General features: G+C 38.9%; 34 protein-coding genes and 1 pseudogene. 14 read left to right on the top strand and 21 right to left on the bottom strand.

Going from position 1 to position 42,211, the window contains the following annotated elements:
- Positions 1-435, top strand: a pseudogene (locus H5163_RS18790) (hypothetical protein); the annotation flags it as partial.
- Between the two features lie 280 nt (positions 436-715).
- On the opposite strand, the gene H5163_RS18785 reads toward H5163_RS18790, so the two are convergent.
- Positions 716-1,216: a hypothetical protein gene (locus tag H5163_RS18785; RefSeq protein ID WP_182735732.1), complete on the bottom strand. Its 501-nt coding sequence runs from the start codon at positions 1,214-1,216 to the stop codon at positions 716-718.
- Between the two features lie 460 nt (positions 1,217-1,676).
- On the opposite strand from H5163_RS18785, the gene H5163_RS18780 reads away from it, so the two are divergent.
- Complete coding sequence (locus tag H5163_RS18780; protein ID WP_182735731.1) at positions 1,677-3,215, top strand: Ig-like domain-containing protein; 1,539 nt, start codon at positions 1,677-1,679, stop codon at positions 3,213-3,215.
- A 269-nt stretch (positions 3,216-3,484) separates the two neighbouring features.
- On the opposite strand, the gene H5163_RS18775 is transcribed toward H5163_RS18780, so the two are convergent.
- Positions 3,485-4,333, bottom strand: a complete 849-nt coding sequence (locus tag H5163_RS18775; protein ID WP_182735730.1) for a chitodextrinase — start codon at positions 4,331-4,333, stop codon at positions 3,485-3,487.
- A gap of 696 nt (positions 4,334-5,029) precedes the next feature.
- Here H5163_RS18775 and H5163_RS18770 point away from each other — a divergent pair.
- Entirely contained in the window at positions 5,030-6,856 is a 1,827-nt protein-coding gene (locus H5163_RS18770) for a GGDEF domain-containing protein (RefSeq protein WP_182731116.1), read from the top strand.
- Between the two features lie 226 nt (positions 6,857-7,082).
- Here H5163_RS18770 and H5163_RS18765 read toward each other — a convergent pair whose 3' ends face one another.
- On the bottom strand, positions 7,083-7,454 hold the full coding sequence (locus H5163_RS18765) for a hypothetical protein (protein WP_182735729.1): 372 nt from the start codon (positions 7,452-7,454) through the stop codon (positions 7,083-7,085).
- A gap of 293 nt (positions 7,455-7,747) precedes the next feature.
- Here H5163_RS18765 and H5163_RS18760 point away from each other — a divergent pair, with 293 nt between their 5' ends.
- Positions 7,748-8,764, top strand: coding sequence for a metal-dependent hydrolase (locus tag H5163_RS18760; protein ID WP_182735728.1), 1,017 nt, complete (start codon positions 7,748-7,750; stop codon positions 8,762-8,764).
- Positions 8,765-9,015: 251 nt separating this feature from the next.
- On the opposite strand, the gene H5163_RS18755 is transcribed toward H5163_RS18760, so the two are convergent.
- Positions 9,016-9,825, bottom strand: a complete 810-nt coding sequence (locus tag H5163_RS18755) for a DUF2306 domain-containing protein (protein ID WP_182735727.1) — start codon at positions 9,823-9,825, stop codon at positions 9,016-9,018.
- A gap of 226 nt (positions 9,826-10,051) precedes the next feature.
- Here H5163_RS18755 and H5163_RS18750 point away from each other — a divergent pair, with 226 nt between their 5' ends.
- Both H5163_RS18750 and H5163_RS18745 read left to right on the top strand, forming a co-directional pair.
- Positions 10,052-11,182, top strand: a complete 1,131-nt coding sequence (locus H5163_RS18750; RefSeq protein WP_257323987.1) for an AraC family transcriptional regulator — start codon at positions 10,052-10,054, stop codon at positions 11,180-11,182.
- Positions 11,183-11,298: 116 nt separating this feature from the next.
- The gene (locus tag H5163_RS18745) at positions 11,299-11,937 is read left to right on the top strand and encodes an ACP phosphodiesterase (protein ID WP_182735726.1); all 639 of its coding nucleotides are present in this window, start codon (positions 11,299-11,301) and stop codon (positions 11,935-11,937) included.
- 94 nt (positions 11,938-12,031) lie between these two features.
- Here the strand turns inward: H5163_RS18745 and H5163_RS18740 are convergent, their stop codons facing one another.
- The 6 genes from H5163_RS18740 to H5163_RS18715 form a co-directional block, all read right to left on the bottom strand.
- A complete protein-coding gene (locus H5163_RS18740; protein WP_145241827.1) occupies positions 12,032-12,340 on the bottom strand; it encodes a hypothetical protein in 309 nt (102 codons plus the stop codon).
- A gap of 313 nt (positions 12,341-12,653) precedes the next feature.
- Entirely contained in the window at positions 12,654-14,774 is a 2,121-nt protein-coding gene (locus H5163_RS18735; protein ID WP_182735725.1) for a TonB-dependent receptor, read from the bottom strand.
- An 85-nt stretch (positions 14,775-14,859) separates the two neighbouring features.
- A complete protein-coding gene (locus H5163_RS18730) occupies positions 14,860-15,015 on the bottom strand; it encodes a hypothetical protein (protein WP_182735724.1) in 156 nt (51 codons plus the stop codon).
- Between the two features lie 587 nt (positions 15,016-15,602).
- Positions 15,603-15,965, bottom strand: coding sequence for a hypothetical protein (locus H5163_RS18725; protein ID WP_145241822.1), 363 nt, complete (start codon positions 15,963-15,965; stop codon positions 15,603-15,605).
- Between the two features lie 546 nt (positions 15,966-16,511).
- On the bottom strand, positions 16,512-16,985 hold the full coding sequence (locus tag H5163_RS18720) for a YqhA family protein (protein WP_145241820.1): 474 nt from the start codon (positions 16,983-16,985) through the stop codon (positions 16,512-16,514).
- Between the two features lie 270 nt (positions 16,986-17,255).
- Positions 17,256-18,404, bottom strand: a complete 1,149-nt coding sequence (locus H5163_RS18715; RefSeq protein WP_182735723.1) for a hypothetical protein — start codon at positions 18,402-18,404, stop codon at positions 17,256-17,258.
- 186 nt (positions 18,405-18,590) lie between these two features.
- Between H5163_RS18715 and H5163_RS18710 the strand changes: the two genes are divergently transcribed.
- Positions 18,591-18,839: a hypothetical protein gene (locus H5163_RS18710; RefSeq protein WP_145241816.1), complete on the top strand. Its 249-nt coding sequence runs from the start codon at positions 18,591-18,593 to the stop codon at positions 18,837-18,839.
- A 59-nt stretch (positions 18,840-18,898) separates the two neighbouring features.
- Here the strand turns inward: H5163_RS18710 and H5163_RS18705 are convergent, their stop codons facing one another.
- Positions 18,899-20,599 (bottom strand): diguanylate cyclase, encoded by a 1,701-nt coding sequence (locus tag H5163_RS18705; RefSeq protein ID WP_182735722.1) that lies wholly within the window; start codon positions 20,597-20,599, stop codon positions 18,899-18,901.
- Between the two features lie 230 nt (positions 20,600-20,829).
- On the opposite strand from H5163_RS18705, the gene H5163_RS18700 reads away from it, so the two are divergent.
- Positions 20,830-21,696: a delta-class carbonic anhydrase gene (locus H5163_RS18700; RefSeq protein WP_182735721.1), complete on the top strand. Its 867-nt coding sequence runs from the start codon at positions 20,830-20,832 to the stop codon at positions 21,694-21,696.
- A gap of 38 nt (positions 21,697-21,734) precedes the next feature.
- Here H5163_RS18700 and H5163_RS18695 read toward each other — a convergent pair whose 3' ends face one another.
- The 3 genes from H5163_RS18695 to H5163_RS18685 all read right to left on the bottom strand — a co-directional run bounded on the left by H5163_RS18695 (position 21,735) and on the right by H5163_RS18685 (position 25,510).
- Positions 21,735-22,412, bottom strand: a complete 678-nt coding sequence (locus H5163_RS18695) for a response regulator transcription factor (RefSeq protein ID WP_182735733.1) — start codon at positions 22,410-22,412, stop codon at positions 21,735-21,737.
- Positions 22,412-23,968, bottom strand: a complete 1,557-nt coding sequence (locus H5163_RS18690) for a sensor histidine kinase (RefSeq protein ID WP_145241810.1) — start codon at positions 23,966-23,968, stop codon at positions 22,412-22,414. Before H5163_RS18690 ends, H5163_RS18695 begins: the two co-directional genes overlap by 1 nt.
- A 180-nt stretch (positions 23,969-24,148) precedes the next feature.
- Positions 24,149-25,510, bottom strand: a complete 1,362-nt coding sequence (locus H5163_RS18685; RefSeq protein ID WP_182731126.1) for an MFS transporter — start codon at positions 25,508-25,510, stop codon at positions 24,149-24,151.
- Positions 25,511-25,700: 190 nt separating this feature from the next.
- Here H5163_RS18685 and H5163_RS18680 point away from each other — a divergent pair, with 190 nt between their 5' ends.
- A complete protein-coding gene (locus H5163_RS18680) occupies positions 25,701-26,036 on the top strand; it encodes a zinc ribbon domain-containing protein YjdM (protein ID WP_145241806.1) in 336 nt (111 codons plus the stop codon).
- A 120-nt stretch (positions 26,037-26,156) separates the two neighbouring features.
- Here the strand turns inward: H5163_RS18680 and H5163_RS18675 are convergent, their stop codons facing one another.
- Positions 26,157-27,896 carry a SulP family inorganic anion transporter gene (locus H5163_RS18675; protein ID WP_182735720.1) on the bottom strand — a complete coding sequence of 580 codons (1,740 nt, stop codon included), beginning with the start codon at positions 27,894-27,896 and terminating at the stop codon, positions 26,157-26,159.
- 272 nt (positions 27,897-28,168) lie between these two features.
- On the bottom strand, positions 28,169-28,534 hold the full coding sequence (locus H5163_RS18670; protein WP_145241802.1) for a DUF2237 family protein: 366 nt from the start codon (positions 28,532-28,534) through the stop codon (positions 28,169-28,171).
- A 456-nt stretch (positions 28,535-28,990) separates the two neighbouring features.
- Here H5163_RS18670 and H5163_RS18665 point away from each other — a divergent pair, with 456 nt between their 5' ends.
- Positions 28,991-30,658: a methyl-accepting chemotaxis protein gene (locus tag H5163_RS18665; RefSeq protein ID WP_182731128.1), complete on the top strand. Its 1,668-nt coding sequence runs from the start codon at positions 28,991-28,993 to the stop codon at positions 30,656-30,658.
- 122 nt (positions 30,659-30,780) lie between these two features.
- Here H5163_RS18665 and dps read toward each other — a convergent pair whose 3' ends face one another.
- Positions 30,781-31,305 (bottom strand): DNA starvation/stationary phase protection protein Dps, encoded by a 525-nt coding sequence (dps, locus tag H5163_RS18660; protein WP_145241798.1) that lies wholly within the window; start codon positions 31,303-31,305, stop codon positions 30,781-30,783.
- 337 nt (positions 31,306-31,642) lie between these two features.
- Between dps and corA the strand changes: the two genes are divergently transcribed.
- Positions 31,643-32,599 carry a magnesium/cobalt transporter CorA gene (gene corA / locus H5163_RS18655; RefSeq protein WP_145241796.1) on the top strand — a complete coding sequence of 319 codons (957 nt, stop codon included), beginning with the start codon at positions 31,643-31,645 and terminating at the stop codon, positions 32,597-32,599.
- A gap of 84 nt (positions 32,600-32,683) precedes the next feature.
- Here corA and H5163_RS18650 read toward each other — a convergent pair whose 3' ends face one another.
- The 3 genes from H5163_RS18650 to H5163_RS18640 all read right to left on the bottom strand — a co-directional run bounded on the left by H5163_RS18650 (position 32,684) and on the right by H5163_RS18640 (position 36,143).
- Complete coding sequence (locus H5163_RS18650) at positions 32,684-33,103, bottom strand: HPP family protein (RefSeq protein ID WP_145240773.1); 420 nt, start codon at positions 33,101-33,103, stop codon at positions 32,684-32,686.
- 237 nt (positions 33,104-33,340) lie between these two features.
- Entirely contained in the window at positions 33,341-35,329 is a 1,989-nt protein-coding gene (locus H5163_RS18645) for an oleate hydratase (RefSeq protein ID WP_182735719.1), read from the bottom strand.
- A 220-nt stretch (positions 35,330-35,549) separates the two neighbouring features.
- Positions 35,550-36,143, bottom strand: a complete 594-nt coding sequence (locus H5163_RS18640; RefSeq protein ID WP_182735718.1) for a LysE family translocator — start codon at positions 36,141-36,143, stop codon at positions 35,550-35,552.
- Positions 36,144-36,243: 100 nt separating this feature from the next.
- Between H5163_RS18640 and H5163_RS18635 the strand changes: the two genes are divergently transcribed.
- On the top strand, positions 36,244-36,693 hold the full coding sequence (locus tag H5163_RS18635) for an Lrp/AsnC family transcriptional regulator (protein WP_149981764.1): 450 nt from the start codon (positions 36,244-36,246) through the stop codon (positions 36,691-36,693).
- A 151-nt stretch (positions 36,694-36,844) separates the two neighbouring features.
- Here the strand turns inward: H5163_RS18635 and gss are convergent, their stop codons facing one another.
- Complete coding sequence (gss, locus tag H5163_RS18630; RefSeq protein WP_145240941.1) at positions 36,845-38,728, bottom strand: bifunctional glutathionylspermidine amidase/synthase; 1,884 nt, start codon at positions 38,726-38,728, stop codon at positions 36,845-36,847.
- 232 nt (positions 38,729-38,960) lie between these two features.
- Here gss and H5163_RS18625 point away from each other — a divergent pair, with 232 nt between their 5' ends.
- Together H5163_RS18625 and H5163_RS18620 are read left to right on the top strand one after the other, a co-directional pair.
- Positions 38,961-39,935 (top strand): hypothetical protein, encoded by a 975-nt coding sequence (locus H5163_RS18625; protein WP_182735717.1) that lies wholly within the window; start codon positions 38,961-38,963, stop codon positions 39,933-39,935.
- A 121-nt stretch (positions 39,936-40,056) separates the two neighbouring features.
- Entirely contained in the window at positions 40,057-42,075 is a 2,019-nt protein-coding gene (locus tag H5163_RS18620) for a TonB-dependent siderophore receptor (protein WP_182735716.1), read from the top strand.
- The last annotated feature ends 136 nt before the right edge of the window (positions 42,076-42,211 follow it).

Genomic DNA, 42,211 nt, shown 5'->3' with positions numbered 1-42,211 from the left:
GAAAATAATAAAGAAATAAGCGCTTTTTATAGTGCTAAAAAGTTATTGTCGGTTTTGGGTTGTGAGGACTTTATTGAAAACATAAAAGACTATATTGCCAAGTCAGATAGCGAAAGAAAGCTTGTAGCAAAAAAGCACTCAGCAGATGATGTAATTGCTTACTTAGTTCAACACTTTAATGTTGAAGTTGATGAGATTATAACGGTTAAAAAGGGGCGAAAAGAGAAAAACTTACCACGTTGGTTTGCTATTAAATTATGGCAAGACTTATCGGGGTTAAATTTGCAGGTATTAGCAGATATTTATAATGTTCAGCATTATTCTGCAATATCTAAAACGGTGGGTAGGTTGAATACATTAATGGTTGAAGATAAAAAGGTTAAATTACAATATGAAAAACTTCGAAATGGTTTGATGTCTGAAGTCAAGATTTGACCCCTTTGGGTTTTAAATTATGCCAAGACTTATCGGGGTTAAACTTGCAGGTATTAGCAGATATTTATAATGTTCAGCATTATTCTGCAATATCTAAAACGGTGGGTAGGTTGAATACATTAATGGTTGAAGATAAAAAGGTTAAATTACAATACGAAAAACTTCGAGATGGTTTGATATCTGAAGTCAAGATTTGACTCTTCGTCATTTCGTTCATTCTAAATCTTTAATATAAATAAAAAACCTACCGCTCGATAGGTTTCAGAAAGGAAATTTAAAATTAGCTATCTTCGATAACAATAGTACAGGCTGCAGGACTTTCACCAGTCATACTTATCACTGCCGTATAACCGTTATGACTCTCATCGTAAATGCCATCATCAGAGTAGTGCTTTTTTGTTTTATCAGCCGCTTTATATGCATCTTTAGAGCTACTATAAGGAGTTCTACTATGCTGTACTTTAAAGTAATTCTCTTTATTTGCTGGTGTTGCGGACATAATTGCCCAACCTGATTGATTATCAGAAATTTCAATGCTTATAGTAATATTTGAACCAGCACCTTTAGCATGAACTCCTGCTTCCCAAAGATCTCCCGGGCTAATTTTGTTGCCACCATCAACATCTCGTAAACTACCATGATCAATATAATAATCTACACTTATTGTTGATTTTGTTGCATTCCTTACACCCACAGCCAAATCGTTACGATCTTTATTGCTACCAAAAACACTAGAAATCAGCTGATTAACATCAATATTAAAATTAGTATCGGTACTCATAATTTATTTCTCCATTGTTAATAACTATTTCATGATTAAACAACATAAAATGTGTTGTTTATAAAATGTTAGGTTGTTTGATCTGGGATATCTATTACACATTATTACACCAAATACTTAATTGGCTATAATTAGGGTGTGTAGATTAAAAAACACAAGTACAAAGATTCGTCAGGGTCACCCACTAGAAATTTCCGGTCAAGCAGGCAGCTGTGTTTTCTTGATCTTTTTATTCAAAAAACCAAGAAACCCAAGGAGTCACCCATTTGGTTTTCGTGATTTTTGCAGTTTTTTTATACATTTATTTACAATGAATTGACATGAATTCTTGTACCTAAAAAAACTTTAGTATTTAATGAAGTTCTATCCTTTTGTTGCTCATTGCTCGTCAATGGTATGGCAAAGATGAGGAACGGAAGGCCCATTAGATTACTTTTCACATCGGAAGTGGTTTTATATTATGAAGATCAAAATTTTAAGTTTAGCTATATCGGCTGTATTGTTAACCGGCTGTGGGGGTTCTGATAAAAAAAGCACACCGACCGAAGTCCAAAGTGTGTTTGAGATCCAGCCATTAATGACGGTTACGGGCAAGGAAGATAGCCCATCAGCTATAGTCATTAATGCCAATAAAGTCCCTGATGGCGCTGAGGCCATAGTTTTAGAATTAGTAGATCAACCTACGCTTGGTGAAATAGCGGGCACATACCCAAATTTAAGCTATGTGCCGGTGGCAGACCAATTTGGTGACGATACCTTTAGCTTTAAACTAAAAAAAGGCACTAAAGAAAGTAGTACGGTAAAAGTTAATATTACCCTTGCGGCTGTTAACGATGCGCCAGTAATTACAGGAACTCCAGCTGCTGCTGTGCAAGCGAATGAAACGTATCATTTTGCTGCCGCTGCTTCAGATATTGATTCGCAGCAATTGAGTTTTAGTATTGACAATAAACCTGATTGGGCGACGTTTGATACCGTAACGGGAGTATTAAGTGGTATGCCTTCAAATCAGCATGCAGGTACAACCAGTGGTATTGTTATTCGTGTCTCAGATGGTGAATTTGAAGCTGCTTTACCTGCATTTGATATTGAAGTGATTGCAGTATCTTGGGTTAAACTCGGTGATTTACCGGGTTTTGAAGGTGCGCATTTAAATGTCCAGTCAACCAGTGATGATCTGTATGCAGTGACACATAACTTTGCGATTGCTGCTGCTTCTATATGTGCAAGTGCCGAACCGAGCGCTCCGAGGTTGTCACATTGGGATATTGCACAAAATAGCTGGCAAAAACTGAGCTCACCGCAATCGAGTCGTTATTATTATCAATTAGAGCTTGTTGATAAAAAGCTTTATCTCTTTGGTGGCACCGAGGCATGTTCAAGTGAGGCAAATGCACAAGCTAATATGGAAGTGTATGATACAAAAGAAAAAACCTGGCAGGCGTTTGCAGCACCGATCTTTGCGCCGTTTATTAATCCACTACAAGCGAGTTGTTCATTTAATGGTGAGGTCATTGCGTTTTCTAAAAATGGTCAACAGCAACGCCTTAATCGTTTAAATACAGTGGACAACAGCTGGCAAGCAACAGAATTACCTGAGAGTTTGAATGAAATACAGCATTGTTTTAGCAAAGGTGATGCGCTTTTTGTTATCCAACGTCAATACGAGCAATTACTGTTAAGTCAATTTGATGTTGCAACACAAAGTGTTTTAAATTCAGAGTTAATTCCTGATTTTGCAGCCGGTGTTTATTATGACACTACACTTACAGGTAATACGTTATACCTGTTAAGTGCAAAAAACTTTGTGCAATTTGATTTTGATTTAATGCAATGGAAAACGCTTACCGCTAATCCGTTTGCGGTTGAGGTGCAAGATACGACTAGCTATTATTTACGTGATTTTAAAACGGTTGCCTATGGTAATACTCTGCTGTCGGTTGGTGGCGCTTATACCAATTATTATGGTAAAGCCATATATCAATATATCCCGCAATAATTTATATCCATAAAACTGATTTAAAGGGCTCACAGAGCCCTTTTTTATTGCTGATTTGCCTTATTAATTAAAAATTAAGCGTCTAGCGATGTAGAGCAAAGTGGTCACCCATTAGAAAGTTCCGGTCAAGCAGGCAGCTGTGCTTGAACTTTTAATTCAAAAAACCAAGTATTCTTATTTTTTAAACTCAATTTTATTGACCACTACATACGCACCTAGTAATGACGGCAAACCATGAGGCTCTCTCAGGACCTGAGCCTAAGTATTTCTTACAACTTAAGGATTTTGCAGTCTCTATCAGCGCCGTAATGAAAGTCGTCATCCCAAGCAATATAGTCACTAATTTTATTTTGGCTTTTCCGGTTAGCGTAAGCTCTATCTATCGTATTAAAGTATAAAACTTCGGGTTCTTTAAAGTGTGGGTGTGAATTTTGTAAATATCGAACACAGTAGCTTATGTTGATCATATCCAAAATAATCTGCTTACCAATCTCAGCATCTAAATTTGGTATGCGCCCTTGCTCAATATCAATAACCAGTTGTAATGTTGAAGCTGCACCTAAACTAAAGGTGATGAGCTGTGGAGAATCAAACTTTTCATACACATAGCGCTCATAATCGTCGCGGATACCGTTGTCATTTTGATCAACACCGTCCAGCGTTTTATAGTCGTCAGGGTGTTCAAGCGGTAAATCTGGGGTTAGATAAAATAAATCTTTAATTTTTTGCCAACTACTGTGGGGGGCGGGTTCGTTATTCTCATTCCAGTAGCGGGCAAGGTAGTAGTCGGGTCCGTGTTTTACAAGGCTGCCGGCTTGATACACTTTGTTTGTTTGCCACTTTTCTATCACGGTATTTTGCAGCCAAATCCAACCATCCCAATGGGGTTTATTTTCTATTGGTTCGACGCCCTTTACCCAAAAAGCGGCGATAAATAAACTATCGTTATGAGTGACGACATCACCGACTACATAGACAGAGTCGGCATTCCATGGTTGATGGTTGGGTTGAGTATCGGTTAAATTTATATTGTTAGCTTCAGAGTTAAGCTGAAAAATATTTGTCGCGTAAGCGTGCAAACAAAAAAGTAAACTAACGATGATTATTAATTTAGCCATTGCAAATTCCTTTTAATTGGAGTTCCATTACTTCTTCAAATTAAGTTTACTTATTAGGTAAATGCAAGTCTAAAGGGTTGAGTATTTTAAAATAATTACTGAATTTGTAGGTTGGGAATAGTTTAACGAACCCCAGTGGATTTTGATTTCACTTATAGATCTAGCTTTAGAGCGAGAAAATGAATGTCACCACGGAGAACACATAGGTGCATCGCGCCATGGCCTCTCGTTTAAAGCTGTACTTTTTACTTCTGGTAAAGTCATTACCTTCATGGGTTTAGGTATTTAGAGTTTGTCGCGAACAAAACCCTTCTTGAAAAGAATTACTCATCTATTGCTTATTTCAGGACGAGATAACGGGATAATAGTGTTAAATGTATGACTGTAGTTTTGTCATGGCACAACACAACACAACACAACACAACACCTTCCGTATTTTTACATGTGAATGGGTAATAATGTACTAATCATTCAGTAAACAGCGACCAACTAATTAGCTGAAATAACCATATATAAGTAATGATTAATAAAGGTGCCGTTGAGGTAAATGGTTATTCGAAGGACTGGTTGATTAAATTTGTTATTTCAATCTGTTATCAAATTCAATTTAGTGCAATAATCGTTTGGATTTTAATGGCGATAACAAAAATAATAAATATCGCGCTGTGGACTAAGGGATTGTAGAGTATGTACAGGATGTTGTTACTTTTTTTCTTTTCAACCAGTCTTTTTGCCAGTGATGTAAAAAACAGTATCGATCGCGTTTATCAAGGGTATACCACCACGCCTGAATCTATGGCTTTATTAGCTTCCCTTGAAGCTGGTATGCCATACAGTGATAACTTAGACGATGCTAGGGTTATGGCGTTTAAGTGCCTTTTTCTTGATACCGATACGCTAGATAAGCGCCAAGCATTTAAAGTGTTTTTAGCTGAGGCTAAGCAGGTTATAAGCTCTTCAGGGGATGCAGTGCTTTCGCAAGATCTTAGTGTCTGTGAGGCCTTCCACCTTTATAGCCAAGGTTTATATGAACGCGCAAAAATGATTTTGCAGCCAATCGCTGAAGTTGCTTTAAATCCCGAGCTTGATGATAAATCACAAACCTCTGCTATTGGTTTTGCTAATTTTGTCTTGAACCGCGTTTATTTAGCGAAAGGCCAATATAAGTTGGCTTTCGATACTGCACAAAAATCTTACCAAGCTTACGAACTGGCTGAAAACTATTACGAACGAGCTTTAACTCTTAGAGAAATAGCAGCTATACATTTAGCTCTTTTTAACTATGATTTAGCGATTGAACAGTTACTTCGTGCAAAGTCTGAGTTAGCAACATTTAATGTGCAAGAACATTATAAAGTGACTGACGAAATTGCTTACGTGTATGAACTAAAGGGTGAAGTTAGCAAAGCTCTTGAGCTATATTTATCGATCTTTGCTGCGGTGCGTCAATATGAAAATGATGATGGTTTTGGGTACTTGGTAATAAAAGTTGCCCAGCTTTATACTCAGTTGAATGAGTTTGAAAAAGCACAGCAATATTTTAGTCAAGTACAAACGCTTGATATTACGAGTGATTGGATAAAGCAATTGCATACAATGGCACTTGCTCAGTGGTTTTTAGCAACAGATCAGATATCCAATGCAGTACGTGAAAATAATGTGCTAGCTCAATTAGACCAACAAAATTGGCCTGCAAGTTTTACAGAGCGATATTTGCAGTTTTATGCTGCTTTAGCTATGCGACAAGGTGATTACCAAACACAAGCAGCTGTACAAAAGCAGTTGCTAACAATTGCAAATACCCAAGTGAATAATGTGGCTGATAGGGCGTTACTTTCTGAACGGTTAATGTTTAATTTAAATCAGCAAAACCGAGAAATAGCTCGGCTCGAAGAAGTTGCTGATATTAAAGAAAAGTTACTGGCTGTAGCTGTAGATAAGGCGTTTTGGCAGCGACTGACTTTAGCCTTTGCTTGTGTGATGCTTTTAATGTTGGCTGTGTATGCCTATAAGCAAGTTCAACATAAGCAACATTATAAAGTATTGGCATTAAAAGATGAGTTAACCGGTGTTGCCAATCGCCGGGCTATTTTAGACATGAAGAAAAGGGCAATTAGTAAGAGCAAAAGTACAGGCACTGCTAACTCACTTATATCGATTGATATTGATCACTTTAAAGCGGTTAATGATCAGTACGGACACGATATTGGTGACGAACTGATAAAGTCAGTGGTTAATACACTTTCACAAGGAGTACGCTCGTCAGATAACGTTGGTCGGGTTGGCGGAGAAGAGTTTTTAATTGTACTTGAGCAACAATCACTGCAACATGCTTTAGAAGTCGCAGAAAGAATTAGAAGCTCTATTGAGCAACAAACTCATACAGCAAAAAACATTAAGGCTACGGTGAGTATGGGAGTTGTGGAAGTTGCACCAGATGAAACGCCTGAACAAGCTGCAAAACGTGCTGATATTAATTTATATGCAGCAAAAAGAAGTGGTAGAAATACTATTACTGCCTAAGGCTTTATTTAGGGCAATAACCGTATTAATTTTTAACGTTAGGCAACATCCAATCAGCTAAACCCTAAGGACGCCCATATTTCAAAACAGCATGGTCATTGAGCTTTTCCCCTCGATGTAGCGCAGTGACTCTTACCCTTTCTGTGCAAATTAAAACACTCACAAACGACACAACTACCATACTGCAAATCACTCCAGCACCTAAAACCTAGGTCCTTTATTCAGCTTACGCTGCTGTCCCAAGTAAAGCATCAATGTAGGAGAGTTCTTCGCTAAAAATACCACTAAAAAATGCACTTTGTTCTAGTATTACGCTTTCATTAGGCTGGGTTTTGTAGTCTTGTTGGCATCTGGCAAGTTCGCTCGATAACCATTGGCATTCATTACTTGCTATGCTGATTGCTGTTTTGAAAAAAGATGACCATTTTATTTTTTGTAAATTAAAGCGGTAAAGTGTGACGGCGATATGGCTATATATTTGCTGCTCAGCAGAGGGCGTGTTATCACTATTTATTGTGTAACCATTTAGCAGCTTGCTCTTGATAAGCGCTTGTTGCAGTGCGACTTGTTGTGGTTTACTTAGAAAATTCGTGGTCATAATGTGATGGGGGCCTCTATAAGCTAGTTACAATTAAATTGAGCAATAGGTTAAGCAAAACGTTTTATGGTTCATGCAGTACCGAAAAAACATGCTAATAGTGATAACAAAATAGGGCTGACTGGTTACTGAATTAACAAAATACAATTGTAATTGAACAGGTAAACTTGGCTTGTTGTTAAGTTGCTGGTTTAGCTTTGCTAATTTTTTAAGTTAAATACTTATAGCGATCGACTGTCGTGATAAGGCCGTATCATATGGTCAGTACTTACATAGTTATAAAGGGGGTTTCATTGGATTCACTGACACAAGTTGTACTTGGTAGCGCAGTTGCTTATTCAGTCTTAGGCAATAAGCTTGGCCGAAAGTCGCTATTGGTCGGCGCGGGGTTTGGCACGTTACCTGATTTAGATGTGCTAATTAATTTTGGTGGCGATGTCGAAAACTTTGTCTATCACCGCAGTTTTAGTCATTCTTTGCTTATACAGCTGCTAGTGAGCCCTTTGTTTGCGTGGCTTTTACTTAAAATGAATTGGGCTAAGGGTGTGTCCCTGACGCGTTGGTCGGTTGCCATGTTTTTAATTTTGAGTACCCATTCATTGCTCGATAGTTTTACCGTCTATGGTACACAGTTGCTGTGGCCACTGACGACTTACCCCTTTGGTATATCGAGCATATTTATTATTGATCCTGCGTATACTTTGCCATTGTTGCTCTCTTGTATAGTGCTTTTATTTGTAAGCATGCGCCCTTATGCACAGCGTATTATTACTAATGCATTAATTATCAGTTCGCTATATTTAACGTGGGGTTTAGCGGCTAAATGGCACATTAATGATAAGGTTTATAAGGCGTTGAATACGCAAAATATCACATTTACAGACTTTGAAAGTACGCCAACTCCTTTTAATACTTTGCTGTGGCGGGCGGTAGTCGTTACTGAGCAGGGCCATTATGAGGTTTATACGTCGGTGTTTGATGATGTTGAAAACGTTGATATGCAATTTTACCCAACCGAAAATGCGCTGCTAACACAGCTTAAAGATGCCAAACAGATCAAGCTACTGCAAGCATTTACTAAAGGCCTTTATGGTGTTTATCAACAAGATGAGCAAGTAATTATGAGTGATTTAAGAATGGGTCTTGAAGGTTATTATGTATTTTCATTTGTGGTTGCACAGCAAAAAGATCAGCAGTTGATCCCTGGCCCTTATCAACAACTCAGCAATCGATTTCCACTAGAGAAGCTTGGACTCATTTTTGCCCGCATTACTAACCCAAATGTTAATTTAGAAACTACCGAAAAATAGCCTACATCTCCCTGAAATAGACGGTTGCTTAGGCCTTAAATTTTTAAAGGCAAGATGAGGAAAACCGTTTTAGCAAAGCGCCATTCAGCAATACACGATAACTAAGTAAGAGCACTCTGTTCTACTTGAGCAATAAAAAGTTACCAAGGCGAAGCTCACTTCATTGATATAAATAAAGCTGGGTTGTTGACCGACCCAGCTGCGTTATATTTTCACTCTGCAGGTATTACTGCTAACTAATTATGTGGCTATTAGCCAATTATCGCCGGGTACCAATTTGCTAACACTACACCAAATAAGCCTACTAAAAATACAAAGGATATCAACACCATTAAGCCTGCTGTGACGGTTGTTATCACTTTATTCGTTGTTCTACCTGCGTACCTTACTAGCTCAGCTATGAGCAGCGGCATCACATAAGAACATATGCTAATAGTTAATACCGTTGGGCCTGTGAACGTTGCGGTATCAATTCCAAGTGAGCCGAATGTTAAAAACCAGGCAAAAATCATCAGCCTAAAAAATAACACACCATTTGCTGCAAGGTATAAACGGATCGCCCATATTTGATGAGTATTGATATTACGCCCTCTGGCGGCTTGTACTGCTAATATACTCGATAAAATGACCACGCAACCAGCAAATATAGTAAGGCTATGCATTAATGTGTTACCCACTGTTCCTCTAACAATAATGAGATACATGCCAGCCATTGAGATAGTACATGCTAACAAAACGAATACGCGTCCGTTGTAGCGGTGGAATTTGTTATACTTCGTTCTTAATGCGGGTATTAGCTGTAAACTACCGCCAATTATCATCACTATGGCCAGTAACACATGCGTCGCATACAGTATATTACCGGTGGGGTCACTCGCAGCATATGCTGTATTGTTAAGACGACTCCACCCTGACAAACCTGTGGTGACACTGGTCAGGCCATATCCCAATATAAGGTAAGTTACAAAGCAGCCTTGTGCTATGAGCAAGCAAATAAACCACAATTTTTTACTGTTATCGAGGAGCTTTTTGGGGGTTATTTTCATTTTTTGCATCAACATATATTTTTCCATCAAACCTTTCAATAACCCAAATATAAAGACTTACATGGCAAATGCTTATCAAATTCGAAACTTGAGCAACGATATATTGATAATTTTTGCGCTTTAGCTAATTAGTTATAGACACATTCTCTAACAAAGTCTTTTTGCTAATATGAGCGTTACTTTGTACTATGTGATTTAGACAACGTTGTTGGTTTAAACGTCACTTTAAGAGCACGCTATTATGCAAAATTATTCCCCTTATTATCTTCTTCTTTTTGTTTGTTTGGGGTTAATGTTTTTAAATGCGTTGAAAAAAGATAAGCAGCTGGTTCATTATTTATTTGTGATATTTTGTGGCTCGCTTTGTATGGTGGCAGCACAAAAGCTCAGTGCGCAAAGTGTTGGCGCGTATCAATATCTAATTGGGTTGTTTACTTGCGCAACATGTAATGTTTCATGGCTGATTGCAAGAACGTTATTTCGTGAGCACTCGCCAATTTCCCGCAGGCATGTGGCTTTTGCAGTAACCATTGCTGGCTTGATCATGTTTAATCAAACATGGCATTACTTAGTGAGCCTTGATCCTCAGCCTTTACCTACTAGCGATATAATGTGGCGCTTAAAGCAAGGGGTGAATGAGGTCACCATATTGCTTTCATCAAGTATCCTTGCGCTGTCTTTTTGGGAAGCGATAAGGGGCTACAGCGGTAAAACACAATCACAACAACTGCAATCAATACTCTTTGCTAGTGCATTCTTTTTAGCTGTGTTTAATGCCAGCATTCTGCCAAAGTTCATATTTAGTGCGGCTGAAATTGAGCTTTACAATCCCATAATTATTACTTCATCTGCGCTTTTAATTGTATTAGCGATGCAAGCAGTCATGGCCCTTCAAGCAAGAGTGAAAAATGACCAAGCGCTAAAGCAAGAAGATGATATTGGCACTATTAACAATGACACGAGTCATCTAAATGAAAGCGGCAATCAAGATGTAGAGCCTGAATTGATAGTTGGCATTACAAAGCTTATCAATGAGCAGCAGCTTTACTTACAAGCCAGCCTCAAAATTTCAGATTTTGCACAAGCGCTAATGGTGCCTGAGTACAAAGTTAGCCGAGCCATTCGCTATCACTATAAAGTAGCTAACTTTAATTTATTTATTAACCAATACCGCGTTAAGTATGCAAAAAAGTTATTGATATGCGATCAGGCCAAAGAGTGGAGTATTTTAAGCATAGCACTTGAGAGTGGCTTTTCTTCTCTTGCGACTTTTAACCGGGTGTTTAAAAGTATTGTGGGTGACATTCCTAATGAATATCGAAAACAAAACGGTGACTACTATAATGAAGGTATACGGGAGCTTGTTGATTAGCGAGTTATAGGTTTGTTTTTATAGTTAATCAAGAATATTAGATAGCTATAGTGAATGAGTAATTTAGTCAAGCTTAGAGTATTATCTGCATTGTATTAACAATAACCGAGAACAGTGTGAACTACTTAGCTCATCTTTATTTGGCGCAGCCTACAGCAGATTCACACTTTGGCAACTTGCTTGGTGATTTTGGCGGTAATAGGCATGTAGAGCAATTGCCAATCACGGTAAAAAATGCACTAGAGAACCACTATTTAGTCGACAAATTTACAGATGCTCACCCTCTAGTAAAGGAAGCTAAACAATATTTTTCGTCTCAGCGTAAGCGCTTTGCGGCTGTAGCTATTGATGTAGTGTTCGATCATTTTTTAATTCAGCATTGGCAACGATTTAACGACCAACCTCTAAGTGACTTTAAGCAAGCCAGCTATCAGCTTTTGAATAACCGTATTGCAGTTATGCCGCCAAGAATGCAAAGTGTTGTAAAACATATGACGCAGAATGATTGGTTTAAAGAATACGAAACCGTCGAAGGGGTCGGGGTTGCACTTGATAATATTGCCAAGCGCATTCGCTTTACTAATTCTTTTTCTGACGCTGCTGCGGATATAGCCCTTCATTACACTGAATTAGATGCCATATTCTTAGCGTTTTTCCCGGAATTGATTAAGTATGTAAATCAACGAGATATTGAAGGAGCTCACGATGCTAGTGTGGAAACTTTTAAATGTAGGTCAGGCTTTAGCTTAAAATGATGCGATATTGATAATTAGCTTTTGATGGAATAAATTCTGACCCAAAAAGGCCGCATCATAATAAAAACGGCTTGATTGATGGCTAATATCTGACTTAATCATCAGGCCCTTTCAGGGTGAAAACTAAATGCTTGCGCATATCTTTTAAAATAACGCCTTTTTTAAGCATTGCACCACTTAAACGTTTCTGCCACTTCAATAAATCAGGCTCTGCTGCTGTTAACGCCTGCTGATTCTCAAACTGAAAACACATTAGTAAAGAGCCCGGAAATAAGTGATATTCCACGTCAAACCAGCATTGCAGCATGCCAGAGAGTTCATTACGGCCTTGCTCTTCAATTGCATCAGCAACTTTAAGTACCAGTGCTTGTTGTTTTATTTGCACCGCAGAGAGTTTTTTCATCGTTTTAATCCAATTAGAGGCTAAAAATGTAGCCATAAAAACCGATTATAACCGAGCTTGTAGATGGGTAACAACTTTGGCAGTGACTTAAATTAAATATCAGATTAAATTGCATTTTAAATGTTTCTTGGTCACTTTACTTACTCTGCTGGTGGGATGAAATTGAGAGACCAGATCGTATGAAGCAGCATCCTGCTTTCATACTTGAGTTGTTCTACTAAACAATCACATTACTTATTAAAAAATCCCCCGCATACATTTACATGCTGGGGGATTTTGTGTTGTTAATTTAATTTGTGGCTAGGCGTCTTTTTTAAAAACGCGCTCTTACGCCAAGGCTAACTGAGCGGCCAGGAAGTGGTGCTTCGTCTTTTAAGTAAGATGAGTGCACGCGCGCTTCTTGATCGGTTAGATTGTCGGCTTTTAAATACAATGTCATGTCAACGTTACCTAAATCAAGGTAGTAGTTAGCAGCGGCTGATAGCATGGTATAGCCGTCGGTGGTGGTTTCGTTTGCGGCAATTTTATCTTGCTTACTGTTGCGAGTGACTTCTACTTCAGTGTGCCAATTACCGTATTCATAATGTATTGAAGAACCAACACGTAATGGTGGGATCCTTGGTACGTTACCGCCTTTATCTAGTTTAGCGCGGGTATAATCCGAAAACACATCCAGACGCCATTGTTCGTTTAAGTGCCAGTCAACTTGTGCTTCAAAACCATACAGCTGTGCATCTTGCTGGGCAAAGAGTACAACAGGTAAACCATCGGTTTCTTCCTCTGATCCTGCGCCGCTACTTTGTAGTTGTTGGTAATCTTGCGCCGTAATAAACTCACCATCACTGAGAACAAGGTTACTAACGTCTTCGTATATGTAGTCATTCACTTGGTTTTGGAACAGGCTTAAGCTTGCATTCCAGTTGTCAGTATTATAACGATAGGTTGCATCTATATTATTAGACACTTCTTTATTCATGCTTTGGCCGTTTTGCACCACCGAATAATTACCGTTATCGTTAGTAAGATTAAAACCACCACCTACTTCGTAAGTGCCAGAGCCAATGTGTGGGCCATATGCAAAAATTTCAGATGAAGAGGGGGCGCGTTCTGAATATGCATAATTAAATGCTAATGAGTGCTTGTCGTTAATGCTCCAAACTACTCCTGCAGAGCCTGAAACCGCCGTGTAATCTTCATCTGCAAATGAGATGCTATTATCGGTTGATAGCTCATCAAAAAATTGGTTATTCACTTTATGGGTTAGTTGCTCCACGCGTGTACCAAGCTGCCACAATAAAGCACCTGTTTGTTTTTCTTCCATTAAAAATGCGGCTAAACTGTCGGTTTTTGTTGGTGGTGTGAAGGCTTCTTCGCCAATCGCTTCAAAATCACTTTTGTTATAATGTAAGCCCATTATGCCGTGCCAACCATAAACCGCGCTGTGCTCTGCCCATAGTCTAGACTCGATACTTTCATTTTTAAAAGTAGTGCCTATTTCAGTCCCTTCAATTTCTGAGTGTTGATAATCAGTATATGCATTTTGCCAATGCACCGATTTTATAAAACCGTCAAGATTATTCCAATCAACAACACCTTGATAGCGGTCTTGTTTTAACTTAATAAATACACCATCTTCACCAGGTAAACCGTATTCTGAGTCCATTGTTCCATAGGCAAAAGCAACCCGAGTATCGTCAGTGATCCAGCCAGCTCCTAAGTTATAACCGTGTGCATCGATTGCTGAGTTTGAGAGTTTAGTACTGCCACCATGTTCATTAATATCAGCGGGAACAGGTATTTTATAGTCACCGGTATTACGGTTGTAAGCATCAATATGAACAGCAAAGTCACCCGTTCCGGCATTTAAATCAGTAGATGTTGTTTTTGAATCTGCTACGTTATCGTACTGAGCAAATACTTCCCCAGTAATACCTTGTTGTCTTTCAATGGGGAGGCGGTTATCAACCACATTAACAACGCCGCCAATTGCACCACTACCATAAAGCAAAGTAGCAGGGCCGCGTAATACTTCAATTTGTGTGGCCGTAGAGGTTTCGGTTGATACTTGGTGATCGGGGCCAACGCGTGATGCATCAGATGCGCCTAATCCGTTTTGTACAACCTTGATTCGAGGTCCATCTAATCCTCGGATAATTGGGCTACTGGCAACGGGTCCAAAATAAGAGCTGTGTACACCTGGCACATTTTTTAAGGTTTCGCCAAGGGTTGCTGCTTGGTGCTGATCAAGCTCTTCGCCACTAAGAATTGATACTGGGGTGCTTGATTCAAGTACGGTACGTTTAAGCGGTGAAGCTGTAATAACAATTTTTTCTAAATCGCTTTCATCTTTTTGTATTTGTTTCTCTGCTGCCATTGCGTGTGTACTGATAGCAGTTAATACCGCCAAAACTAATGGTGAATACTTAATTTTCATTGTTTAATCTCTAAAATTTGCACTAAAACTGGCTGCTTACCCAATGGTAAACAGTCTTTATAAAACGGTTTTTTAACAGTAAACTTTAAAGAGTATTCGGTGGATCACGATTACCTGAAAACGCAACGGTTGCGCTAAATTGCGGGGAGTGTAAGGCTAAAACAGCGCTGTAGCGGTTGCTTTCAGGTTCAAATATACTGGTGGTAGGAGATATTAAATCGTCAAAATCAAACGAACTCATGCAGAGTTGGCACTCTGTGCTACTTTGTACTGCGTGAACAGTTGAGTGCCACTGTGAAAAAACACTGAACAGCAGTAAAAACACCATTAAATATTTTAATAGCGTTTTATTGTGTCTGAGTGAGTGTAAATTCATGTGTTTCATCAAGTGATAGTATAACGTTGTTTTTTTTGCAATGTCGAGAGCTGAATAAGTAAAATAATCTGTTTAATTATAAAGTTTTAATTAATTTATTTAAAATCAGTGTCTTGTGTTTTTATTTTATAAGTAAAACCTCTAAATCAGACATGAATCAGGGAATAGGCTTTGTTAGTTTGCCATTTTTTATCAGTTCAACGCTTTTTACCCAAAAACGATAATTTATAGGCTGTCGTTATGAGTGACAACGTCAACAGTGACATAGACTGAGCTGCTATGTTTGATGATTTGATTGCTTGTTAAAGTAAGCTTGATTTTTAGGTAATTGTAAAGCGCGAGGTTTGATAGTGTGAAAGGGTTAAATATGAGTTTTTTTGCATCTTATAGGGCTTTATTAAATGGTGTTAAAAAGCCCTAAATTCACATGATTAATAATTACTTATCAACTTTTAGCGACCATCTTCAAATGATGCAATTGCAGAAACTTTGCTCCAGCTGCCATTTGTATAAAGGATTGTTGCTTCCGCTTTATAAGGTTTAAAAGACCTTATTTCAAATGAGCAAGAAGTACCTGAGGTGCCACAAGATTGGGCTGCATTGGACCAAATTACACTATCGATAGCAGACCCATTGCCGATAACACGAAATACTGCTGTTGCCTTATTTTGACCATAGATGAGTGCCATACATCTATTTGGTGTGTATTGATCATATGCTTGAGTGTCTACATAGCATTCCATTGAACTTGCACTTGCTTGAACAGAAAATACGCTAGCGGCTAGTAAAGTTGCTATTGTTAATACCTTTTTCATTTTTTCGTCCTTATGTTTGTTTTTCAGATACAACAATATATCAATTAATACACAAAATAAACACCTCATTAACATTTTTATTCATTAATAATAATTCAATCAAGTATTGCAGCCATGGTTATTAAATTCGCGTTTTGATAAGGTTCTTCATTTTTGCCAATAATAGGTTTATCAAGATTGAAATTAGCTAATCCCAAGCGATATGTTTACGGAAAATTACTTTGCTTTTTGATAAGTGCTAGCCGGTAATATACACAGTAGAATAACTAAATAACAAACTATAAAGGCAAGGCTTAGCTGGTTACTCGCTAGGACGTGTTTATACTATTTAGAAAATTATTTACTCTAACAGTCCATTACACTTACTTTTATCAGTTTGAGCTTTGGTTAAGATGTTTACAGGGATCACAAGGCGAGTTGAGGTGTTAATATCGAGTTTATTGTCAGTAAATTTAACATGGTTAGCGTTGAAAATACCCGCTGGAGATAGATTTATTCCCGAAGAACAGGTTAATTAGGTGCAATAAACATATTTATTTAGCATCGTCACTTCATCGATCGCCAAGCAAATGTTGATGCTGCAATGACGATAGCAATTGCAATACCTAAGTAAAGCGTTTCTATAGTTCCGCCAAATTCCACAGCATGTTCTAAAAATAAAATCACTAATACAACTGAGGTAACTTGTACTAAAGTTATTTTTAAATCATGAAAATCTTCTATGTTAAATGCAGCTAAGAACTGGCTCTCATTAGGTTTTGTGGTCGAGATAAATAGACGATATAAACTAATAGCAATTACTTGTAGCGTGATGCCAATTAGCAGTAAGTCAAGAATTTTTAAAAGTTCCACTATTAATTCTTTGCCATCCTTTGCTGAATCAGGGAGGCTCATAATAGTGCTTTTTACTATATGAATAACGATGTTGATACATGAAACGTAAACAAGTAATGATGATATTGCTGCGGTGATGACGGCGATTATAACTAAAAACCGACTGTTTTGAAAAATACGTTCCATGCTACTCAACTTTTGATGATTGTATTATCTATACGAAGGATAGTTTAAATCAGTTTGTTTTTATAGGTATTTTCGCCTTTATAGGGAACAAACGAACATGGGGTGATATCATTGATTTGTTTAATTCAATATGTAAAAGTGCTGCGGCTAAATGAAATAAGTAATTAGTTTAGAGTATTACCACTTGTAACAGGCGTGACATAGTCCACCCACTTCAGACTTCCCTCTTTAGAGGAGGAAGCCTGAAGTCATATCTTCTTATAAATTGGTTTATAAAGCCACTAAGCTTTGCTCTAACATTGCTTGAATTTGTTTGACTATTTTAGCTTCTGTTTCTGGTTCAAACTGCGCTATGCGCGGTGTATGGATATGCCCAGTAGGAATATCTGAATTGAGTTGATCACGCAGGCGAATACTGCGGTACGAAATTTCGTTAGACAGGTAACCGCCACCGCCGCCTTTTACTGCAATCGCACCTTTTAGTTCAGCTAAAATTTTAGGCTCAAAGGCTTTTTCCAGTGTAACAACTTTGTGATTGTCATTTATCGGAAATGGCCCTTTGGCTTGCTGCATTTGCGTAATGGGCAAACTAAACTGCACAAATTCGCTGCCAGGCAATGGACGATCGTTTAGGTTTGGAATAAGTGGCGCTTTTGCTGTGCCGCCATAGACAATATTTGCGTTGTCGGGGGCGGTTACACTGCGTCGTTTACCTGGAAAGCGCTCAAGATCAAAGTCTTTACTACCCATGCTAACGGTAACTATCATATCTACGTTGTTCAGTGCGTAATAGGGGGCGAGTAATTCTTCAATAATACCTTGATCAAAGTCTTCATAGCGAACAGGCACCATTACAGTATTTATTTCAGCGCTGATGCCTTGATAAGTAATTACTTGGCCGTCGAGTAATAATGCGGCCACACCGGATGGATTACTTTGATTGATGTTACTATCCAACAAAAATGGGTCAAAGCCTGTTAGTAAAATCTTTTTGGTGGTGTTTTTAGAGTAGGCAAGGTCGGTGCGACCGCGACTGCCATTTTCTAGCATTGTTAACAATGTGCTTTGCTCGGCAGTTGTTAATGCAAATTCAGGTTTTGTTGTACGGATTATTTTACTTGAAAGTAGGCGAGCCCAGTAAAGTGCTCTGTCATCGTAGCTTTTAGTGACGGTAATGTGTTGTTTGGCGTTGAGCCAGAGTTGGGTTGAGTAATCATGTAGTAAGTCAGTTGCCTGTTTAAAGTTTCCTAGGCTTTTCCAGCTTTGTTCAAATAGCGCTATATCCTCAGAAAAGATATCTAAAACTTGTGGCATAGCGGTTGTGGCTTGCTTAATACGTAGCTCTTCAACTGTTGGGTTAGCACTAAAAACAGAGCCGGAAGAGAAGATTAAGCTCGCGGCTAAAAGTCGTTTGATCATGGTTTTCCTATATAAGCTGTTTTAATAGTTTGAATGCAAAGGCTACTATCTGATTTAGAGCGAGTAAGCGCAAATAAATACGTTGATTAGGGCTTTAACTCTCATCTTTAACTTTTAATCAGCCTCTAGAGCCTATTTTCATAAACTGCTATCCTTCACTTATTAAGTTGTAACTGAGTAAACAGCATGATTAATGATAACGATGTAATTGACACCCTCGCAGAGCTAGAGGCTTTTTTGTTATTGATTGATAACGGTGGATTGGGCTTAAAAAATGTAGCCGGTGTGGCACTGGCGACCAATAATACCAATGGTCGCCCGTTTGTAGCAGTACTTGATGATAACCACAAGTTGTTGTTAGGTCGCTGGGTAACACAAGATGTGTTTGAAAACGGTAAAGAGCTTGTTCGTAGTGGGCCTAAAAAGTTACATTAATCTTGCAAAGGCAATTGAAAATCAGCCGTAACCTTTTGTGGTAAAAGTTATTAATAGACTTACTCTTTAATGACAACAATACAATTTCGGCCTTGTTTTTTTGCTTTATAAAGAGCTTGATCGGCCAATGATATACTTTCTTTTATATTGTTAGCCGTTTGCGATACCTGATTGATACCAATACTGACAGTAAAGCGAACTTCTTGGTTATTTTCTGTTTTCACAATACACTTTTCAGCGGTACTGCGAATACGTTGTGCGATAATCTTGGCATTGTCAGCATCACAGTTCAGTAATAATATAAATTCTTCGCCACCAAATCGACATGCAATATCATCTACTTTTTGTTGCTTTGTTAAAATATTTGCAAACTCGATAATAACGCGATCGCCAATATCGTGGCCGTAAGTGTCATTTATGCCTTTAAAAAAGTCGAGATCGGCAATAACTATCGACAGCTCTTTTTTTGCAGTTTTGCTTTTTGCTAGCAATTGCGAACAGGCTTTGTCAAAGTAGCGGCGGTTGTATAGTTTGGTTAAAGGGTCGGTATCTGCGAGGCGCTTTAATTCAGATTGTGCTGATTTTATTTTTTCTAATGTTCTGATCCGGTATGACAAAATAAATGCCATCATTAGCGCTTCAAGTACAATACCTATACCCACGCCATGACTATTAATTTGATTTGATTCGGTTATGCCCTTGTAATAAAGCACCGCCAACATATTAAAAATAATAAACATTGCATGACCCAAAAAGAAGTACTTAGCGAGGGGGTCTCGCTTTCGCCATAAAGATATCGATACTCCTAAAGTCACAGTCATCATTAGTGCAGCTAAACTGCTCGCAGGTTTTAATGCGCTAACCAAGTCGAATAGACTATAAAAAAATTCGGCTACTAATATAGTTAAAATAATACACAGTGCAATATGCTCTTTGGGGTAGCGCTTTTTGGTTTCAAATATAAGCATCATAAATAGGATTAAAAAACTAGGCATGCTATACAAAGTCGAGTTAAATTGCAGAAGGTCGGCACTAAAAATCCCAAAAAAGTTAGCGCCTAAACCATAGGAAAGTGATACCCAAATGATGCCGGAAATTAAATAAAAGGCATAAACAATGTTTTCAATTTTTCTTGCCGATAAATATAAGAAAAAGTTATAAAGCATTAATGCCAGCATCATTCCCACAAGCAAAGCAATGTAGCTACTACTGCCAACTAATGCGCGTTTTGAGTACTCCTCATCGAAAAGAGCGAGGGCATACCACTGGTGAGAAAAAGTGACGCTTCTAACAAAAATTGTCTTATTTTCACCTGCTGCAAGATGAAATGAAAATATGGCACTACCGCCAAATATATTGGGATGTGGTCCTGGCTTATCTAATTGAATGTTGATTTTTTTTAATAGTTCTCCATTTTTTGTCTCATAAAAATCAATGTCTTGTAGGTGATATGCATCTGAGTTATGCAAAAATAGCCGCAGTTGTTGTGGGGACTCATTGTTAATGATTATTTTAGACCAAGTTATTTTTGCATTTGGCCCTAAGGTTACTTCACTTTTACTTGGGGTGAATTGTTGCTGTTGTATTTGTTCGAAAGGCATTTCTAGACTTGTATCAATAAAGTAACCCATAGGAAATTGAGTTAAATTAACATTAGCGGTCTTGATATTAACACTAGGTGATTGAAGGCTCTCAGTCTTTGCGTATACACCGCATGAGATAAAAATAAGCAAAAAAAGGTATAAAACACGGTTTACCATACATAAAGTCCCTCTTATGAAAGACTTATTTTTAACTTTAATTGTTTGTTTGTCGAGCAATAAAATAAGCAGCTAGTATATATTTAAAGGGAAGGCTTTAGGCTCTTCAAATACATTGATTATTATTCGCTGGGTTTTAATCTTATTTTAATGTTCCAGTTAAGTCTTTTTTAGATACTTTCAATAACATGGCCTTATTAACTTTATAAAGGGCATAAATAAAAGTGAAAATGATTAAAACAGCAGTTTTTGTAAAATGTGCATGTGTCATTGGTTTGTCTACATTGGCAGTTACTAGTGCGGTTGTGAGCGCAAAGAATGTTAGTGATAGTATTGTGGCCGAGCAACGTGAAGCACTTGATAAAAACACTCAGGGTAAAGGTTTTGGGCCACAATCACCTCGCGATATAGACCAAAATTATGGTACTAACTTACGTAGCTTTGGGATGGCGCCAAGCCGTAGTGAGCTTAATTTATGCAACATTCATTTTCATAAAAATGCGGAGCATAAAGGCGGGGAGTTTACCACTTATGCTGGCAATGGAGATGGCAAAGGTCATCATACAGGTTACCTTTCTGAGCGCAAATTATCAGCTGCTCAATTACAGCCTGTAAAAAGTAAAATTTGTGCGGCAAAAGGTGAGTCGTTAAAGGTGGGTGATACTCTAGAAGTACACTTTGTTTATTCATCAGCACAAGTTACACCTGGCCCGACATTGGGGGCTTGTTTAGCTCAAAGCACAATGAATCCAGCTCTTAGAGTTGAAGGACAAGTAATCGTGCTAGCCAATGACAAAGATGCTGTTAATTTTGCACAGCTTGCAAATGTTGAGCAAGTTAATGGTTATTACCAAGCACCTAATATTCCTACTAATACCGGCATCCCTATTGAGTATTTAGGTTCAACAACGGGCCCTGCATATAATGAAAAAGCATCGCCATTACAAGTTAGTTGGAGTGTTAGACCACACGTTGCCGTAGTCGATATCAACAGCGTTGGTAAGTGGTGTGATGAGAATGTATTTAACGAAGATCATGCCCATGGGGTGCGTAATTTAGTGCAAAACCCTAAGTTGTTATCACCTATTTCTCAGTGATTTAATCCTGTATTTAAAGTGCGAGTAGTCAACTCGCACTATTTTAGATTCATCCTATAACCATTTCCGCGCAACGTTTGAATAGTTAAATTAGGATCTGTTTCTATTTTTTTTCTTAATCGGCTGACATACACGTCAATAATATTAGTATTGGGTTCGCTGTAAGTTTGCCATACACGGCTAAGTATCCGCTCACGAGACAGCACCTTGTCTTGATTTTCTACAAAGTACAGCAGTAACTCAAATTCAATTTTTGTCAGTGCTAATTCTTCACCATTTAGTAATGCAATACGTTGCTGAATGAGTAATGCTAATGAGCCAATATTAAGCGTTGTTTGGTCTTGCTGTTGCGGTGCCGTCATACGGCGTTTTAATGCTAATACACGGGCTAATAGTTCGTCAAAATCAAAAGGTTTGCATAGATAATCATCCGCTCCCATTTCTAATCCTTTGACGCGTTCAGGGACTTCGTCTAAGGCAGTTAGCATTAGCACCATAGGTGGGTTGGGGAGGGCTTTGACCGCTTCCAATATTGATAAACTATCTTGTGAACCAAATAATCTATCGAGTATCACTATTTGCGGTGAGTTTTTTTTAATAAACGGCAGGACTTCATGTAATTCATTGATGCTTGTACATTCATAGCCTTCACTGCGTAATCCCCGTGATAGAAAGTTTAACAGTGGTAGTTCGTCATCTGCGAGAAGAATATTCATCATTTGTGTCCTACCGGTAAAGAGATTGAAAATATAGATCCTTGCCCTTGGGTTGAGGTAACGCTAATACTGCCGTCATGAGCTTCGATAATGGCTTTTGCAATTGGCAACCCAAGCCCAAGCCCTTCACTGTGTTTACTAAAGCGCACAAAGCGCTCAAAAATATTATCGACTTCAGCTGCTGAGATCCCTTCGCCATAATCTTTTATAGCAATAGTGATCAATAAATCTGTTCTATGTAGGCTAATATCAATAGGTTGATCTGACTTTGAATATTTGATCGCGTTATCGCATAAAATAGCCAGTACTTGCTGGATCCGTCGTATATCTATGGTGACCAGTTGCTCATTTAGTTCTGTGCTGGCTTCGAAGGTTATAGCACGACTTGGATTGAGCTTTTGCCATTTAGCAACTTCTGATGCGATCAACGACATGATTTTGGTCGGTATAACTTCGAGATTTATTTGATTCATCTCTGCCCGTGTTAATAGTAATAAATCATCAACTAAGCGGCTTAGGCTTACAGCTTGCTCAAGTATTGATGTGAGGGTTTGGTTAAAGTCATCAACCGATACCGATTGCATTCTTAGTGTAACTTGCGCTTCACCTCTGATAATCGTCAGTGGTGTGCGCAGTTCATGTGATACATCAGCGATAAACTGGCGGCGCCGAGAGTCAGTTTTTGTGAGCAGCAGGTTGGCTTCAGTGAGCTCACTGGTGCGCTGTTTTACTTCAAGTTCTAATTGTTTTCTTGATTTTATTGCGTTTTTTTCGTGTTCTTGCAGGCGCAGTGCAAGCTGGTTTATCGATGTTGCAAGCTCTTCAAACTCATCATCTAGTTTTACTGAGATTGGCTTTTGATAGTGTCCTAACGCAATCGAGTTAGTTGCATTAGCGATTAATATCAGTGGTTGATAAAGTTGATTAAACAGCCAATAGCAGCCATATAATATTAGCGGAATTGAGAGGGCACCTAGGCCAATCGCAAACCATAAAATAGTGGTATTAAGCATCTCAATTTTTGCATTGATCGCCGCCACAACACGTGCCTGACGCGCTACTGCCGAGTTGATTGCCTCTCTAAATTGATCGTCTATGGTTACTTCAAGTAAGCGTTTTAGCTGTGCTTGCTGATTTAAAGGCGCTTTGTTATCACTGCTTACTACGGCTCTAAATTCAACAGTTATTTCATCAATGAGCCTTACAAGTTCATCGGTGTCTTCAACGCTGCCTTTAGTGAAGGATAGGCCTAATGCATTGCGTTGCTCAATCTCCAGTTTTTTGATTTGGTTAATTGATTGCTGGATCAGGTTTTGTTTTTTTCGTACATAGGCTTGGTTGGCATTTTGACCAAAAATGATTTCATCGGTTAGCTGTTTAAAAAGTCGGTAAGAGATACTCGATAGCTTTTCATGCTCAACTAATAATGACTGAGCAATATTACTTTGTAGCAGGTTTTCGCGAGTTAAATGAGCGGAAATTGCGGTGCTCAGTAGTGCCAAAAATAAAATAAAAGCAGTTGTCAGGCCAAAATAAAAAAGTTTGCGCTTATACATAGTGGTTTACTGATTTGGGACGTTTGATAAGGGTACATGGAAGGTTTTTGCTACGCAATAGACTCGTAACTAAGTACCGAGTCTAAAGCTTACGTAGATGACGATAGCTGCTAAATAAAGCTAAATAAAAGCAGGTAAATAGAGGCTGTTACCTGCTTTTATTATATCGAAAATGAATCGCTATTTTTTTAGTTCTGCGGTTTCGTCTTGCGTTTGAAAGTCTTTAAACAGGTCTCCCTGCGGATCATCGGTATCAAAGACTGCATTGTTTTCTTCATATTCATCATCAATTTCATCGACCACCAACATTTGCTCGTGGGCAGTCGTTTCTTCTATTCGTGGATCCATGGTCGCAGCCAGAGGCGAGTTGGTAACGTCTGATGTGCCTACAACGTAATCACTCGGCTCCGGTTGTTCTACTTTTTGTTTCGAATTAATGTAAGTGAGTAATAAGTACATTATCACCGTTAATAATGCGATGGAGGCATAAAGGGCTTGGTGACCAAAATAGGTCATAACTTGTGCATTGGCAGTTGAACCAAGTGCTGCACCGGCTCCAAAAACAACTAATAACGCAGATGACACGCCAACGCGCTCTTCATCTTCAACGCGTGAATTAGCTAAGGCTGAGGATAATGGATATAAAGTAAAGGCGAACAACCCAAACATAAAAGTGAGTGCAAAGGCGAGTGTTTGCGTAATAGGTAGCAAAAATAAAGCCAAGCTAACTACACCAATCGCAACCGCATTGGTGCGGATCAACACGCTACGACGTATTTTATCCGACAATATCCCCATTGGCCATTGCGCGATCAGACCTGCAAAAATAGTGGCAGACATAAAAATGGCAATTTCTGACGAATTAAACCCAGATGACTTGGCAAATGTTGGTGCAAGGCCGTAAAAGCTGCCATTTATAATACCCGCAAAGTGAACAGCTGTAAGTGATTGCGGTACTTTTTTAAAGTAGTCAAACAGACTGACTTGAATTGGTTTTAATGGCTTGGGGTGAATCCTACGAGTGATTGAAATAGGAATAATGCCAATTGCCAGCGCCATGCACACTAAAAATAGTGGTGCATAGCCAAGCTCTGGGAATTCGGCTAATGCAAATTGACCTAAAATCATACCCAGATAAGAGGTGATCATATAAAACGAAAACACTCGCCCGCGAGACTCTGGTGCAGCTTGTTCGTTGAGCCAGCTTTCGAGCACCATGTAATTACACATCATACCAAGGCCTACAAATAGCCGCAGGGCTAACCATAAATAAATATTATCGCTAACGCCATGTGCTGCAACGCACGCTAAAACAGCGGCGGTACTGGCTGCAAAGGTTCTAATATGGCCGACCGATTTAATAAGGTGATAACCAAGCTTTGAGCCAAGCAACAAACCCATGTAATAACACGAGGTCATTAACCCAATCCAAAAGGTCGAGATGCCATTTTTCCCTAAATAGAGGGCTAAATAGGTGGTGAGTAAACCGGTGCCAATAATTAAAAATAGATTAGCAAAATATAGTGACGGAAATGATTTCATTTAAATGCAAATAATAAGCTTTGACCAATAGATACTAGAATAACTAGGGATGTTTTCCAAGTAGTTTAAAGTCTTCATTGGTATGCTTTAGCAATGCATTTATTAACTTTATATCGTAATAACTCCACAAATAGACAAAATCATTATTAGCCATTACCATTGTTATAAATTTACTTACGCACGCTAATTTATGTCTTTACCTTCCTGTCCTAAATGCCAATCTGACTTTGTATACCAAGATCAAACCTTGTTGATCTGCCCTGAGTGCGCTTATGAGTGGGATCCAGATGCGATACTGTTAAACGATGTGATTAGCGTAAAAGATGCCAATGGCACGCTTTTGTGCGAAGGCGATAAAGTGACTGTAGTAAAAGATTTAAAAATCAAAGGTAGCTCACAAGTGATAAAAATTGGCAGTAAAGCGGTTATACGCTGGATAAAAGATGCTAAAGATCATCAGCTCGATTGTAAGGTCGATGGCGTAGGCGAAATGATAGTGACTGCTAAATTTGTTAAAAAAGCCTGAACAGGTTTTGCACTGAGTGATTTACGAAAAAACGTGGTTTGTATAAAGTCCTTACTAAATTAGGGGAAGCAAGGACTATCGCCTTAGTTGCTTGCAACAATCATAATTACATACGCATGTTTATAACTGTTCTGCAGTACCCTCATTTGGATGTGTTGTAAATAAATTCACTTGTGCACTTGGTTGGCTGACGCTGTTTTTTTGTAAGGCAATATAGAGATCTGAATGCACGTAGATGCCGTCTTTACCGGATGTCATACCAGCAATTTCAAACCATGATAGTAATTGCCGCTTTCTGCCAGCAAGTTCTAATCGAATACCACGTTTTTTAAATATCACGTCTAAATCGGCGAGCATGGCCATGACACTTAAATCTAAATGGGTGAAGCAGGGGACTGCGTCGATAATAACGCATTGCGTGTCGTCTTTTTGCCGCGCATATTGTTCTAGCAAACGCCGTTTAAAGTAACCGGCATTAAAGTAAGTTAAAGGAGAATTAAAACGATAAATAAAGACTCCTTGTACTGACTTTGCTTTATCTGTGGCATCAAGGCTCCTAACAACGCCCTTAATATCAACACCTAATATATTGTCGGTAGGGCGCATTACGGTGCGAATAAACTGGAATAACCCCAATAGTACAGCGAGAGTGATGCCTGGTATTACGCCAATAAATAACACTGCGAATAAGGTGGCTAGCGCAAGGTAAAATGCTTGTTTGTCTTTACGCTTTAATTGCCAAACGGCTTTTAAGTCTAATAAATGGATTGAAGCAATAATAAGCACAACACCTAATGCTGCACTGGGAATAAATTCTAGGGGAGCGGTTAAAAATAGGGCGATAACAGCAATAATTCCCGCTGCGATAATCGACACTAATTGCGTTTTACCACCGGAATCATCGTTAACAGCTGTTCGAGAGTCTGCACCACTGACAGCAAAACCTTGCGATAAAGCAGAGCCAATGTTAGCAATACCTAACGCTCTAAACTCTTTGTCTGCATCTATGTCGTAGCCATTTTTAGCGGCAAAACTGCGGGCTGTAAGCATCATACTGACAAAGCTGACAATTGCTAAGTTAAGTGCTGGCACGACAAGTTCACGAATAATACCAATATCATAAATAGGGGTGTTAAACACTGGAAGGCCACCGGTTACAGTGCCAATTGTGTTGATATCAAACTGTTTTAAATTAAAAACCCACACTAATAGGGCACCAAATGCGATAGCAAACATCGATGCTGGCCAAGTCGGTTTTAGTCGCTTCATGGCAAAAAAAACACCGAGGGTAAACAGGGCCATTAATAGAGTAGGGATGTGGGTTTGTGATAAATAAGTAGGCACACCTCCTAATCGTTCAAGTAAATATCTGTCATCGAAGGTAAAACCGAATACTTTAGAAAATTGGCTGACAATAATCGTAATTGCAACACCGTTTAATAAGCCCATTAAAATAGGCTTGGATAAGAAGTCTGCTAATACCCCTAATTTAAATCGGCTAGCAATAAAGCACCAAAAGCCAGTCATCGCGGTCATAGTTACAACGAGTTGCCAGTGTTTAACACTGTCCCCAGCTGCAAGTGGTGTCACCACTGCAGCAATAACCGCACATGTTGCTGCATCGGGTCCGACAATCAATTGTTTGGAAGTACCAAACAGGGCATATAAAATCATGGGTAATATGCATGAATATAGCCCGACAGCGGCGTTAACCCCAGTAAGTTGTGCATACGCGATAGCAACAGGTAGAGCAACGGCGGCAACGGATAACGCAGCCCTCACATCATCAGCAAACCACTTTCGTTCATAATGAAGTAAAGTGTTTAAACCCGGCATAAAATCATACAAACGCGACAGCACTAAAGTTTCCTTATTTAATCGTAAGCACACTTGGATAGTAAATTTAATATATTAACAAGTATAGCTCAGGGGTGAGGATTTTTTTAATAAATAGCAGATACTTAGGCTTAGGACTGCTTTTGATTGAGTGTTAAGTCTGATGAAAAAGTTTAAGGTTGAGCGATATTAGCTGGTTGGTGTTATCACATTGCTAATATCATACTAGATGGTGAATAAGATAAAACCAGCGCAATGGCTTTATCTTAGAGTGTGTAAATGCCTATTGGAAACTTTTAACGTGCAGAGTATTGGTGAGCCTTTAATACTTCAAGAGAGACTACTTGTAACGATTTTTCATGGGTGGCCTCAAGTATAACCGGCGGAGCTACGTTTTCAGCAACCGCATGGTGCCAGCGCACGGCACATAAACACCATTTATCACCAGCCTTTAGGCCTGCAAAATCGTACATTGGATTAGGCGTTATCAAGTCATTGCCTTGTGCTTTTGAAAACTGTAAGAATTCTTCAGTCATGATGGCACATACACTGTGGTTACCAAAATCAGATGCAGGGACATAGCAAAACCCTTCTCGAGTGTAGCCTGTATTCCCGCAGCACAAATGCAAGCGCGTACCTAATACATTTAATTGATTGCTCATAAAACTACCTTGTTATAATTTGTATTGTTTTACATTCAGTCTGCTTTCAGACTATGTGAAAACGTGGTGGATGAAAAGCTTAATATTGATAGATAGCATGGAGATCACAAATAACATAGCCATTAAAAATATTAAACGTCAGTTCATCAAACTAATGGCGAGGCCAAAATCAGTTCAATATTCATTTATAGTTGCGTGTTGTGTAATTATTGTGCAATTGTGTTTTTGTTGGCTTGCAATTTTTACGTTTACTGTACTAGTAAAAATTTATTATGGTAACTTGCAGCTACTATACGTTTGTCTTATATCCAGAATCTATATATATGTGAATATGGTATTTGAATAGCTTCTGATTTCAAATAAACACTTAATTGTAATTGGCAGTATAATTACAGTTTTTATAAGCTCTCGATGTATCAATACCATGGAGCTTTACATTGTTACACGTGAGGAAAAATGAGTAATCTAAGTCTGAAAAACAAGCTGTTGCTATTAGCTATTTTGCCGCTCACGCTGCTTTTAATTAGTTTAATGGCCAGCTCATATTATTTAGAGTATCAAAATCAGCAGCAAAATTTTGTATCGTTTAAAACAAAATTAATTGCTGACAAAGAAAGTTTATTAGCAACTGAGGTTGAGATAGGCCGTCAAATAATTAATTACGAACTAGCCAAGGGGACTAAAGAAGATGCAAAAAATGCATTGCGAGATCTCACTTTTGGCAAAGATGGTTACTTTTTTATCTATGATACAAAAGGCGTTAGTATTTTCCATGCTCTATTGGGTGATGCAATTGAAGGGCAAAATAAAATAGCCATGACCGATCCCAATGGTAAAAAAATAATTGTTGGATTACTTGAGCAAGCAAGACAAGGTGGCGGTGCTTTTTATTATGATTTTCAAAAGCCTAATACAACGGGGTTAGTTGAAAAAATGGGTTATGCAGCGATGGTTCCTGGTACAGATTGGATGCTAGGAACGGGCGCTTATATGGATGATATTGAAGCTGAGCTAACAAAGTACCAAGCAACAATACAAGCTCATATGAATGAAAAAGTAACGACCCTGTTATTAATTGCATTATTTTGGGTGATGTTGACGGTGTTTTTTGCCTTAATTGCGGCAAACAATATGGTAAAGCCTATCCAAAATATGGTGCAAAACTTAGATGATATAGCAAAAGGCGAAGGTGATCTGACTAAGCGCTTAGAAGTGCATAGTAACGATGAAATTGGTCAATTGGGTAATTCATTTAATGTGTTTGTTAGTAAACTACATAGCATTATCACCAATGTGGCAGATGTAACTCGTGATGTAAAAGATTCATCAAATGATATCAATACACAAACACAGTTAATTGAAAATCAGTTAGTAAACCATAATCATGAAACTGAGCTGGTAGCAACGGCGATCACCGAAATGTCAGCAACATCTCAGGAAGTCGCGCAAAATACCACACAAGTGGCGGTATCAACCCAGTCAGCCACGCAAGATGTTGCCAATGCTCAAAAATGTGTAGATGTTTCTTTAGAAGAAGTTTCAAATTTAATGAGTGAGATTAATCAAGCTGCTGAACAGGTTAATTCATTAAGTGAACAATCTAAAAAAATTAACAGTGTATTAAGTGTTATCGGTGGCATTGCTGAGCAAACTAACTTATTGGCCCTTAATGCGGCTATTGAAGCTGCAAGGGCTGGCGAGCAAGGCCGTGGTTTTGCGGTTGTAGCTGATGAAGTGAGAAGTTTAGCCAGTCGTACACAAGAGAGCACGTTAGAGATTAATGAAATGCTTAATGAGTTACATACGCTAGTCACAGCAGCGGTAAAGGCAATGTTGGCAAGCCAGCAAAGCTGCAATCGCTCAGTTGAGTCATCTCGCGCAATTTCTGAAAGTTTAGGGGCGGTAACCAGCTCGGTTACCACAATTAACGATATGAGCACGCAAATAGCTACAGCTGCCACAGAGCAAAGTAGTGTAACTGAGGAAATTAACCGTAACGTTTTTGCGATTCAAGAAATCGTTAATGAGCTAACACGTTCAATTAAAACAACCTCATCAGTTAGTCATCACTTAGCTGGTCGAGGGGAGAGTTTAGGCAATTTAGTAGGTCAGTTTAAGATCTAATATAAACAAAAAGTGGCGATATTATTGTTGATCAGTAATAAATAAAGATCAGGCTTTAAATAGCCCGATCTTTGACTTTAAATATAAATTAGTCAGTTTAAACTGAACACAAAACCGCTAGATTAGCTGCTGAGTTTGCCCGTTGACGACTCTAAGTGTGCACGCACAAACCATTGAAACTGTTCTAAATCGGCAAGTTGGCTAATTAGCATATCCTCAGATACCGGATCGAGCTCTGATAGCTTGCCAATCGCACTTCGGTGATCGCCATTAATCCCATTATATACTTTATCAAGCGCAACTAAGTGATCTTTTACCAAGCCCTTACCAATTGAGTAATCTTGCCATGAACGACGATCAACTATCGATTTTGGAGTACCAACTGGAACTCCGCCCAACGTAGCGATTCGCTCGGCGATGGTGTCGGTCATTGCTCTGATCACTTCAACCTGAGGGTCGAGCATTTCATGCACGCCAATAAAATTTGGGCCAACTACATTCCAATGAATATGTTTTAGAGTCAATTGTAAATCGATCAGTGCGACCATGCGGTTATCAAGTGTAGCAATGGTATTTTTTGCAGATTCTTCATTCATACCTGGGGCAGTAAATTCAGCGATTTTGTTTGTTTCGTTATTGTTACTCATTATTCCTCCTGATTTATAAGGAATGTTCACAGCGTCTAATAAAGTCTATGAACATGCGTTAGTTTATATAAAGCAATGGTTGTGCCGATAAAAATTATTTTTTAAGTTGCTGATATTTAATGTTTTGTATTTTTTTCAAAGGAGGGGGATGAAAGCTTTCTTTGATATGCCATGAAAAATATGCACTTTTTTGTAAAATCTGCAAAACAAAAGGTGCTGTTACGTGTTAGCGAATTGCTTACTATTAATAATAACTGAGATGCAGGAGTGTATTGTCATTGTTGATTAATCATCACTTACATATACTCAACTCATCTTGTTATTAAAGGAGAAGTGCATGTTGAGATTTTTTTCTATCGAGCAGGGGGTGATCAAAGAGTTAGAGCCTTCATCCGATACCTCTCTTGAAGTATCAATCAGAAATGCACACTGGATTGACACAATCAACCCAACGGAAGATGAGCGAAATACGCTCGCAAAAACGCTCAATATAACTTTTCCTGAGTCAGGGGATGTGCAAGAGATTGAAGCTTCATCGCGATGTTTTATCGACAATGAAGGCTTGCATGTGCATGCATTGTTTATGTCGCCCAATGAAGGACGTTTTAATACGGTAACAGTTGCCTGTTTACTACAGGATAACTGTTTGCTGACCATTCGCGATGACGAGCTGGCTGACTTTCGATTGTTACGCTTAAGAGCACGTAAAGGTCAAGTAATGTGTGATACGCCAAAACAGTTATTGGTTACATTATTCGATCAAAAAGTCGAAAACCATGCTGATATGCTCGAGGATATGCATCATCAGTTAGAGAAGCTCAGTGCATATGTACTAGAAGAAGATGACTCTGATCTAGAAGAAGCGGTTAGTCGTATCGCGCGTTTAGAGGATGCGAATGGGAAAGTGCGTTTGTGTTTAATGGATACGCGGCGCAATATTTCGTTTTTAATACGTCGTTTAGGTGTACAAAATGAGGATCGCGAATCACTACGAGAAATTGTACTTGATATAGATACGCTAATGTCTCACTGTACCTTTTTGTTTGATAAGGTGAACTTTTTGATGGATTCAACACAAGGTTTTATTAACATTGAACAAAATCAAATTATCAAAACCTTCTCTATTGCTTCGGTGGTTTTTTTACCACCTACCGTAGTAGCCAGTGTATATGGGATGAACTTTAATATAATGCCTGAGCTGCAATGGGAATGGGGTTACCCATTTGCAATTGGCATTATGTTGCTATCGGGCTTTGCCCCTTATTTATTTTTTAAACACAAAGGCTGGCTGTAGTGTGTGCCAATGACTACTTGGCATACACTATTATACGAGTTTATATTCATTTTATACGGATAGCGGTCTTATTATCACCTTGCATTAAGATAATAAAGCGGCCGCTAGGCGCACAAAGTCGGACGAGGTAAGTATACCCACGAGTTTATTTTTTTCAGTGATCACAGGCATGCAACCATGGCGGTTATCAACAAAAAACCGAGCAACATCTTGCAGTGGTTGGGTTGCTAGTACAGTGGCAAAATCGGTTGCCATAATAGTGTGTATTTTCGTTTGTTTTTCCTTTCGTTCAAGTGCGCTAGGACTGTAATTAGCCATAATATTCATCACTTGGGCAATCATGATTTTTTGTGTCAACATACCCACTAGTTCGCCATTGTTATCAATTACCGGAATATGGCGGATATTTTTTTCCTTCATTAGATTATGTGCGTCGTGTAGGGTGTTTTCTGCACTTACGGCAAATGGATCTGATGTCATTAAATCTGCAACTGTTTGGCTCATTTTGGCTCCCGTGAAATCACTAACTAGAACTTTGGTTAAAAGGTTTACTAAAATAGCTACTGGAGATAGATGGATTATCCAGAGCTCATATTATTAATCATTCTAGCCTTATTTTTTCTTATTGCACTTTATCAAGATTAAGGCTTTGGTTTTTTGTATAGGAATAGTTTTTAGCTTGGTCATCAGCTGGTTTAGATTTATAGCCACTGGAGATATATTTACTCTCCGAAGCTCAGATTATTTATCTTTATGCGAAAAATTATCCCTTAGTGTACCAACCCAGTTTGAAAATTTATGTATCGCCGAGTTGCCTTTGCCCAGTAGCTCATGCATTTCTGCTTCAAAATGGGTTTGTTCTTTACTACTTGGCTCTGGTAATGGCGGTAAAATATGAGCAAAGTAGGTTTTATCAAGCAGGCGGTGTAATAACCGCTCGCCAATAAAGGGCTTGCCGCTGTTGAGCGCTCTAGCTCCTTTAATTAGGTTACGAATATCATATTGGGTTGGGCTAATGTCGGGCACTTGTTTAGGGATATTAAGTAACTTATATACCCCAATACGTGCTGTACGAATAGAGGCTTCCATCGTGAATATAATATCGTTGTGGGTTTCAACAAATTGACCAATCAAACCTAAGTTTGTACAACCTTCAGGAACTGAGGTGGGTCTGTCACCAGCTGCACGAGTCATAAATTGAGCTGTGATATAAGGCATTAGCGCTGTACGTATCTTGGTATTGGCAATGATTTCATCAAGCTGCTGTTCAATGCCCAAATGGTAGCAAAGCTCCGTAATTATTTCTTCACCGCTACATTGTGGCATTGTTTTAACGATACGATTACCTTGTTTGTCCATTAATAAACCATAGACCCAAAGTACTAACGTATCATCGGGTTGATCTGGAAAATGAGGTTGGCGGTTACACGTTACACTCAATAGCCAGTTAGAGTCTGTAAAAGTAATAATGCCGCCAGTTACCGTGCGACCAGAGTAAGGATCGTTTACTGATAATGTCTTTAGCTTATCTATAAGTGGGGATGGCTTGCAAGTCAGTGTGGCTGACTCCCACATAGACTTATCAATATCGCCATAAAATTTTTCGGGTTTACCAAAAACAGCTGATTTCTTCGCGAGGTTTTTCCATAAATTCCACCCGCTATTTTCGCCGGGATCATGTTTTTCACAGTTCAGTTCGGGTACATTTTGCATGTCGCCATAAGCTGTATGCTCTGTCATTGAACCCGTTAGTGCATAAACTAAATCGTCTGAAGCAACGTTAATATGCTGTGCTTCACCTTTTACAGTGGCATGGATCCCCGTTACGGTTTTTTTATTACCAGTAAATGTTATATCCAGATCGTTTACACGGCTTGCAAATTGAAAATTTACGCCTTTGTCTCGTAATAAATTAGCAAGCGGTTTAATAAAGGTATCGTATTGATTATATTTAGGAAAAAGTAAAACAGACATGTCGGCAAAGCCATCAATAGAATCAAGAAAGCGATGCAAATACAGTTTAGTTTCTAACAAGCTATGACAATTTTTAAAGGCAAACATAGTACGAAATAAAAACCAAAAATTGCTTTGTAAAAAACCTTTGCTGAAATAGTCTTCAATGCTGAGATCGTCAAGCTCTTCTTTGCGCTTGAGCATTAAACGGATCAGCTCCCATTGCTGGGCTTTATTCAGGCCAAAGTCACTTGCATCGAGTATCTCACCGCATTTATTTATTAAACGGGCTTGTGAGTAATTAGCGTCGTTATCATTAATTAAACGGTACTCATCAAGCACAGAATAGCCTTCGGGCAGTTCAACAGCGGGAACGTCTTGAAACAGATCCCACAAGGTGTCGTAATTCCAGTTCATTTCACGGCCACCACGAATAATATAGCCGTCTTCAGGGTTACCCGCGCCATCCATTGAACCGCCTTCAATATCCATTTCTTCCAAAATGGTAATATTTTCAGCGCTCATATGGCCATCACGAATAAGATAAAATGCCGCTGCTAGGCCACCAATACCTCCACCAATGATCCAAGCATTACGTTTTTCTATACCGGGTGTAGGCAGCGTTTTATGACGTGCATAAGGAGCAATAAAATCATGAGGGGGCAAGGTATTAAGTGGTTTATTGCTCCAAAAATCAGCCGTTGCGTCAGCTTCATGTTGGAAATTACTTGCTGCGGTTGCAGAAATATTAAACTTCGCTATTGCTTTATTCGTCATTAGCCATCCCTTTTCATGAATATAGATAAGTGTCAGTACTGTTTGCAAGTCTCTCCATAATTGCACGAGGCAAGCATAGTCATGTTGCAGTAGATCAAAGTTTTAGTTCGCGAGGGGTTTATAAGTTAGCTGCTGGAAATTGATTTGTTATCCGAAATTGAGGTTAACAATGGCAACTTAACCAAGTTGCCATTGTTAAGGCGTTTATTTGTTTTATTACTCACAGCATACTAAAAAGTACCGAGGCGACTAACAATACAGCCATAAAAATATTGAATGCTTGTAGGCGCTTGCGATCTTTTAGCCATACTTGTAGCCTTTGTCCGACTAACGTCCATGAGCAGACACAGGGTAAATTAACTATACCGAAAATAAGGCCTACAAGTACCACTGCGCCAATTCCTTTGGATGGGGCATAAACACTTACTGCACTTAATGCCATAGTCCAGGCTTTCGGGTTAACCCATTGAAATAAAGATGCTTGTACAAAAGAAAAAGGTCTAGTATCGCTATTTTTAGAACCGATAGGAGTTTTATTACTGGCAATTTTATAAGCAAGATAAAGCAAATAAGCCATGCAAAGCACTTTTAATAGCTGGTAACTCCATGGAAAAAAGTCAAACAATTGCATGACACCTAAACCAACCAATACGAGCATGATCACAAAGCCAATTGTTACGCCGAGTAAATGTGGCAATGAACGTTTAAAACCAAAGTTAGCGCCTGAGTTCATTAACATCAGGTTGTTAGGACCTGGGGTGATGGAAGATACAAGTGCAAATAATGCTAATGCTGATACCAATTCAATATTCATTTATAGTTGCTCAGTTGATAATGATTGTGCAATTATATTTTGTATGGCTCGCAATTTTTGCGCTTATTAATCTATTATAAATTTACTTTAGCAACTTAATATGAAAAAAGATCGAATTAACGACAGGATATTGCAAGAATTAAAGCGCAGTGGTCGAATTGCCAACGCTGAACTTGCTGATTTGGTTGGTTTATCCCCATCAGCATGCTTGCGCCGTGTACAAGAGTTAGAAAAAGCAGGTGTGATCAAAGGCTACCGAGCAGTTATTAATAATCAAGCGTTTGGACTTGGTTTTGTCGCGTATGTGGGGGTGGGTTTAAATGAGCACTCTACGAAATCACAACGAGCTTTTGAACAAGCACTTGAGTTTATTGATGAAGTTAAAGAGTGCCATAATGTCACAGGAGCATTTGAATATTTACTTAGAGTAGAAACCGCTGATATTAAGTCTTATAAAGCATTCCATGCTGATGTTTTAGGATCAATCCCACAGGTACGAACGATCACTTCGCATGTAGTGATGGACTCACCAAAAGATGAGCGGGCGTAAATGCTAGCGCCAACGGTGCGATGCCACTTTTAATTTTATGCTGAGTCCTTGCTTGGTGGTTTATGTCACTTTATTTACCCAACAAGTAGCAGTAAACAGGCTACTTGTTGGGTTTGATATGCGCTCAAAATTGAGGTTAAAGCACGTTTAATTAAAAGTAACTATCATCGCTGATACGCAGTGCCATACAATCGCTGTGGCCGTTTATAATCATGCTTTTATCAACGCGTACGCCAGCACCAGCGTATTTACCTGCTGCGGTAAAACTACATATTTGCACAAAGTAATCAGCTACTTTAGGAAGGGCAAATAACTGCTGGTATATTTGCTCTTGAGAGGCAAAATGACCCGTTGTTTTTTCTATTACGTGTTGTTGTTCATCAACGAGTTGAATATTTGCACCGCATCGACCAACAATCGGTTTAACGACATAGCCTGTTTGCAATAGTTCATCATTTAAATCAAATGCAGTATTGAGTAAAAACGGATGATTTGGAAATAAACTCCACAGTACTGGCAAAATTGCTTTATTACTGGGTATTAATGTCCACAGCGGCTCAAAAACCATCACATTTTTACGAAGTAATACATCGACCAAACGTGGGGTTTTACCAGATTGCCAGTGCGGCTCAAAATCATCGCTTTGGGATTGATCAGCCTCACACTCTAGTCTTATTTGATCAAGAGCGGTTTCCCATGACCATGTTTTCCAAACGTAACTGAGTTTTTCGCCATCAGCGTCAACAATATTACCCGCTGCGTCCCAGTGTAAATCAGTCAAACCAATGATTACTTTGCACTCAAAACCAGCGGCTTCAATAGCTTCTTTCATAAACAATGCATGGTAATGTTCTTCTGGCTCATCATCTTGCAATATATGGACAAGGCCGTTTACTTCACTTTTTCGCCATGCCCTTACTAAATCTTTAAATAAATCATGGCCGGCATCAATACCCGTTTTAACACCAAAGTGTTTGGCCCATTTACCTTGTACTTTGCCACTTTCCATATAGCACGATGCTGAATCGCAGTTGTATTCATAGACTTTCAAGCCTGCGGGAGTTAATGCAAAATCAAATCGACTGGTGATCAGTTGATTTAAGCGATTATCCCATGATTGGCGAATCTTATTGAGCACCGCATCGGGTAAATTAAACTTTTTTAATAGCTCAGGATGCTGCAGTACATAGTCTGTTGCATGCATAAACAAGCCATGTAATTCATTGGTAGCATGTTCAATAGTTTGTTGAGCGGTTTTTGAAATTGTAAAATAATGATGTTGATCAGCATTAACTGAAGTCAATTTATGCCCTTGCATCATTTCTACGTAGGCTGCTTCATCGTCATTGGCAATGTTAAGCCATGACTTAGTGGCTTGCCCATAATCAGTTGCATATTGGGCTTTTATGGCAAACAGATCAGTGTTTATTTCAGGCGTAGGTTCACTAAATTCGCTGTACTCAGTTTGTGTCATCCAGCCTAAAATAGTGGCGTCACTGTAAGAGCACTCAATCCAGTAGTCACCTTCTTTTGTGACTTTCGCTTTGAGTTCGCGACACCACTGTTGATCTTGCGGCCATAGCTGATGGGCCACGTTTTGTTCAGCAAGACGAATTTTATCCTGATGTACTTCAACCACCACCGCAACATGGCCAGTTTCTTCAAATTCACCGCCTTCTTCCCAAATGAGTAAACTTCCTACCACTGGGTGGTGTTTTGCACCATTACGAAATGCTTGTAAAGGCAACCTGGTTTGATTGTTTATGTCACGCACTGAGCGTAGCTCAAAAATATCGTAAGCCATTGCAACATCATCAAAAATATAGCCATGATTGAGATACATCCAGCGTCGCGCAAATTCAACACATTGCCATTTATAGCCCATGTAAATACCATCGAGGTAACTACGATAGGCGCTACGGTTAGGATAAATTGTTTCGTCAGCTGTATCGTAATCAGACGAATAAACAGCAACATTACCAGGCGCATAACCTAATAATTCACCAAACTGACTGACAGGAACGCGGGATTTAATAGACAAAGTAATTCAAAATTAAGGAGTGATAATTTGCAGACTATAGGAGTGAATAAGGCCGATAGCAAGATAATAAATATAATCTTTCAGGCATTTTATATGTTGCTGCTAGATGCATAGACCAACCGTTATTGCGTATTACAAAGAGCTCATTAATCACTTAATTATCATTTAGTTGATTTACGTCTTTATTGTCCCCATATTAACTAAAAACAGTCATTAAAGGGAAGTTATGCGTCATTATCCATTATATAAAATTGATGAAAAATGTTTACGTCGCTTAGGTCAGGGAGTTTTAAAAACTTATAATTTAAATAAAATTATAGGTTTAGATACTGAAAAAGCAATCGCTAAAGAGTGTGAAGACTTACTTGCGCTGAATGAAGATTGTAATGCAGAGCATTTTGCCGAGCTTCGTCAAAGGCGGGCAATTAGTGACAGCGTGCCAGATGATGATCTATACGCGCAAGTTGTAGAAGCTGATGATGGTAGCTTATTTATAGTCAGTGTTTGTCGTAATGATGATGACGAGACTATGTTTGAAGTGTTTAGTGAGCATCCGTTATCAGAACCATTACTTGCACAGCTGGTCCGCTATATTAGTAAGGTATTTTGCTGGTGTACGCCTAGATATATTTGTGTATGGCCAGCACCAGGATCAATACCAGCCAAACAACTGCTAAGTTTGGCCGGTAGCCGCGCTGTTGATTCATTGTTAGCAGCACAAGATCCTAAACTGACTGTTGATGAATTACTCTGTGCAGATATTGCATTGCAGCCGTTTGAACTTGATAAAGATTGGCCTTGGTATGAGCGTGACTATACTCAGTTTTTAATGCAGCATCCTGAAATGGCAACAATAGTACCAATTAGCGAAAAAGACGATATCAGCGAAGCTATTGCAGCCGGATTGTGCAGCGCGGCGTTTTATAGAGGCAAGCCACTGGGTATGATAATGGCTGAGTCGAGCGATGAGCTAGGGTTTAACGGTTTACTAATCAGTGATATTTTTATTACTGGGCAATTTAGAGGACAGGGCTTTGCATCCCCAATGCAGCGTTTATATTATCAACAGCATATGCAAGGTTTTGAATTTTTCTTTGGTTACATTCATGCTGATAATAAACCTTCGTATAACAATGCACTTAAACAAGGACGAGAGTTGCTGCGCCAAGAAGTGTACCTTCCTGCGCATTTATTCTTATAGTTGTTTTGCTATTAATTTCAAAAAAATTAATCAACTAGAGTAAAAACTTGGTGTTGTCTTGTGGCAATATAGTGGTAATTAAGCTAGCCTTTTTATGGTTATTAGTTTTATTAAGTATGATATGAAGCCTAAACGTTTGACTCGTTATTTGCCGCTTAATTCATTAGTTATGTGCTTGGCAGCTTTGCCAAGTTTTTCATATAGTAATGAGCAAGATACTAACCTATTTGAGATCCCGCTTGAGAGCCTACTTAACATTGAAGTTATGAGCCCGTCACAAACCGTAAAAAAGATAAGCCAAGCGCCGAATATTATTAGCTCAGTTAACGCCACTCAAATTGCAAGTATGGGCGCGCGAACGCTATCAGATATATTGAAAATGTTGCCTGGCGTACAAATACTATCGCGGCGAAATGGCCGAGACATGGTGTGGATCCGAGGCATTCCATCAGGTCGAAACAGCAAAGTAATGTTAACTATTGATGGCGTACCTCAGCGGGAAGGTTTAATTGGAGGCTGGTCTCCTGATGAACAGATACAAATAAATAATATTGAGCGAATAGAAGTTATCCGCGGACCAGGATCTGCGTTATATGGTGGTGATGCATATTCAGGTTTGATTTCTATTTTTACGAAAGCAAAAGCGCCTGAACGAACTCTCATCTCAGCAGGGGTTGGCAGTTACGATCGTAAATCAGCTACTATCAATACGGGGAAAGAGTTTGCGGGCGGAACATTTGTTTTGTCAGGGCGACTCTTAGATAGCAAAGGCTATCCTCAACAATATGACCGCAACGGTTTTGCATCAACGCATGATAATAATGTTGATGCTAAAAGTCTGGGAGTGTCTTTACGCAATGAGCAGTGGCAATTTGGTATAAATTATGATGATTACACGACAGAGTATCCTCATTATTCGTCAAATCAATATAAATCTCAACGCTATCAAACACTCAGTGCGCACATCCAAAATAAACTTAGCTTTGATAAATTATCGATAGAAAATCAATTGTATACCTACAAGGTGAAGCGCTACTTTGAACGTACGATTACCGATCTGCAGGGCAATATTGATTTTTATTCTGACTCAGACTTGGATTCCACATCAAATGGTGTGCGCAGTCAGTGGAGTTACGCGTTTAATCCAAATCACCATGCTATTGTGGGGCTGACCTTTCAACAACGTCAAGTTGGTGAATATCATGAGACGATAAAAAAACAAAACGCGGTAGAAGTTAATGAGTATGAATCAAGGGTGATTCGAGATGGTGACTTAACACCATCAAGCCATAATCGGGCTATTTACTTTCAACAAGAATCACTATTTTTTGAGCAACGCTTAGGATTGACGGTTGGTGTGCGGGTTGATGACTACCCTGAGTTCAGCTCAGAAACTTCTCCGCGGATTGCTGTGACTTATCAAGGTAATGAACAGTGGTCTGGTAAATTGATATGGGGAACGGCTTTTCGAGCGCCTACTTTTTTACAGCAATATGAAGTGCGCAGTGACAATAATATATCAGGAAATCCAAATCTAAATCCTGAACAAATAGAGACATTTGAAGGTGAGTGGGTTTATCATTTTTCAGCTAATAATAATATTACTCTGCGCGGGTTTAGCAGTTATTTGAGTGAGTTTATTCAGTCTGTAAATGGTAAGCCTTACGAAAATAGCAGTGAGCAATTACACGTTCCTGGATATGAAGTTGAGTGGAATAATCAATATTATGCAGATTGGTCTCACTTTAACCGCATTAGTACTTCATTTAATTATACCCGAGTTAATTCAGAGCAAGCGTCATTGGCAAAAGATACATTAAATTGGCTGCTGTTTATGGAGGATGAGCAATTTTCATTTTATGCGGGAATTAATTACCTTAGTCGGCGTAACCAAAGCCTAAGCTATCATACCAGTGTAAAAGTGCCAGAAATTGCACAACGAGATAATAAAGGTAGCTACTGGACTTTGGATGCTCACTTGAGTTATCGCCCTAGTAAGCAAAGTGCGTGGCAATGGACTATTGGTGTAAAAAATATGTTTGATAAACAGCATTATAACCCTACCTATGCGCCAGATAGCTACTATGACGTAAGGAAAGAGCCACAAAGTTATGAAATGAGTGTGGCATTGTCATTTTAATAGGATGACCTGCTAGGTTATTTAAAACAGTTAATGCAAAGCGGGTTATCAAGGTGCTTTTTAAATTCAATGTTTGCTGATAGCCATGTTGAAGGCTAATTTGCTTGTATGGTCCTGGGCAACACTTGTCCTGCGC

Origin of the sequence: Pseudoalteromonas sp. SG44-8, from assembly GCF_014164125.1 — a bacterium.
GTDB classification, from domain to species: Bacteria; Pseudomonadota; Gammaproteobacteria; order Enterobacterales; family Alteromonadaceae; genus Pseudoalteromonas; species Pseudoalteromonas rhizosphaerae.
This window is presented reverse-complemented; position numbering and strand designations above follow the sequence as displayed.

Excerpts from the sequence above, each read along its gene's own strand:
- H5163_RS18785 (WP_182735732.1), bottom strand. The coding sequence starts at position 1,216 with ATGAGTACCGATACTAATTTTAATATTGATGTTAATCAGCTGATTTCT.
- H5163_RS18780 (WP_182735731.1), top strand. The coding sequence starts at position 1,677 with ATGAAGATCAAAATTTTAAGTTTAGCTATATCGGCTGTATTGTTAACC.
- H5163_RS18775 (WP_182735730.1), bottom strand. The coding sequence starts at position 4,333 with ATGGCTAAATTAATAATCATCGTTAGTTTACTTTTTTGTTTGCACGCT.
- H5163_RS18770 (WP_182731116.1), top strand. The coding sequence starts at position 5,030 with ATGTTGTTACTTTTTTTCTTTTCAACCAGTCTTTTTGCCAGTGATGTA.
- H5163_RS18765 (WP_182735729.1), bottom strand. The coding sequence starts at position 7,454 with ATGACCACGAATTTTCTAAGTAAACCACAACAAGTCGCACTGCAACAA.
- H5163_RS18755 (WP_182735727.1), bottom strand. The coding sequence starts at position 9,825 with ATGTTGATGCAAAAAATGAAAATAACCCCCAAAAAGCTCCTCGATAAC.
- H5163_RS18750 (WP_257323987.1), top strand. The coding sequence starts at position 10,052 with ATGCAAAATTATTCCCCTTATTATCTTCTTCTTTTTGTTTGTTTGGGG.
- H5163_RS18740 (WP_145241827.1), bottom strand. The coding sequence starts at position 12,340 with ATGAAAAAACTCTCTGCGGTGCAAATAAAACAACAAGCACTGGTACTT.
- H5163_RS18735 (WP_182735725.1), bottom strand. The coding sequence starts at position 14,774 with ATGAAAATTAAGTATTCACCATTAGTTTTGGCGGTATTAACTGCTATC.
- H5163_RS18730 (WP_182735724.1), bottom strand. The coding sequence starts at position 15,015 with ATGAGTTCGTTTGATTTTGACGATTTAATATCTCCTACCACCAGTATA.
- H5163_RS18725 (WP_145241822.1), bottom strand. The coding sequence starts at position 15,965 with ATGAAAAAGGTATTAACAATAGCAACTTTACTAGCCGCTAGCGTATTT.
- H5163_RS18720 (WP_145241820.1), bottom strand. The coding sequence starts at position 16,985 with ATGGAACGTATTTTTCAAAACAGTCGGTTTTTAGTTATAATCGCCGTC.
- H5163_RS18715 (WP_182735723.1), bottom strand. The coding sequence starts at position 18,404 with ATGATCAAACGACTTTTAGCCGCGAGCTTAATCTTCTCTTCCGGCTCT.
- H5163_RS18710 (WP_145241816.1), top strand. The coding sequence starts at position 18,591 with ATGATTAATGATAACGATGTAATTGACACCCTCGCAGAGCTAGAGGCT.
- H5163_RS18705 (WP_182735722.1), bottom strand. The coding sequence starts at position 20,599 with ATGGTAAACCGTGTTTTATACCTTTTTTTGCTTATTTTTATCTCATGC.
- H5163_RS18700 (WP_182735721.1), top strand. The coding sequence starts at position 20,830 with ATGATTAAAACAGCAGTTTTTGTAAAATGTGCATGTGTCATTGGTTTG.
- H5163_RS18695 (WP_182735733.1), bottom strand. The coding sequence starts at position 22,412 with ATGAATATTCTTCTCGCAGATGACGAACTACCACTGTTAAACTTTCTA.
- H5163_RS18690 (WP_145241810.1), bottom strand. The coding sequence starts at position 23,968 with ATGTATAAGCGCAAACTTTTTTATTTTGGCCTGACAACTGCTTTTATT.
- H5163_RS18685 (WP_182731126.1), bottom strand. The coding sequence starts at position 25,510 with ATGAAATCATTTCCGTCACTATATTTTGCTAATCTATTTTTAATTATT.
- H5163_RS18680 (WP_145241806.1), top strand. The coding sequence starts at position 25,701 with ATGTCTTTACCTTCCTGTCCTAAATGCCAATCTGACTTTGTATACCAA.
- H5163_RS18670 (WP_145241802.1), bottom strand. The coding sequence starts at position 28,534 with ATGAGCAATCAATTAAATGTATTAGGTACGCGCTTGCATTTGTGCTGC.
- H5163_RS18665 (WP_182731128.1), top strand. The coding sequence starts at position 28,991 with ATGAGTAATCTAAGTCTGAAAAACAAGCTGTTGCTATTAGCTATTTTG.
- dps (WP_145241798.1), bottom strand. The coding sequence starts at position 31,305 with ATGAGTAACAATAACGAAACAAACAAAATCGCTGAATTTACTGCCCCA.
- corA (WP_145241796.1), top strand. The coding sequence starts at position 31,643 with ATGTTGAGATTTTTTTCTATCGAGCAGGGGGTGATCAAAGAGTTAGAG.
- H5163_RS18650 (WP_145240773.1), bottom strand. The coding sequence starts at position 33,103 with ATGAGCCAAACAGTTGCAGATTTAATGACATCAGATCCATTTGCCGTA.
- H5163_RS18645 (WP_182735719.1), bottom strand. The coding sequence starts at position 35,329 with ATGACGAATAAAGCAATAGCGAAGTTTAATATTTCTGCAACCGCAGCA.
- H5163_RS18640 (WP_182735718.1), bottom strand. The coding sequence starts at position 36,143 with ATGAATATTGAATTGGTATCAGCATTAGCATTATTTGCACTTGTATCT.
- H5163_RS18635 (WP_149981764.1), top strand. The coding sequence starts at position 36,244 with ATGAAAAAAGATCGAATTAACGACAGGATATTGCAAGAATTAAAGCGC.
- H5163_RS18625 (WP_182735717.1), top strand. The coding sequence starts at position 38,961 with ATGCGTCATTATCCATTATATAAAATTGATGAAAAATGTTTACGTCGC.
- H5163_RS18620 (WP_182735716.1), top strand. The coding sequence starts at position 40,057 with ATGAAGCCTAAACGTTTGACTCGTTATTTGCCGCTTAATTCATTAGTT.